This window comes from Kribbella sp. NPDC056951, from assembly GCF_042674205.1.
Taxonomy (GTDB): domain Bacteria; phylum Actinomycetota; class Actinomycetes; order Propionibacteriales; family Kribbellaceae; genus Kribbella; species Kribbella yunnanensis.
In genome coordinates this window covers 948,388-1,003,596 of the sequence record NZ_JBHUQZ010000003.1, presented here as the reverse complement: position 1 = coordinate 1,003,596, position 55,209 = coordinate 948,388, and the positions used below count along the sequence as shown (strand labels likewise).

Annotated in this window: 58 protein-coding genes (2 of these 58 cut by a window edge); 25 read left to right on the top strand and 33 right to left on the bottom strand. The window is 67.9% G+C overall.

Annotated features, from left to right (window positions below):
- Both htpX and ACFTSF_RS17870 read left to right on the top strand, forming a co-directional pair.
- A protein-coding gene (gene htpX / locus ACFTSF_RS17875) for a zinc metalloprotease HtpX (protein WP_344152003.1) crosses the window boundary here: on the top strand, window positions 1-831 show its 3' portion. It extends 69 nt beyond the left edge of the window; 831 of the gene's 900 nt are visible here — the last part of the coding sequence; its start codon lies beyond the left edge, outside the window; its stop codon occupies window positions 829-831.
- A gap of 4 nt (window positions 832-835) precedes the next feature.
- On the top strand, window positions 836-1,399 hold the full coding sequence (locus tag ACFTSF_RS17870) for a hypothetical protein (RefSeq protein WP_380154776.1): 564 nt from the start codon (window positions 836-838) through the stop codon (window positions 1,397-1,399).
- On the opposite strand, the gene ACFTSF_RS17865 is transcribed toward ACFTSF_RS17870, so the two are convergent.
- Window positions 1,378-2,496: a hypothetical protein gene (locus ACFTSF_RS17865; protein ID WP_380154775.1), complete on the bottom strand. Its 1,119-nt coding sequence runs from the start codon at window positions 2,494-2,496 to the stop codon at window positions 1,378-1,380. The two genes, ACFTSF_RS17870 and ACFTSF_RS17865, sit on opposite strands and share 22 nt — an antisense overlap.
- Window positions 2,497-2,659: 163 nt before the next feature.
- On the opposite strand from ACFTSF_RS17865, the gene ACFTSF_RS17860 reads away from it, so the two are divergent.
- Complete coding sequence (locus tag ACFTSF_RS17860) at window positions 2,660-3,805, top strand: P-loop NTPase (protein ID WP_344151994.1); 1,146 nt, start codon at window positions 2,660-2,662, stop codon at window positions 3,803-3,805.
- A gap of 7 nt (window positions 3,806-3,812) precedes the next feature.
- Window positions 3,813-4,430 carry a GNAT family N-acetyltransferase gene (locus ACFTSF_RS17855; RefSeq protein WP_380154838.1) on the top strand — a complete coding sequence of 206 codons (618 nt, stop codon included), beginning with the start codon at window positions 3,813-3,815 and terminating at the stop codon, window positions 4,428-4,430.
- Here the strand turns inward: ACFTSF_RS17855 and ACFTSF_RS17850 are convergent.
- Complete coding sequence (locus ACFTSF_RS17850; protein ID WP_380154774.1) at window positions 4,368-4,613, bottom strand: hypothetical protein; 246 nt, start codon at window positions 4,611-4,613, stop codon at window positions 4,368-4,370. The genes ACFTSF_RS17855 and ACFTSF_RS17850 overlap by 63 nt on opposite strands.
- Before the next feature lie 257 nt (window positions 4,614-4,870).
- On the opposite strand from ACFTSF_RS17850, the gene ACFTSF_RS17845 reads away from it, so the two are divergent.
- The gene (locus ACFTSF_RS17845) at window positions 4,871-5,881 is read left to right on the top strand and encodes a helix-turn-helix domain-containing protein (protein WP_380154773.1); all 1,011 of its coding nucleotides are present in this window, start codon (window positions 4,871-4,873) and stop codon (window positions 5,879-5,881) included.
- 27 nt (window positions 5,882-5,908) lie between these two features.
- Here the strand turns inward: ACFTSF_RS17845 and ACFTSF_RS17840 are convergent, their stop codons facing one another.
- The 6 genes from ACFTSF_RS17840 to ACFTSF_RS17815 form a co-directional block, all read right to left on the bottom strand.
- Window positions 5,909-6,250, bottom strand: coding sequence for a sec-independent translocase (locus ACFTSF_RS17840; RefSeq protein WP_344151985.1), 342 nt, complete (start codon window positions 6,248-6,250; stop codon window positions 5,909-5,911).
- Between the two features lie 48 nt (window positions 6,251-6,298).
- Window positions 6,299-7,753: a trypsin-like peptidase domain-containing protein gene (locus ACFTSF_RS17835; RefSeq protein WP_380154772.1), complete on the bottom strand. Its 1,455-nt coding sequence runs from the start codon at window positions 7,751-7,753 to the stop codon at window positions 6,299-6,301.
- Between the two features lie 77 nt (window positions 7,754-7,830).
- Entirely contained in the window at window positions 7,831-8,886 is a 1,056-nt protein-coding gene (locus ACFTSF_RS17830) for a sigma-E factor regulatory protein RseB domain-containing protein (RefSeq protein ID WP_380154771.1), read from the bottom strand.
- A gap of 4 nt (window positions 8,887-8,890) precedes the next feature.
- Window positions 8,891-9,508, bottom strand: coding sequence for an anti-sigma factor family protein (locus ACFTSF_RS17825; RefSeq protein ID WP_380154770.1), 618 nt, complete (start codon window positions 9,506-9,508; stop codon window positions 8,891-8,893).
- Entirely contained in the window at window positions 9,505-10,179 is a 675-nt protein-coding gene (gene sigE, locus ACFTSF_RS17820; protein ID WP_344151973.1) for an RNA polymerase sigma factor SigE, read from the bottom strand. Before sigE ends, ACFTSF_RS17825 begins: the two co-directional genes overlap by 4 nt.
- 168 nt (window positions 10,180-10,347) lie before the next feature.
- A complete protein-coding gene (locus tag ACFTSF_RS17815; protein ID WP_380154769.1) occupies window positions 10,348-10,896 on the bottom strand; it encodes a CGNR zinc finger domain-containing protein in 549 nt (182 codons plus the stop codon).
- A gap of 56 nt (window positions 10,897-10,952) precedes the next feature.
- Here ACFTSF_RS17815 and ACFTSF_RS17810 point away from each other — a divergent pair, with 56 nt between their 5' ends.
- From ACFTSF_RS17810 to ACFTSF_RS17795, 4 genes are all read left to right on the top strand, one after another.
- Window positions 10,953-12,146 carry an MFS transporter gene (locus tag ACFTSF_RS17810; RefSeq protein WP_380154768.1) on the top strand — a complete coding sequence of 398 codons (1,194 nt, stop codon included), beginning with the start codon at window positions 10,953-10,955 and terminating at the stop codon, window positions 12,144-12,146.
- A 10-nt stretch (window positions 12,147-12,156) separates the two neighbouring features.
- Window positions 12,157-13,173: a serine hydrolase domain-containing protein gene (locus ACFTSF_RS17805; RefSeq protein ID WP_380154767.1), complete on the top strand. Its 1,017-nt coding sequence runs from the start codon at window positions 12,157-12,159 to the stop codon at window positions 13,171-13,173.
- A gap of 66 nt (window positions 13,174-13,239) precedes the next feature.
- A complete protein-coding gene (locus tag ACFTSF_RS17800; protein ID WP_380154766.1) occupies window positions 13,240-13,761 on the top strand; it encodes a SigE family RNA polymerase sigma factor in 522 nt (173 codons plus the stop codon).
- Window position 13,762: 1 nt separating this feature from the next.
- Complete coding sequence (locus tag ACFTSF_RS17795) at window positions 13,763-14,569, top strand: hypothetical protein (protein WP_380154765.1); 807 nt, start codon at window positions 13,763-13,765, stop codon at window positions 14,567-14,569.
- Between the two features lie 42 nt (window positions 14,570-14,611).
- Here ACFTSF_RS17795 and ACFTSF_RS17790 read toward each other — a convergent pair whose 3' ends face one another.
- Both ACFTSF_RS17790 and ACFTSF_RS17785 read right to left on the bottom strand, forming a co-directional pair.
- Entirely contained in the window at window positions 14,612-15,481 is an 870-nt protein-coding gene (locus ACFTSF_RS17790; protein ID WP_344151955.1) for an alpha/beta hydrolase, read from the bottom strand.
- A gap of 138 nt (window positions 15,482-15,619) precedes the next feature.
- A complete protein-coding gene (locus tag ACFTSF_RS17785; RefSeq protein WP_380154764.1) occupies window positions 15,620-16,513 on the bottom strand; it encodes an SIS domain-containing protein in 894 nt (297 codons plus the stop codon).
- A gap of 101 nt (window positions 16,514-16,614) precedes the next feature.
- On the opposite strand from ACFTSF_RS17785, the gene ACFTSF_RS17780 reads away from it, so the two are divergent.
- Both ACFTSF_RS17780 and ACFTSF_RS17775 read left to right on the top strand, forming a co-directional pair.
- Window positions 16,615-17,397 carry a DeoR/GlpR family DNA-binding transcription regulator gene (locus tag ACFTSF_RS17780; RefSeq protein WP_132410249.1) on the top strand — a complete coding sequence of 261 codons (783 nt, stop codon included), beginning with the start codon at window positions 16,615-16,617 and terminating at the stop codon, window positions 17,395-17,397.
- 152 nt (window positions 17,398-17,549) lie between these two features.
- Entirely contained in the window at window positions 17,550-18,239 is a 690-nt protein-coding gene (locus tag ACFTSF_RS17775) for an O-methyltransferase (RefSeq protein ID WP_344151948.1), read from the top strand.
- 47 nt (window positions 18,240-18,286) lie between these two features.
- On the opposite strand, the gene ACFTSF_RS17770 is transcribed toward ACFTSF_RS17775, so the two are convergent.
- From ACFTSF_RS17770 to glgC, 9 genes are read right to left on the bottom strand one after another with little or no spacing between them, the layout of a single operon-like run.
- Window positions 18,287-18,520: a hypothetical protein gene (locus tag ACFTSF_RS17770; RefSeq protein WP_344151945.1), complete on the bottom strand. Its 234-nt coding sequence runs from the start codon at window positions 18,518-18,520 to the stop codon at window positions 18,287-18,289.
- Window positions 18,521-18,578: 58 nt separating this feature from the next.
- The gene (locus ACFTSF_RS17765; protein WP_380154763.1) at window positions 18,579-19,301 is read right to left on the bottom strand and encodes an alpha/beta hydrolase family protein; all 723 of its coding nucleotides are present in this window, start codon (window positions 19,299-19,301) and stop codon (window positions 18,579-18,581) included.
- Window positions 19,302-20,294, bottom strand: coding sequence for an amidohydrolase family protein (locus ACFTSF_RS17760; RefSeq protein ID WP_380154762.1), 993 nt, complete (start codon window positions 20,292-20,294; stop codon window positions 19,302-19,304). It abuts the gene before it with no gap.
- Window positions 20,295-20,813, bottom strand: a complete 519-nt coding sequence (locus tag ACFTSF_RS17755; protein ID WP_380154761.1) for a 3-hydroxyanthranilate 3,4-dioxygenase — start codon at window positions 20,811-20,813, stop codon at window positions 20,295-20,297. It abuts the gene before it with no gap.
- Between the two features lie 3 nt (window positions 20,814-20,816).
- Window positions 20,817-21,227: a RidA family protein gene (locus ACFTSF_RS17750; protein ID WP_380154760.1), complete on the bottom strand. Its 411-nt coding sequence runs from the start codon at window positions 21,225-21,227 to the stop codon at window positions 20,817-20,819.
- Complete coding sequence (locus tag ACFTSF_RS17745) at window positions 21,224-22,726, bottom strand: 2-hydroxymuconic semialdehyde dehydrogenase (RefSeq protein WP_380154759.1); 1,503 nt, start codon at window positions 22,724-22,726, stop codon at window positions 21,224-21,226. Before ACFTSF_RS17745 ends, ACFTSF_RS17750 begins: the two co-directional genes overlap by 4 nt.
- Complete coding sequence (locus ACFTSF_RS17740) at window positions 22,723-24,018, bottom strand: FAD-dependent oxidoreductase (RefSeq protein WP_380154758.1); 1,296 nt, start codon at window positions 24,016-24,018, stop codon at window positions 22,723-22,725. The genes ACFTSF_RS17745 and ACFTSF_RS17740 overlap by 4 nt, the downstream gene beginning before the upstream one ends.
- Window positions 24,015-25,247: a kynureninase gene (gene kynU, locus ACFTSF_RS17735; protein WP_380154757.1), complete on the bottom strand. Its 1,233-nt coding sequence runs from the start codon at window positions 25,245-25,247 to the stop codon at window positions 24,015-24,017. Before kynU ends, ACFTSF_RS17740 begins: the two co-directional genes overlap by 4 nt.
- Window positions 25,244-26,512, bottom strand: coding sequence for a glucose-1-phosphate adenylyltransferase (gene glgC / locus ACFTSF_RS17730; RefSeq protein ID WP_380154756.1), 1,269 nt, complete (start codon window positions 26,510-26,512; stop codon window positions 25,244-25,246). Before glgC ends, kynU begins: the two co-directional genes overlap by 4 nt.
- Window positions 26,513-26,648: 136 nt before the next feature.
- On the opposite strand from glgC, the gene ACFTSF_RS17725 reads away from it, so the two are divergent.
- From ACFTSF_RS17725 to ACFTSF_RS17715, 3 genes are all read left to right on the top strand, one after another.
- Window positions 26,649-27,200, top strand: a complete 552-nt coding sequence (locus ACFTSF_RS17725) for a GNAT family N-acetyltransferase (protein ID WP_380154755.1) — start codon at window positions 26,649-26,651, stop codon at window positions 27,198-27,200.
- A 19-nt stretch (window positions 27,201-27,219) separates the two neighbouring features.
- Window positions 27,220-28,377, top strand: coding sequence for a glycogen synthase (gene glgA, locus ACFTSF_RS17720; protein ID WP_380154754.1), 1,158 nt, complete (start codon window positions 27,220-27,222; stop codon window positions 28,375-28,377).
- Between the two features lie 69 nt (window positions 28,378-28,446).
- Window positions 28,447-29,688: a hypothetical protein gene (locus ACFTSF_RS17715; protein ID WP_380154753.1), complete on the top strand. Its 1,242-nt coding sequence runs from the start codon at window positions 28,447-28,449 to the stop codon at window positions 29,686-29,688.
- 119 nt (window positions 29,689-29,807) lie between these two features.
- On the opposite strand, the gene ACFTSF_RS17710 is transcribed toward ACFTSF_RS17715, so the two are convergent.
- The 3 genes from ACFTSF_RS17710 to ACFTSF_RS17700 form a co-directional block, all read right to left on the bottom strand.
- Window positions 29,808-30,761 carry a type IV toxin-antitoxin system AbiEi family antitoxin domain-containing protein gene (locus ACFTSF_RS17710; RefSeq protein WP_380154752.1) on the bottom strand — a complete coding sequence of 318 codons (954 nt, stop codon included), beginning with the start codon at window positions 30,759-30,761 and terminating at the stop codon, window positions 29,808-29,810.
- 183 nt (window positions 30,762-30,944) lie between these two features.
- Window positions 30,945-32,462, bottom strand: a complete 1,518-nt coding sequence (locus ACFTSF_RS17705) for a leucyl aminopeptidase family protein (RefSeq protein ID WP_380154751.1) — start codon at window positions 32,460-32,462, stop codon at window positions 30,945-30,947.
- A 131-nt stretch (window positions 32,463-32,593) separates the two neighbouring features.
- Window positions 32,594-32,761, bottom strand: a complete 168-nt coding sequence (locus ACFTSF_RS17700) for a DUF3117 domain-containing protein (protein WP_012923066.1) — start codon at window positions 32,759-32,761, stop codon at window positions 32,594-32,596.
- A gap of 164 nt (window positions 32,762-32,925) precedes the next feature.
- On the opposite strand from ACFTSF_RS17700, the gene ACFTSF_RS17695 reads away from it, so the two are divergent.
- Both ACFTSF_RS17695 and ACFTSF_RS17690 read left to right on the top strand, forming a co-directional pair.
- A complete protein-coding gene (locus ACFTSF_RS17695; protein ID WP_380154750.1) occupies window positions 32,926-33,744 on the top strand; it encodes a PaaX family transcriptional regulator C-terminal domain-containing protein in 819 nt (272 codons plus the stop codon).
- A 33-nt stretch (window positions 33,745-33,777) separates the two neighbouring features.
- Window positions 33,778-34,569, top strand: a complete 792-nt coding sequence (locus tag ACFTSF_RS17690; protein WP_380154749.1) for an enoyl-CoA hydratase/isomerase family protein — start codon at window positions 33,778-33,780, stop codon at window positions 34,567-34,569.
- Between the two features lie 213 nt (window positions 34,570-34,782).
- Here the strand turns inward: ACFTSF_RS17690 and ACFTSF_RS17685 are convergent, their stop codons facing one another.
- The 6 genes from ACFTSF_RS17685 to ACFTSF_RS17660 all read right to left on the bottom strand — a co-directional run bounded on the left by ACFTSF_RS17685 (window position 34,783) and on the right by ACFTSF_RS17660 (window position 40,528).
- Window positions 34,783-35,343 (bottom strand): DNA-3-methyladenine glycosylase I, encoded by a 561-nt coding sequence (locus tag ACFTSF_RS17685; protein ID WP_380154748.1) that lies wholly within the window; start codon window positions 35,341-35,343, stop codon window positions 34,783-34,785.
- Entirely contained in the window at window positions 35,340-35,792 is a 453-nt protein-coding gene (locus ACFTSF_RS17680; RefSeq protein WP_380154747.1) for an SRPBCC family protein, read from the bottom strand. Before ACFTSF_RS17680 ends, ACFTSF_RS17685 begins: the two co-directional genes overlap by 4 nt.
- The gene (locus ACFTSF_RS17675) at window positions 35,792-37,801 is read right to left on the bottom strand and encodes a DivIVA domain-containing protein (protein ID WP_380154837.1); all 2,010 of its coding nucleotides are present in this window, start codon (window positions 37,799-37,801) and stop codon (window positions 35,792-35,794) included. Before ACFTSF_RS17675 ends, ACFTSF_RS17680 begins: the two co-directional genes overlap by 1 nt.
- A 78-nt stretch (window positions 37,802-37,879) precedes the next feature.
- Window positions 37,880-38,752: a TIGR00730 family Rossman fold protein gene (locus tag ACFTSF_RS17670; protein WP_344151891.1), complete on the bottom strand. Its 873-nt coding sequence runs from the start codon at window positions 38,750-38,752 to the stop codon at window positions 37,880-37,882.
- A 38-nt stretch (window positions 38,753-38,790) separates the two neighbouring features.
- Entirely contained in the window at window positions 38,791-39,858 is a 1,068-nt protein-coding gene (gene dapE / locus ACFTSF_RS17665) for a succinyl-diaminopimelate desuccinylase (protein ID WP_344151888.1), read from the bottom strand.
- Window positions 39,859-39,862: 4 nt separating this feature from the next.
- Window positions 39,863-40,528: a VOC family protein gene (locus tag ACFTSF_RS17660; RefSeq protein ID WP_380154746.1), complete on the bottom strand. Its 666-nt coding sequence runs from the start codon at window positions 40,526-40,528 to the stop codon at window positions 39,863-39,865.
- Between the two features lie 61 nt (window positions 40,529-40,589).
- On the opposite strand from ACFTSF_RS17660, the gene ACFTSF_RS17655 reads away from it, so the two are divergent.
- Window positions 40,590-41,246 carry a maleylpyruvate isomerase family mycothiol-dependent enzyme gene (locus tag ACFTSF_RS17655; RefSeq protein WP_380154745.1) on the top strand — a complete coding sequence of 219 codons (657 nt, stop codon included), beginning with the start codon at window positions 40,590-40,592 and terminating at the stop codon, window positions 41,244-41,246.
- A gap of 39 nt (window positions 41,247-41,285) precedes the next feature.
- Window positions 41,286-42,914, top strand: a complete 1,629-nt coding sequence (locus ACFTSF_RS17650) for a DUF4091 domain-containing protein (RefSeq protein WP_380154744.1) — start codon at window positions 41,286-41,288, stop codon at window positions 42,912-42,914.
- Here ACFTSF_RS17650 and ACFTSF_RS17645 read toward each other — a convergent pair.
- The 3 genes from ACFTSF_RS17645 to ACFTSF_RS17635 all read right to left on the bottom strand — a co-directional run bounded on the left by ACFTSF_RS17645 (window position 42,907) and on the right by ACFTSF_RS17635 (window position 45,978).
- Entirely contained in the window at window positions 42,907-43,704 is a 798-nt protein-coding gene (locus ACFTSF_RS17645; RefSeq protein WP_344151876.1) for a carbohydrate ABC transporter permease, read from the bottom strand. The two genes, ACFTSF_RS17650 and ACFTSF_RS17645, sit on opposite strands and share 8 nt — an antisense overlap.
- Entirely contained in the window at window positions 43,694-44,581 is an 888-nt protein-coding gene (locus ACFTSF_RS17640; protein ID WP_380154743.1) for a carbohydrate ABC transporter permease, read from the bottom strand. The genes ACFTSF_RS17645 and ACFTSF_RS17640 overlap by 11 nt, the downstream gene beginning before the upstream one ends.
- A gap of 65 nt (window positions 44,582-44,646) precedes the next feature.
- The gene (locus ACFTSF_RS17635; protein ID WP_380154742.1) at window positions 44,647-45,978 is read right to left on the bottom strand and encodes an ABC transporter substrate-binding protein; all 1,332 of its coding nucleotides are present in this window, start codon (window positions 45,976-45,978) and stop codon (window positions 44,647-44,649) included.
- A 217-nt stretch (window positions 45,979-46,195) separates the two neighbouring features.
- Here ACFTSF_RS17635 and ACFTSF_RS17630 point away from each other — a divergent pair, with 217 nt between their 5' ends.
- From ACFTSF_RS17630 to ACFTSF_RS17615, 4 genes are all read left to right on the top strand, one after another.
- A complete protein-coding gene (locus tag ACFTSF_RS17630) occupies window positions 46,196-46,816 on the top strand; it encodes an SIS domain-containing protein (RefSeq protein ID WP_380154741.1) in 621 nt (206 codons plus the stop codon).
- On the top strand, window positions 46,813-47,739 hold the full coding sequence (locus ACFTSF_RS17625; RefSeq protein ID WP_344151864.1) for a ribokinase: 927 nt from the start codon (window positions 46,813-46,815) through the stop codon (window positions 47,737-47,739). Before ACFTSF_RS17630 ends, ACFTSF_RS17625 begins: the two co-directional genes overlap by 4 nt.
- 69 nt (window positions 47,740-47,808) lie before the next feature.
- Entirely contained in the window at window positions 47,809-48,804 is a 996-nt protein-coding gene (locus ACFTSF_RS17620) for a LacI family DNA-binding transcriptional regulator (RefSeq protein WP_380154740.1), read from the top strand.
- A gap of 89 nt (window positions 48,805-48,893) precedes the next feature.
- A complete protein-coding gene (locus ACFTSF_RS17615) occupies window positions 48,894-49,370 on the top strand; it encodes a helix-turn-helix domain-containing protein (protein WP_380154739.1) in 477 nt (158 codons plus the stop codon).
- A 405-nt stretch (window positions 49,371-49,775) separates the two neighbouring features.
- Here ACFTSF_RS17615 and map read toward each other — a convergent pair whose 3' ends face one another.
- Window positions 49,776-50,549 carry a type I methionyl aminopeptidase gene (map, locus tag ACFTSF_RS17610; protein WP_380154738.1) on the bottom strand — a complete coding sequence of 258 codons (774 nt, stop codon included), beginning with the start codon at window positions 50,547-50,549 and terminating at the stop codon, window positions 49,776-49,778.
- Window positions 50,550-50,601: 52 nt separating this feature from the next.
- Between map and ACFTSF_RS17605 the strand changes: the two genes are divergently transcribed.
- From ACFTSF_RS17605 to ACFTSF_RS17595, 3 genes are all read left to right on the top strand, one after another.
- Window positions 50,602-50,886 carry a helix-turn-helix transcriptional regulator gene (locus ACFTSF_RS17605; RefSeq protein WP_344151852.1) on the top strand — a complete coding sequence of 95 codons (285 nt, stop codon included), beginning with the start codon at window positions 50,602-50,604 and terminating at the stop codon, window positions 50,884-50,886.
- A 61-nt stretch (window positions 50,887-50,947) separates the two neighbouring features.
- Window positions 50,948-51,139 (top strand): hypothetical protein, encoded by a 192-nt coding sequence (locus ACFTSF_RS17600; RefSeq protein ID WP_380154737.1) that lies wholly within the window; start codon window positions 50,948-50,950, stop codon window positions 51,137-51,139.
- An 11-nt stretch (window positions 51,140-51,150) separates the two neighbouring features.
- Window positions 51,151-52,062, top strand: a complete 912-nt coding sequence (locus ACFTSF_RS17595) for a hypothetical protein (protein WP_380154736.1) — start codon at window positions 51,151-51,153, stop codon at window positions 52,060-52,062.
- Window positions 52,063-52,216: 154 nt separating this feature from the next.
- Here ACFTSF_RS17595 and ACFTSF_RS17590 read toward each other — a convergent pair whose 3' ends face one another.
- A protein-coding gene (locus ACFTSF_RS17590) for a GH92 family glycosyl hydrolase (protein WP_380154735.1) crosses the window boundary here: on the bottom strand, window positions 52,217-55,209 show its 3' portion. The gene runs 73 nt beyond the window's last position; 2,993 of the gene's 3,066 nt are visible here — the last part of the coding sequence; its start codon lies beyond the right edge, outside the window — the gene reads right to left on this strand; it ends in the stop codon at window positions 52,217-52,219.

Here is a 55,209-nt window from a genome sequence, read left to right as displayed (position 1 = left end):
CTGCTGTACGTCGGCTTCATCGCGGCCCTGATCGCGGTGACCGACAGCGCGGTGATCGCGATCGTGATCGCCGGTGGCGCGCTGTTCGTGCAGTACTTCTTCTCCGACAAGATCGCGCTCTACGCGATGGGCGGCAAGATCGTCACGCCGGAGGAGGCACCGCAACTGCACGGCGCGATCGACCGCCTGTGTGCGTTGGCGGACATGCCCAAGCCGCGGATCGCGATCGCCGATGTCGACCTGCCGAATGCGTTCGCCACCGGGCGGAATCCGAAGAACGCGGTGGTCTGCGTGACGACCGGGATCATGCGCCGGCTCGATGCCGATGAACTCGAGGGCGTGCTCTCGCACGAGCTGTCCCACGTCGCGCACCGCGATGTGGCGGTGATGACGGTCGCGTCGTTCCTCGGCGTACTGGCCGGCTTGATCACCCGCTTCGGGCTGTACAGCGGGCTCGGTGGGCGGCGTGACCAGAACACGGCCGTCATCGTGCTGACCATCGTCGCGATCTCGGCCGCGGTCTACGCGATCTCGTTCCTGCTGACCCGCGCACTCTCGCGGTACCGCGAACTGGCGGCAGATCGGGCGGGCGCCATACTGACCGGTCGTCCATCAGCCTTGGCTTCGGCGTTGACGAAGATCAGTGGGGACATCGCGCGAATACCGTCGCGCGACCTGCGCCAGGCCGAGGCGTTCAATGCGTTCTTCTTCGCTCCGGCCATCTCGGGCAAGGGCGTCTCGCTGTCGTCGCTCTTCTCGACCCACCCGCCGCTGGAGACACGCCTCGACAAGCTCGGTGCACTGTCTCGCGAGCTGGGCGAGCAGGCTTAGGTCTATGGGCTTTCTTGATATTTTGCTCGGCCGCAGCAAAGCGGTGCCGCCGAACCTCGACCAGCTGTTCTCGCTGCCGTCGGCGGCGATCACTCTGGAGACCGCCGGCGGGTATCACGCGACCGGTATCGGTTCGGTCTGCTTCAAGTCGGCCGAGGGCGGTGGGTTCACCGCGTTGCGTGCGGAGGTCGACAAGTTACTTGCCCTCGACAACGGTAAGTTCTCGTCCGTCACGGACTCCTACGGCTTCACCTGGTTGGTCCGCGAGACCACACCGGACAACCTCGATGGCCTCGTCACCGACCTGCACGGGGTGAACACGTCTCTCGTCGACGCAGGTTTCGGCCCCTCACTGCTGTGCACCCTGGTGAACTTCAGCAACGGGTCGAAGTCACTCGGGCTGGTCTACCTCTACAAGCGCGGCTCCTGGTATCCGTTCGTCCCGGTCGGCGCCGACCGCCGGGACAACGCATCCGAGCTGCAGATCAAGTCCCTGCTCGGGACCGATCTGCGGCTCGAATCCGACCTCGCGCGCTGGTTCCCCGTTTACGGCGCTCCCGGCCTCTGAATCGCTCGCGGCGCGGTTCCGACCGGGTCGCCGACCGCGCCACCGCCGAACTTCAGGGCGTACCAGTCGGCGTAGCTGTTGAGCTGGGTGAGTTGGCCGTCGTTGTTGAGGTCGACCTGGGCGGCGGTGTCGGTGGTGTCACCGTCGCAGTTCCAGTCGATCGGCTGACCGGCCGGTCCGCTGGTGGTCTGGGTACCGCTCGGGCACTCGTAGATCGTGCGCCACTCGTCAGCTGACGGTGTGCCGAGACCGCGCGGTTCGGACAGGCTGGTTTCGTTCAAGGGCGGCAGCGCCGACTCCTGGTAGCCGAAGTACGGGCTGCTTCCGTCGGCGCGCAGTACGCCGCGGTTGCTGAAGGCGTAGTTCATCACGCTCAGGTAGTTCGGCTTGAAGTTGATGGCGTCCGGGCCGCCGTGGTGCAACCCGAGCAGGTGACCGAACTCGTGGATGAAGACGCCGGTCCAGGTGTTCTCGGTCGGGTTCGTGCACACGGGACTCATCGCGACGATCGCCAGATCACCCGGCACTCCGAACGCGTAGCCGCCGCAGCCGTTGTTGTAGCGGTCCATGTAGAGGAAGTAGTGGAAGACCGCCGCCCGGGCCGCGGTCTGGTGAGTGGCCTTGGTTGCGAACACCTGCGACGTGTCGAGACTCGCGGCGTACGGCACCTCGTTCCCACCACCGAGGTTGTACTTCGTCCCGCCGGCCGGACCGAGGTCGACATGCAGCCGGATACCGGTGCTGCCGTTCGGGTTCGACACCGGCGCGTTGGCGTAGACCTCGACAGCCCGGTCGAACGCCTTGATCGGTCCGAGGAAGCCGGCCATGTGGTCGACCTCCACGAAGAGGTCCTTCTGGTCCGGGCTCGCGCCCATGGCCGGCAGGTCGACATCCACGATGCCGTCGCCATTGGCGTCGTACCCATTGCGTTCCCAGTCGTCCGGTAACGCGTCGCCGTCGACATCGGTCGCGTTGATCACGGTGGTTCGCGGTACGGCGGGTTGGGCCATCGCGGTGGTGGCGAGCCCGGCAACACCCGCGACGGCGAGGGCCGCGAGCAGGCTGAGGGTGGTTTGACGGGAGAGTCGGAGTCTCATGCGATCTCCTCGAGGACGGGCGGATCCTTGAGGCCTCACGGTAACTGGGTGCTGACAACGTTGCCAGCCCTTCTGTCAGAGCTGAACTAAGGGTCACCTTGCCGGACCTAGGTCACAGGGACCGTGGTCCGCGGGTTTCCGTCGAGCACGTAGCCTTGGGGGTATGGCTCCCACTGCTGATCAGGTGACCGAAGCTCTCGGTGGTGTGCTCGACCCGGAGATCAAGAAACCGATCACCGATCTCGGAATGGTCGAGTCCGTCGTCGTGCGCGAGGACGGCGTGGTCGCGGTCCGGATCCTGCTGACCGTCGCCGGCTGTCCGATGAAGGACACCCTGCGGCGCGACACGACGGCCGCGGTGAGCAAACTCGAGGGCGTCACCGGGGTCGAGATCGACCTCGGCGTGATGTCGGCCGAGCAGCGGAGCGCACTGCAGACGCAGCTGCGCGGCGGCGTGGCCGAGAAGGAGATCCCGTTCTCCCGGGCCGACTCGCTGACCAAGGTGTTCGCGATCGCCTCCGGCAAGGGCGGCGTCGGCAAGTCCTCGGTGACCGTGAACCTCGCCGTCGCGATGGCCCGCCAGGGCCTGTCGGTCGGCGTACTGGACGCGGACATCTACGGCCACTCGATCCCGGCGATGTTCGGTGTCGCCGACGAGCGGCCGACCGCGGTCGACGACATGATCATGCCGGTGCCCGCGCACGGCGTGAAGGTGATCTCGATCGGCATGCTGAAGCCGAAGCGCGACCAGGTGGTCGCCTGGCGCGGCCCGATCCTGGACCGCGCCCTCGTGCAGATGCTCGCCGACGTCTACTGGGGCGACCTCGACGTCCTGCTCCTCGACCTCCCGCCCGGCACCGGCGACATCGCGATCTCGGTCGGCCAGCGGCTGACCAGCGCCGAGGTCATTGTCGTGACCACCCCGCAGGAAGCCGCCGCCGAGGTGGCCGAGCGGGCCGGCACGATGGCGCAGATGGTCCACCAGCGCGTGGCCGGCGTCATCGAGAACATGTCCTTCCTCCCCTGCCCGCACTGCGGCCCCGAGCACCGCATCGAGATCTTCGGCACCGGCGGCGGCACCCGAGTCGCCGAAACCCTCTCAGCCCGCCTCGGCTACCCCATCCCGCTACTAGGCGAGATCCCGCTGGATGAGCGCCTCCGCAGCGGCGGCGACCTCGGCCAACCCCTCGCCATGGCCGACCCCGACACCCCCGCCGCCCAGGTCCTCAAGACCATCGCCGACAAACTCGGCGGCAAACCCCGAGGCCTCCTCGGCCGCCAGCTAGGCCTCAGCCCCGCCGGCCGCTGACGTCCTCCTGACCACCCCGCGGCTCCAACTGCGGCTCTGGCGCGAGGACGAAGTCGACCGCATCACCACCGCACGAACCAACCAGGCGACCGCCCACGTCCTACCCTTCATCCCGCAGCCCTTCGCGGCCGAAGACGCCCGCTTCTGGCTGCGTGACCTAGCCGACCAACGCACCGCCGGCACCCGCTACAACTGGTGCAACCTCACCCTCTTCCGGATCGAGAACGGCACTGCCGAGCTCGGCTACTGGCTCCACCCCGACGCACAGGGCCGCGGCATCATCGTCGAAGCACTCGAACGGGTAACCCGCTGGTTCTTCGACGAGTACGGCGGCCGGCAACTGCTGATCAAAACCGCGAGCACCAACCGCGCAGCCCGCCGTACCGCCGAGCGAGCCGGCTTCCGCCTGCTACGAACCGAACCGGGACAACTACAAACTGGCCACCGGCCCCGACACCCTCGTCATCTACGAGCGGTCATCATCCGCCGAAGAACAGGACGTATAGGCCGACAGGCCGTCGCCACCGCGGTCGGTCCAGGCCGGCCGAGTGGTTCCGTGGACCTATACGTCCTGTCCGTCGGAGGATCCGACCAGCGAGTTGGCCTCAGCCCTACCGTCCGCTGACACGCCGCATCGCGTGAGGTAGCGCGCGATCGCGGCCGTGTGATGACTGAACGGTTCATCGGGATTGTCCCAGGTGACGTAGATCCAGACCGGTCCAGAGCCGTCGACGGTGCCAGCGCCGTACTCGAAGTGCTTGACGCGATCGCCAGGCCGCAGCTGCCACCACGTCAGTTCGTCGATCATCGTTGCCCCGTAGGTGATTGCGCCGTTGTGGAACGGCCAGGGCGACAGGGCAGGAGAGAACCGCGCGCCGGCTACGCGCTCGAGCTCACCTGCCGCCCTGACCTCACCAGAACTCTGCTGCCAATGACCCTGCGGAACCACCGAGACAGTCAGTGACCATTCGCGACACTCCTCCCCGTGCCGCAGGGAGCTTTTCTGGCACCATGAGGAGGGTGACCACAGATCCACCGCCTCGGGGCGTTACGAGTGGAACGAGCTTGCGCCAAGAGCGGCGCCAGTGGGCTGCTGAGCTGCGAGGTCAGCACCGCACCTGGGTGGAGATCGCCTCGGCGTTCGCCGATCGGTACGCCGTAAACCTTCGAGTCGCTCTTCGGATGGCCCACGACTGGAGCCAGCGCGAGGCGGCGGAGCGGTGGAGCGAGCGCTGGCCTTCGGATCCGAAGACGTTCAAGAACTTCTCGTACTGGGAGCAGTGGCCGTCGTCCAGCGGCTATGCGCCGTCCCTCGACGTACTGGCTCGGTTGGCTGAGTTGTACGACTGCTCGATCGCCGATCTCGTCGCCGATTGTGCCGACTTCCGCGGAGCCGACGCGAACCATCGTGTCACGTCGCAACTGGTGAACCTGAAGGCAGGGCTCTCCGCGGCTGCCGACGAGGACGCCGTACGGCGTGCTGCGGACGAGGTGGAGAACACCAGCGCAGAGGTCCTGGGGCGCACCGTTGCGGCGTGGCTGAGCAAGGCGGACCCCAGACTTGGGCGCCGTCGGCTGCTCACCAAACTCTCCGCAGCGCTTGCGTTGGCCGCCGCCACCCCGGGGATCGCCGCGGCCGCCGAGGAGGAGTCGGCTCCCAGCCCGGCCGGCGAGCACGACCTGGGCGGCATCTGGCACTCGCGGTACTTCTATTACTCGACCGGCCGCGAGAGCCAACTCTCCTGCGAGCATTACGTGGTCCTTCGTCAGCAGGGCAATCGGCTCGTCGGCGAGAATGTGCCGGCCCGCAACGACTCGGTCCTGCGACTCGAGCTGACATTGCGAGGAACGGTCGCGACCGGCACCTGGTCAGAACGCACCACCGTTGACGGCTACTACCGCGGTCGCGAATATCACGGCGCCATTCAGCTGGTCGTTGACCCGATGGGTAAGGCCATGACCGGACGCTGGGTCGGCATCGACCGGAAGTTCAACGTCAACAGCGACGTCTGGGAACTCCAGTGGGTCGACGCGGCATCGTCAGCCGCGCAACGCGCCTACCGCCACCTCACCTAGGAGCCGTGTTCAAGGCCACAGCGATGCTCAGGTGGACTCGGGGTCGTAGGGGGGCTTGGCGCCGGCTGGGAGGCGTTGGGGGGCGTCGGCGAAGTCCGTGGAGACGGGCTTGTCGTCGTCGAAGTCGTCGCCGCCTTCGAGGAGGTGCTTGCGGACGAAGTTGCGCGGATTGAGGTCCTGCAGCTCGAGGTCGGCGAACTCCGGACCGAGCTCACTGCGCAGGTCGTTCTGCGCGTTGGAGACCATCCGGCGGACCTGGCGGAGCAGGTTGCCGGCGGTGCGCGCGAACTCCGGCAGCCGTTCCGGGCCGAAGACGAGTACGGCGACGATCGCGATCACGACCAGCTCGAGCGGCCCAATGCCGAACATGCGTTCACCTCACTTCTCGTTCCCCGGCACAGCGTACCTGAGCGTGTGTCAGCCGATCTGCTGGCCGAGCGTCACGGTCGCTTCGCGCGGCCGGCCACTGCGTTCGTAGACCAGGCGGACGCTCTCACCGGGCTGATGCGTGCGGATCGCCACGATCAAGGACTCGGCGGTGTCCACCAACTGCTGGTTAATTTCGGTGATCACATCGCCCACCCGCAGCCCGGCCCGGGCGGCCGGGGATCCGGCGGCGACCGAGCTGACTCGGGCACCACCCTCGAACTGCATGTCGATGGTCGCGCCGATCACCGGGTACGTCGCTTTGCCGTTCGCGATGAGCTGTTGCGCGGTACGGCGGGCCTGGTCGATCGGGATCGCGAACCCGAGCCCGATGTTGCCGGTCTGCCCCTCTTGCGCACCACGCACGGCGGCGATCGCCGAGTTCACGCCGATCACCCGAGCGTTCATGTCGACCAGCGGTCCGCCCGAGTTACCGGGGTTGATCGCCGCATCGGTCTGCAGTGCGTTGATGTACGACGCCTGGTCCGTGCTGTCGCCGGCCGTCACCGGACGGTTCTTCGCCGAGATGATGCCCGACGTAACGGTCCCGGCCAGCCCGAGCGGTGAGCCGATGGCGACTACGTCCTGCCCGACGATCGCGAGGTCCGACCGGCCGAACTGCACCGACGGCGCGTCCAGCCCGATCACCTGTACGACGGCCAGGTCGTACGCCGGTGAGCGGCCGACCAGGCGGGCGGTCTGGGACTTGCCCTTCTCGGTGATGATCTGGATCGAGCCGCCCTTGGCTGCGGACGCGACCACGTGGTTGTTGGTCAGTACGTGACCGGCGTTGTCGATGACGAATCCGGAACCGGTCGACTGCGAGTTGTCCGAACCCTCGACGCGGAGCTGGACCACGCTGGGCAGCAAACTGCCGGCCACCGCGGAGACCGAGCCGCTGCGGATCTTCGGGTCGGTGCCGGTCCCGACCGGGACCTCCGGCTGCTTGGTGATCGGACCGTTGCCGTCGCTCAGCGCGACCACAGTCACGGCGGCACCGCCACCAGCTAGCAGGCCGATGACGAGCGCAACGATCGCGGCGATCAGCATGACGCGGTTGTCGAGCTTCTTGGGCGGCTGCCCCGGTGTGTACGCGCGGGCCTGCTGCTGGTGCCAGTCCAGCGGCGGCGGAGGCACCGGGCCCTGGTAGCCGGGGCGCTCGGTCGGCCAGGCCTGGCCCGGGTAGACCGGGCGGAAGGTCGGCTCCTGCGCGCCGAAGCTGCGCTGCGTGACTGACCGCATCGGCTGCTGACCTGCGGCCGGCGGCTGCAGCGGAGGCTGCGGGAGCGCGGGTGACGGCGTACTGGCCGTTTGGCGGTAGGCCGAGTCACTGCGCGGGGACGTGAGCGGTGTGGTCCCGGTCCCGGGCGCAGGCGGCGTCAAGCCCGTCAGCGGGGCGCCACTGGGCGCAGCCGGGGTGCTCGGTTCGGCGTCGTTGGTGCTCACGTGATCGCCTCACTCGTGGTCGGGAACGTCGGCCGGAGCCACTCCCGAGCGTAGCCGGGAGAACCATCCGCATTCGATTATCCCAGCTTGGGGGAAAGCGCACCCATCGGCGTGAGCCACGTCGCGATTTTGGCCAGTCCGCTGCCGATCCGCTGCACCGCGCTCAGGTGCACCGGCAGCTCGTGCGGGAAGGCCTCGATCACCTTCCCGAGCGCGTCCGGCGGCACATCCCCGATCAGCGTGTAGACGATCCCGCCGGACGACCAGACGACGTACGACGGCATGCCGTAGCGGACGTAGACGCCGGGTGTCTGCGTCGGTGTGAAGCCGGCCACGGCCGCTGGGTCGAGGGCGCCGCGCTGCTCGAAGACCGAGACGTTGAACAGACCGTCGGAGTACGAGAACTGGAGCGAGCCGTTGGTGGTGTCCTGGTGGACGTCGTACAGCTTGAGGGCGGCTGGGAGCTCCGGTGTGCAGACCCAGCCCTCGGAACGCAGGCTGTCGACCTTGCCGAGCCCCAGCGGCTCCACACCGTTCGGAGTCATCGGCGGCAGGTGCCGGATGAACTGTGAGTCCTCGATCTCGAGCTCGGTGAACACGGTCGCCCGGACCATCGTCTTGCCGTCCACACCGAACAGTTGCCGCTGCAGCAGCAGCCCGGTCGCCTTGTCGATCCAGAACCGTGCAGCGAGGGTCTGGTCGTCGCGGAGCGCCTCGACCAGCACTGCCGTCCGCCCGATCAGGTCGGTGCAGCACTTGTAGACCAGCTTGTACGTCGCCTGCAGCAGCGAGAGCGGACCGCCGTCAATGGACGCCTCGGTGCTGGTCGCGCGCTGCACGAAGGCCTTGGCGCCCGGCGAGGACGGTGAGCCGATGACGCTGATTTCCGAGCCCTGGGACGCCGCGTGCACGACGTCGAGCATCGCCGAGCTCGCGCCCTGCGGTCCCCAGGCGGTGATGATCTGGGTGCCGTGGTACGAAACCCGGTTCGGCGCTGCCGCGGCGCGCTCGAGCCAGCTGACGGCCTGCGGCGAGTCCTCGCGGTCGAGTGCCGGAACCGCGGTGGCGGGCAAGGGCAGGCCGATACCGATCAGGGCGGTGCTGACCAGGACGGCGAGCCGGTTGAGGCTCACGGGATCAGCGTCCGGTCAGGGCCACCGGCTGCAGCGTCGAGCTGAACCCGACGTATCCGGACCCGTTGTACGAGTTGAGCACGGCCACCGGGTCCGCGAACGGCGTCCCGCCCGTGGTGCTGGCGTGATCGGACGAGAAGCTGGTCATCGGCGGCTGCAGCGACGGCGGCTGCTCCGACCGGGCCGGGTCCCCGACGACGAACGCCGTACCGAGTAGTGAGGCCACTGCAGCTGCGGAGCCGGCCGCGCCCAGCACGCCGGTACGGCGGCGGGAGCGGGTCGTGCGGGGTGTTCCCGTCCCCGGGCGGCTGGCGCCGGTGCGGGCCGCCGGGAAGGCGGAGCGCTGTGGGAAGAGCGACGGGACCGGTGTCAGGACCGGGCGGACCTCTTCACGCGGCTCGGTGGCGAATGAGGAGACACCCATCAGCCGCTGCATCAGGTCGGTGGACGGGTCCGGCGCCTCGAGGGCGGCCATCCGCGCCTTCAGCCGGCGCTGGGCGTCCACCTCGGCGCGGCAGGTGTCACAGCCGACCAGGTGACTCAGGACCTTGTCCCGCGAGTCATGGTCGAGTTGGCCGTCGACGACGGCACTGAGCTTGTCCATCGGGTGCTGAAGGGTCACCGGTACTCACCTCCGGAACTCTCACCGAGCAGTCCGTCCGTGGACGGACCACTGATCCGGGTCTGACCGGGCCGCGGGGCCCGGTGCTCCAGATGCTTGCGCAACATCGAGCGGCCGCGGTGGATCCGGCTGCGGACCGTCCCGAGCTTCACGTCCAGCACGTCGGCGATCTCGTCGTACGTCATGCCCTCGATGTCGCAGAGCACGACAGCAGCGCGGAAGTCCTCCGGCAAGGAGTCCAGGGCGCCCTGCACGTCGTGGTCGAACAGCTCCGAGTTGAGCTTGTCGGCCGGGCCGTCACCCTTGGCGGGCAGCCGGTCGTGCGCGTCCTCCGGCAGGCCGTCGAACCGGATCCGCTGCTTGCGGCGGGCACCGTCCAGGAACAGGTTGGTGGTGATCCGGTACAGCCAGCCCTCGAAGGTGCCGGGGGTGTACGACGACAGCGACCGGAAGACCCGGACGAAGACCTCCTGGGTGAGGTCCTCCGCGTCGTGCTTGTTCCCGGTCAGGCGGTAGGCCAGCCGGTAGACCCGGGCGGAGTGCGTGCGGACGATCTCGTCCCACGACGGCAGCGTCTCCGGCACCGGCTGACGCGTGGGCGCCACCGAGGTGTCGAGCGGCTTCACCGCAACGCCTCCCTGGGTCCTCTCGGCAATGAGCGTGAAGGCCATGGTGCCTCGGTCACCGTCCTCTGCGCACGTCGGGAACACCCGGGTTCGACCCTGAGATGCTGGTACGACGGCTCAACGCGGTGCCCTACCCGGAAAGTTCCCGGCCAGTGCCTTCACTCAACAAGACGCGCCAGGGACTGTTCTGGTTGAGTCTTGTCCACCCTGATCCTAGGCTGCGCCGCCGGACGCCCGCCGGGCGCGGTACGACGCGACCCGGGTCCGGCTCGAACAGGTCGGCGTACAGAACCGCCGTGGTCGCTTGGCTGCAGCGTTGACGAACACTCGCTCACAGTCACCGGCCGCACACACCGACAGCGCCCCGAAGCCGTGCCCGGCCGCGAAACCGGCCAGCGCCAGAGCCGCTCCGGCAGCCAGCCACTCCGCCCAGCGCGCGTCTGGTTGCGACACGTGCAGGTGCCACGGCGTCTCGCCATGCTCGGTCAGATAGGGCCGTACGGCGTACTCGCGCAGCAGGTCGTTCAGCAGCCGGGCGGCATCCGGCGCCGACGCCCCGAACACCGGGCGTAGCCGCTCACGCACCGCGCGGACCTCGGCCAGGTCGCGCTCGTCCACGTCGATCGGCGTCGGCTCGTCGTGCGCCACGAGGAAGGCGTGCAGCGCTGCCACCGAGGTCAGCCGCTCGGGCTCGGCCGTCCGCGTGTTGACCAGGTCGACGGCGATGCCGACCAGCCGATCAGGAGTGAGCAGGGTGTCCACAGGCCTCACTGTAACGCGATTGTTTGAGTAACGCGTATCAGGATACTTTGCGTTACATGCGCTCCTACTTCACCGCCGCCACGTTGGCTCGCCTCGGCGACGACATGGTGGCGTTCACCCTGGTGTTACTCGTGCTCGACCGCACCGGCAGCGCCGTACTGGCCGGGGCGACCGGGGCTGCGTATGCGTTGCCGGCGGTCGTGACCGGTCCACTGCTCGGCGCATGGCTCGATCGGACGCCCTACCGCCGTACGGCGCTTGCCACGAACCAGGGCGTGCTGGTCGTGGTGATGGTCGCGCTGCTCGCCGCAGTGGGCCACACGCCGGCTTGGGTGACACCTGCGCTGGCTGCGGTCGCCGGAGCGACGCTGCCGATGGTGTCCGGTGGCTTCACCAGCATGCTGCCGCGACTGGTACCTGCGGAGCAGTTGCCGCGGGCCAACTCCTTCGAGGCTGCCAGCTTCGGTACGGCGACGATCGCGGGACCTGCCCTAGCGGCGACCCTGGCGGCCACGCTGTCGGTCGAGGTCGCGGGAGTGGCCATTGCGGTCACGGCGATAGCGAGCATCGTTGCGATCACCCGCCTTCCGGCTCTGCCAGCAGGTGCCCAGGAGCCGTTGCTCAGCTCTGCGGTCGCGGGGTTGCGGCATCTGGTTCGCACACCGCGGCTGCGCGCTTCCACCATCACCACCACGGTGCTCGCGGGCGCAATGGGCATGTTGCTGATCGCATTACCGCTGCATGTGCCCACGCTGCACGCGCCACGGTCGGCGGCCGGCTACCTGTGGACCGCGCTTGAGGTGGGCAGCGTCTGTACGGCGTTGCTGTCGACTCGCCTCCAGACCCGCTGGCGGCCAGAGCACCTCGTGATGGCCGCGGCTGCCGCCTACGGTGTCGCGTTCGCGTTCTGGCCGCTGGCAGGCTCATTCGCCGTGTTGCTGGTGCTGGCGGTGCTGACGGGTGCGATCGAAGGACCGCTGCTGCCGGCCATGTTCGCGGCACGGCAGCAGTACAGCCCGGCCGATCTGCAGGGTCGCGTCGGGACCACTGCGGCCAGTCTGCGCGTCGGCACGTCTGCCCTCGGTCAGGCGGCCGCCGGGCTGCTGATTCCGGTGCTCGGAACTCGCGCGATGCTGCTCGTGATTGCGGGAACCTTGGTGTCAGCCGCCGCGCTCGGCGCGGCAGGTGGGGTTATCCCCCGGCGAGGTTCGGGGGTTAGCCGGATGTCGCCAAAGTCCTTATTTTCATAGCGTTCTGGCCATGAACCTCACCGCCTTCCTGGCCAGCGCCGTACTGGCCGTCTCCCCCGCTTTCCCTGCCCCTCAGCTGCAACAGATCGTCGATTCCGGCGGGGCTGCCACCGCCGTACTGCGCGTAGGTGCGCAATCCGGATCTGCCGGACCGGTTGCCCCTCAGGCGTATTTCCGGATCGGGAGCGTGACCAAGACCTTCGTGGCCACGGTGGTCCTGCAGTTGGTCGACGAGAAACGGGTGCGGCTCGACGATCCGATCGCGCGATACCTACCTGGCGTCGTACCGAACGGTGAGCGCATCACCGTGCGGCAGGTGCTCGACCACACCAGCGGGATCTACGACTACGCGCACGATCCGGGGTGGTCGACCAATCGCTGGCGGGGCGCTGATCGCTTCCGGCACTACGAACCTTCGGAGCTGCTGGAGGTCGCGTTCAGTCACCCGCCGTACTTCGAGCCCGGCGCCGGATGGCACTACTCGAATACCAACTACATCGTTGCCGGACTGCTGATCGAGCGGGTCACCGGTCGCTCGTACGGCGCGGAGATCAGCAAACGGATCCTGAGACCGCTGCGGTTGACGCAGACGAGCCTGCCCGGCGATCGGCCTGGTCTGCCGTCACCGCATGCACCCGGTTACGCCTCGGTCGACGGCAAACTGGTCGACGCGACGCTGATGAACCCGTCGCTGGACTGGGCGGCGGGCGAGATGATCTCCACGACGGCTGACGTTAACCGGTTCTTCGAGGCGCTCTTCGCAGCGAGGCTGACCAGCAAAGCCGCACTGGCCGAGATGCGGCGCTATGTCCCCGCAACCGACCTGTTCGAGTACGGGCTGGGTCTGCAGCGGTTCCGACTACCCTGCGGGACCTCCGTCGAGGGACACAGCGGGCAGATTCTGGGCTACACGACGTACTCGACTCACTCGGGTTCCACCCACGCCACGTTGTCGTACAACCCGCTGCCTGGCGGTGATCCGTCGAGCGCGGTGATCGGGCTTTTCACGGCCGTCCACTGCGACTGACCCGGATCGGTGTGACATTCAGGGGTGGCATCGCATCGAAAGGGGTGACGCCAACCGAGGAGAACGATGCCGAATCGCAGTGGGTCGACAACGGAGCAGGAGTTCGAGGAGTTCGCGCAAGCGCGGGCTGCTCAGCTCTACCGCTCGGCGTGGTTGCTGTGCGGTAGTCACCACCAGGCGGAGGACCTCGTCCAGGAGACGCTCGCCAAGCTCTACGCACGGTGGCGACGGCCGTTCGGCCGGATCGACAATCCAGCTGCCTATGCGCAGACCACGCTGACCCGGACGTTCCTCGGCGGGAGGCGGCTTCGGAGCAGCGGCGAGAAGCCGTACGCCGACGTACCGGAGCAGCTGGTCGACGATCCGGCGGCCAGGGCGGACGTCCGGCTGGCGCTCCGGGCGCTGCTGGCCGAGCTGCCACCTGCCGACCGCGTGGTGCTGGTGCTGCGCTATCTCGAGGACCTCAGTGTCGACGAGGTCGCCGACCGGATGGGCGCCTCACCGGGCGCGGTGCGCAACCGCAGTATGCGCGCACTCGAACGGATCCGCGGGCTGGCCGACGACTCACTGAGAATCGGGAAGGACTGACATGTACGACGACAAGACAGCCGCTGACGACCGCGTCACGACGCTGTTCCACGACACCACGGCAGACGTCGAGGTGGACGTCGCGGAACTGGTCCGCGGCGGCATCGCCCGCGGCCGCGCCAAACACCGCCTGCACACCATCGGTACGGCGTTCGCCGCAGCCGTCGGCGTGGCCGGCATCGTGGGCGTCGCACTGCCCCTCGCCACCAGCACCAGCGGCAACGGGATCGCACCAGCAGGCGCCCCGGCGCCTGCCGTCACCAGCACGAAGGCAACCGCGGTCCCACCCAAGGGCAAGCCAAGCGACAAACCCCTGCCCCGACCACCAGCGCAGGCCGATATCCCGGTCAAAGCCGCGAACCTGCCAGGCGCCTTCGCCCACATCTACCCCGGGAAGATCACCCAGGCCGAGAAGCGCACCGGCCGGATCATCGACGACGGTCGGCAGGCCCAGATCGCCCACTTCCTGTGGAAGGGCTACCTCGTCAGTGCCATGTTCACCGCCTACGACGGCACTCCGGCAGAGCGCTGCGACGAGATCCACCTGGATGCGGCGGGCGCCGGCCGCTCAGCGGTCACCTGCAACGAGCGCCCCGACGGGACGTTCCTGCTGTCTGCGCACGGCGACGAGCCTGCGGTGGACGGCGGCGGCCAGGCCAACTCGGCCACGCTGATCACCAAGGACCACTACGAGATCACTGTCATGGCCTACACCTACTCCACCAAGGGCGGCACCAACCTATCCACGCATCCGCCGTTGAGCGAGGCCCAGCTCAAGCACGCGGTCACCAGCCACGCCTGGTTCTAGCCGGCAAGGCCCGGCCGCCTCGTGCGGCCGGGCCGGGCCAGATCAGAACGGGCAGGTCGAGCGGTACTCCTCGACAGTTGTGCTCGCCCCAGGTCCGGGGCAGATGAACTGCTCGTAGCGGGTGTCGTCGTCGACGAAGCGCTTCAGCCAGGAAATGCTGTACTTCGCGACCGTCGTGTTCGGCGAGGTCGGAGCGGAGTGACTTGCGTTGTTCAGCTCCAGGTACGCCTTGTCGAGGGTGGCCGGCAGGCTGGTGTAGAACGGTTCGGAGTGGCTGCTGACCGGGGCGGTGGTGTCGCTCTCGGCCCCGACGACCAGGGTCGGCACGGCGACCTGTGACCAGTTCTTCGTGGTGTTCCAGCCGGCCAGCGGGACGATGGCCTGGAGTGCCGGCCGGTCCTTGGCAGCCTCCAGAGAGCCCCCGCCGCCCATCGAGTGCCCCATCGCGCCGAGGCGGCTCGCGTCGATCCGCGTCCGGACCGAGCTGCTGGTGGTCAGGTAGTCCAGCGCTGCCAGCAACTGGTCACCACGGCTGGCCGGTGAGTCGAAGCGGGACAGGGTGTCGATCGTGATGATCACGAAGCCCTGCGAGGCCAGCCGTGGTCCTAGCCAGGCAACGCTCGACTGAGTCGCCGTGAAACCGGGTGAGATGGCGACCGCACCAAAGGTGCCTTCGCTGGTGCTGGTCGGGTAGTAGATCGTGCCGCCGCCGAAACCGCGCGCCCCGGACGGCGGAACGGTCACTGTCGCGGTGGCGAACGGGCCTTGCGGTGCTTCGATACTGGCGTTGGTCGGGTCGGGACCGCGCTCGTACGGATTGGCGGCCGCATGCCCGGTGGTTGGGGTCAGTACGGCGGCGGCGAACAGCGTGGCGAGGAAGATCTGCAGCGGACGACGGCGGAATGCGCGCACGGCAACTCCTTCGGTGGAACGGGCGGCTGAACCGCCTGTCCACCACCGGCCTACTCGGTGGTAAGGCGGCCCACGGCGCCCAAGGTAATCACTCGACTACCCTGGGTCAACGGCGGGCCGCGAAGATCCGTGCACTGTTCAGGACAAGATCACCGAGCGGGTCAGACTGCGCGGCTGGTCCGGGTTCAGGCCGAGCGCGAGCGCCTTCGCAACCGCCACGCGCTGGGCGACGACCAGCGAGGCCAGCGGGTCCAGCTCGGCGTGGTGCACGATCGTGGCGCCAGTGGCGGCGACATCGTCGAGCAGGCCGACCGGCGCCTCACCGAAGATCCACACGCCACGGCCGGGCTGCGCGATCGCGATCGGGCCGTGCCGGTAGTCCATCGCCGGGTAGGCCTCGGTCCACGCGGAGGCCGCCTCGCGCTGCTTCAGGGCCGCTTCGTGGGCCAGGCCGACGGTCCACCGCGTGCCGACGTACGTGAGCTGCTCCAGCTTGGCCAGTTCGTCGACGTCGATGCTCAGAGCGGTCTCCGCATCCGCAGCGGCCTGCTCGAGATCCTGGCCGAGGGATGCGCGGAGGAGCGCCAACGTGGTGGTCGCGAACCGGGTTTGAACAACGGACTGCTCATCGGCGAAGTCCAGAATGATCACGTGATCGGCCAGCTCGACGATCGGCGAACCCGGGGTCGCGGTGATCGCCACCGTCGGCAGGTCGGTCGACCGGATCAGGTCGAGCACCTCGGTCGTCGTACCGGACCGGCTGATCACGACCACGACGTCGTACTGGCGGTCCTTGGGGAATTCCGAACCGGCGAACGCGTCCGTCTCGCCCTGACCGAGGTCCTCGCGCAGGGCGGCGTACGCCATCGCCATGAACCACGAGGTGCCACAACCGACCGCTGCGACACGCTGGCCGGCCTTCGGCAACGCGTCACCGTACTGCGCGAAACCGCTGCCGACCCGGCGCCAAAGCGCAGGCTGGGTGGCGATCTCAGCGGTCACGAAAGGGCTCTCATCGGGCGTCTGGGTCATGTCGTCTCCGCACTTCTGATGGTCGAAACTGCTCGAACGTGATCGAATGGTGCCAACCGGCCGCCATCCGGCTGACCGATTGTGTGAAGGAGGAGCCCAGGGTGAAGCGTTATGAACGCCTCAACACCTTGCTCGAGTCGCTCGCCGAGAAGGGCGCCATCGACGTCGACGAGCTCGCCGAGCAGTTGCACGTGTCCGCGGCGACGATTCGGCGCGACCTCGACCACCTGGGCAAGCAGCAGCTCCTCACCCGGACCCGGGGTGGCGCCGTCGCCAACGCGGTGTCGTACGACCTGCCGCTGCGCTACAAGACTGCGCGTTTCGCATCCGAGAAGCAGCGGATCGCGCAGGCCGCGGCCACGCTGGTCCGGCGCGGCATGGTGATCGGGATGAACGGCGGTACGACGATCTCCGAGGTGGCGCGCACGCTGGCCACCCGCCCGGAGCTGTCGGCCGAGCACGGCGAGCCCGCGTTCACTCTCGTCACCAACGCGCTGAACATCGCCAACGAGCTGATCGTCCGGCCGCACGTGAAGATGGTGCTCACCGGCGGCGTGGCCCGGCCGCAGTCCTACGAGATGATCGGGCCGCTGTCGCACCGGATCCTCGCCGACCTGTCGCTGGACATCGCCTTCATCGGTGTCGACGGCATCGACGAGACCGGCGCCACCGCCCACCACGAGGGCGAGGCGAACATCAACCAGCTGATCGTCAGCCGGGCCGCCAAGGTCGTCGTGGTCGCCGACTCCTCGAAACTCGGCCAGCGCGCCTTCGCCCGGATCTGCGAACTGAGCGAGATCGACACCCTGGTCACCGACGCCCAGGCCGACGAGAGCCAGCTGACCGTCTTCAAGGAAGCCGGCATCGACGTCATCCGCGCTTAGCGCCATCTCGCCGTACCTCCTTGTCCTAGGTGAGCTCTGCCTTGGTAGGACGATCATATCTGATTGCGCGCTTGTTGTAATGAGCAGTTCTGCGCAATCTCCGCGCGGGAGGCGGGGAAACCGGACCCGGTGCCGCTAGGCTTCTCGGCAGCATGAGCAGCGCAGCAGCGGATTACCCCGCAGACCCACGGGAGGGCATCATCGCCAGCGGCATCGACCCGAGCTCCTGGGCGTACGCCGAGGACTACATCGGAGACGACGAGGTCGTCACCGGTGCCCGGGCGAGCGCCGCGGACAGTGGCGTGGGCGCGATCGGCTCCGGTTCGGCGACCGCACTCAGCCTGCTGGCCGCCACCGTCGGCGCCAAAGCCGTGGTCGAGATCGGCACCGGCACCGGCGTCTCCGGCCTGGCCCTGCTCCGCGGCATGCGCACCGACGGCACCCTGACCACGGTCGACCTGGACGCCGAGAACCAGCGCCTGGCCCGCAAGACCTTCCTCGACGCCGGCATCACCTCGAACCGCTTCCGCCTGATCGCCGGCGCCGCCCTGGACGTGGTCACCCGCCTCACCGACGGCCACTACGACCTGGTCTTCTGCGACGCCGACCGCCGCGAGAACACCGCCTACCTGCACGAGGCTCTCCGCCTCCTGCGCCCCGGCGGCATCGTCGTGTTCGCCGGCATCCTCACCGGCGGCCGAGTCCCCGACCCGGCCCACCGAGACCCCGAGACCACCGCCCTGCGCGACCTCATCCGCGCAGTCCGGGAAGACGACGACCTGGTCTCCGCACTCCTCCCCACCTCCGAAGGCCTCCTCACCGCCACCAAGCGCCTGAACTGACAAACGCGCCGCACGGGAGACCCGGCGGCGCGTTCGAAGAGCTGACGTCAGCGGTAGGTCACGTACAGGTCGAACCCGCCCAGCGCGAACGGCCTGCACTCGTAGGTCTCGGCCCGCGGGCTGGTCTGCAGGATTCGGTTGCCCTCGCGGATGCACTCCGACTCAAGTACGAAGTGGCCCCGATGCTGCGGCGCTCCCTGCACCTGTGCGAGAGCCGGTGCGGCAGGGGCGACGGCTACGGCGGCAGCGCCAAGGCAGAGGGCAGCGATCAACTTGCGCATTCAGATTCTCCCGAGTTGTGGACTAGTCCTAAAACGAACCTATCCAGCAACCAGGTCACTACGTGGTGAGGCGTGCCAGTTCGGTGGTCAGGTCGTTGAAGGGGTCTGTTTCGGGGTCTATCAGCTCGTAGTGGCCGCAGTCTGGGACTCGGTTGAAGCGGGAGGTGGGGTGGGCGGTGAAGTAGGACTCCGCTACCTGCACGGGGACGACTGAGTCGTTGACGCCATGCAGGATGGACACCGAGGCGATGGGGGCGGGGAGGTGGACCGGGTCCAGGTCGTTGCGGACACCGCTGCCGATGAAGTCCTGTACGGCGCCGTTGTCGAGCATCAGCTGGTCAGCCAGGAGCAGGTCGGCGACTGGGGCTAGAGCGACCACACCGCGGAGGCGAACCGGGTTGAGCGTGGCGGCGGCCCAGAGCGCCAGTTGACCGCCTGCGGAGTGCCCGACCAGCACGTAGCCGGACTGTACGTCGACCAGGTCGGGGAGCCGGTCGAGCGCCGTACGGATGTCTGAAGTGGTGACGTCGGGTTCACCGGGCACGCGGCGATATTCGAGGGAGGCGACCGGCCAGCCGAGGTCGGCGAGGGCGGCGCCTAGTGACCGGGCGTGCATGCGGTCGTACTCCGGGCGCCAGAATCCACCGTGGATGTAGACGACCAGCGGGCGCGGGTTCTTCGCGTGCCAGTGGTCGATCACGTGGTCCGCGTCGTCGCCGTACCGGAGCTCTTCGTCAGGCTCACGGGCGGAGCGGGTCAGAACCGATCGGTCCTCGCTCATTCAACGCCTCCCGAGGTAGCGCGTCGCGTTCGTCGACAACAGCTTCTGCTGCTGCTCCACGGTCAGGAAGCCGGCTTTCCGCACCACCTCCCCGACCGGTCGCTCACCCAGTGGATAGGGATAGTCACTGCCGACCAGTACCCGGTCTTCTCCCAAGGTATCGACAAGTAGCCGCAAAGGCGCTGATTCGAACACCACTGTGTCGACGAAGAACCGATTCAGATAGTGCGAGGGTGGATGCTCTGAGCAACCACGCACGATGTCGCCACGCCGGTGCCAGGCGTTCTCCAAGCGCCCGAGCCAGAACGCGAAACTCCCGCCCCCGTGGGCGAAACAGATCCGCAACGACTCCGGCAGTACGTCGAACGCCCCGCCCAGGATCATCGCGATGATCGACAGATGCGTCTCGGCAGGCATCCCGGCCAGCCAGCGCGCCATCCAGCGGTCGAGTCTCGGCCCGCCCGGCATATCCCACGGGTGCACGAGAACCGGCGTACCGGTCTCGGCGCAGTGCTTGAGGAAGGCAACGATCCCGGCGTCGTCGAGATCCTTGTCCCCGACGTGGTTACCGATCTCGACCCCGACGTGCCCGGCGTCGAGACAACGGTCGAGCTCGGCGCAGGCCGCGTCCGGATCCTGCAGCGGCACCTGACAGAACGGGACGAACCGCTCATCACCGGCCAGCGTTTCCAGCGTGCGGTCGTTGAAAATCCTTGCCAGCTTGACCGCCTGGTCAGCCGGCCGGTCGTAGCCGAAGAAGACCGGGGTCGGCGACACCACCTGGAGATCGATGCCATCGGCATCCATATCGGCACGCCGTACGGCGGTGTCCCAGGCCTGCGGACCGACCGGGCGGAACTCGGTCTCGCCGACCATGATCATCGCGGCCCGCTCGGAGTCCACCCGCAGCCACGGCCACCCCTCGCCCCCACAGGCGGCCGCGAGATCGGGCCAGCCCTTGGGGACGAGGTGGGTGTGGACGTCTACAGCCACTTACGCCTTGCCAGGATGGACGGCACCACACGAAGGGCAGGTGCGGGCTTCTTCGCTTTCGTAGAAGGCGGCGAAGACCGGTGGCAGGTCGGCGACGATGTCGGTCACCTGGAGCTCGACCTCGTGCACGATCGCGCTGCACTCACCGCAGTACCAGCGGAACTTCTCCAGCGTGCCCTGCTCCCGGACTCGCTCGATCACCAGGCCGATCGAGTCCGGACCGCGCTGCGGCGAATGCGGCATGTTGCGCGGCAGCACCCACATCTCACCCGCGTTGACCTCGACGGTCGCCGGACCGTCCTCGGTCATCACGTTGACCCGCAGCTCACCCTTGATCTGGTAGAAGAACTCCTCGTACGGATCGACGTGGAAGTCGGTGCGCTGATTCGGCCCGCCGACCACCATCGTGATGAAGTCGTCCCCGGTCGGGAACATCTGCTTGTTGCCGACCGGCGGCTTCAGCAGATGCTTGTTCTCCTCGATCCACTCCGGAAAGCTCGTCGACTCCAAGTTGGCCATCATTCACTCCTTAGACGGGATCGCCGCTACGGCCTGAATCTCGATCAGCAGCTGGGGATGCGGCAGCTGATGGACAGCAACTGTCGTGCGTGAAGGCCCGGTCTCGTCGAAGTACTCACCGTAGACCTCGTTGTACCCACCGAAGTCGTTCATCGACACCAGGTACGTCGTCACACTCACCAGGTCGGTGAGGTCCGCGCCGACCGCCTTGAGGATGTCGCGGATGTTCTCCAGTACGGCGCGCGTCTGCTCGCGAATGTCGAGTGTCGTGGTGCCGAGCTCGTCGACCGACGCGCCCGCGATCGTGTTGTCCGGCCGCCGGCTCGACGTACCGGAGACGAACGCGAATCCGCCCGACACCTTCACGTGCGGGAACCGTCCGCGCGGTTTCGCCTTACCTGCAACAACTGTCATGACAGCTCCACGCAGACGTTGGTCGGTTCGGAGTAGAAGTCGAACGAATGCCGTCCGCCCTCGCGCCCGACCCCGGACAACTTCATCCCGCCGAACGGCGTCCGCAGATCGCGCACGAACCAAGTGTTGACCCAGACCAGACCAACCTCAAGCGCCGCACCGGCTCGATGCGCGCGCCCGACGTCCCGCGTCCAAACCGTTGCCGCGAGCCCGTAATCGCTGTTGTTGGCCAGCGCGAACGCCTCGTCCTCGGTGTCGAACGGCGCGATGTGGCAGATCGGCCCGAACACTTCCTCGCGGTTCGTCCGGGCATCCGCGGGCAGCCCGGTCACGACCGTCGGTTGCACATAGCAACCACCGTCGCGGGCATCACCGAACGACGGTACCCCGCCACCCGTGAGTACGTCGGCACCTTCGGCGCGTGCGAGGTCGTAGTACGAAAGGACCTTGTCGCGATGCTGTTTGGAGATCAGCGGCATGTTCACGGTGGCCTCGTCGGCGGGCCAGCCGTAGGTGAGTTCGCCGGCCCGGGACGCGAGTCTGGCGCAGAACTCGTCGTACACGGGGCGTTCGACGTACAGGCGTTCGGTGCAGAGGCAGACCTGGCCGCCGTTGGTGAAAGTCGAGCGGACCGAACCCTCGACAGCCGCATCCAGGTCGGCGTCGGCGAAGATCACGCCGGCGTTCTTGCCGCCCAGCTCGAACGAGACCGACTTGACCCGCTCCGCGGCCACCTTGGCGATCGCCGTACCGGTCGCGGACTCACCGGTGAAGGTGATCGCGTCGATCCCCGGGTGGCGGGTCAGGTACTCCCCCGCCGACGCCGGGCCGAGGCCGTGCACGAGGTTGAAAACCCCATCCGGTACGCCGGCCGCCGCCATCACCTCGGCGAGTACGGTGGCCGACGACGGCGTCTCCTCGGACGGCTTGACGATCACCGCGTTGCCGCAGGCAAGCGCCGGTGCGACCTTCCAGGTCAGCAGGAGGAGCGGGAGGTTCCACGGTACGACGATCGCCACGACACCGACCGGTTTGCGGACCGCGTAGTTGAGCGCCCGGCGACCGTCCGCCAGCGTGGTCGTGTAGGACTCGGTGGGCGTGGTGGTCGCGAAGTCCGCGAACGCGCGGAAGTTGGCCGCACCACGCGGGATGTCGAGCGTGCGCGCCTGGCTGATCGACTTCCCGGTGTCACCAACCTCAGCCGCGACCAGATCGTCGAACCGCCGCTCCAGCTCGTCCGCCACGCGCCGCAGCACGCTAGCCCGCTCCTGCTCCGACATCCGACCCCAAGGGCCCTTAAGAGCCGCACGAGCCGCCTCCACCGCCGCATCCACGGTGGACTCGTCCGCCTCGCACACCTCGAAGATCTGCTCCCCCGTCACCGGACTCACCTTGGCAAACCTGCGGGAGCTCTCCACGAAGGAACCACCCACGAAGTGCCGGAGGAGCCCCACCGAGGTGGGCTGGCCAGTGAGCAGCTCAGGCGTCCACAGCGTCACCTGCGCCTCCTCAACAACCTCAGTACGACCAGTACGAGACCTGCCGCCGCCAGACCGACGTACTGGTGTTGGCGGTGCACTCTTCGCTGCACCTCCGCGTACGGCGTGGTGCTGAAGGAGACGAGCTCGTAGCGGGAGACGTATCGGCCCGGCAGTAGGCGTTCCAGCGTGTGTTCCACCTGTTTGGTGAGGCGGAAGACCGGGGAGGCGACCTTGTCGCGCATCTCGATGAAGTTGTTCAGGGCCATGTCGGCGATGGCTTCGGTGTTCTCGCGCCGGCGTGCCTCGAAGAGCGGGAGTGCGCGGGCCCACGAACCGCCTGTGTCGTCCAGGCAGCGGTCCAGCTCGACGACGTCCTCGAACGCACAGTTCGCACCCTGGCCGTAGAACGGCACGATGGCGTGTGCTGCGTCGCCGATCAGACCGGTCCGCCCGTGCGCCTGCCAGGGCAGCGTGTGAACAGTGCCGAGCACACCGACCGGGTTGTGCAGGTAGTCGTCGACCAGATCCGGTGCCAGCGGCAGCACGTCGGGGTAGTGCTCACCGAAGTACCCGATGATCGCCTCTGCCGTGGTGAGCGCGTCGAACGAACCGGCCGGCCAGAACAGCGTGCACGTGAACGAGCGGTCCGGATTCGGCAGGGCGATCATCATCGACGTCCCACGCGGCCAGATGTGCAACGCACCTGGGTCCAGCGCGAACTCGCCGTCCACTGCCGGAATCGACAGCTCCTTGTAGCCGTAGTCCAGGAAGTCGACGTCCTCGGCAACAATGCCCTCGGTCAGCAGTTGCTCGCGCACTGCCGAGCCGGCGCCGTCTGCACCCAGCACCACGTCCGCCGCGACCGACACCTTCCCAGACGGCGTCTGGAACACCATCCGCCCAGCTGCCGAGTCCAGCTCACACAACCGGTGCTCGAACTCCACCGTCACGCCGCCGGCCGCCGTAGCTGCTGTCAGCAGCGCGTTGTTCAACGCGCCCCGGCTGATCGAGTTGATCGCTCGGTCGCCACTGGCCGAGTACTGCTGGAAGTCGAGCGCTCCGGCGACCGGATGGATCATCCGGCCCTTCATCGGCAGCGCATCGGCCATCACCGTGGTGTCCAGCCCGATCCGGCGCAGCGCATCCAGTCCGCGCTCGGAGATGGCCAGGTTGATCGACCGGCCGCGCTCGGCCGCAGCCACGCGCGGATCCGGACGACGCTCGTACAGGGTCACCGTCAGTCCACGCTTGGCCAGGTAGCAGGCCAGCAGACTGCCGGTCAGCCCGGCTCCGACGATCGCAACCTTCATCCCGGTATCACCTCGGCCAGCGCTGCCGCTGCGCGCCAGCAGTCGTGGTACGTCGAATACAGCGGCACCGGCGCCAGTCGCAGCACATCTGGTTCGCGTGCGTCCGCGATCACGCCGTACTCGAACCGTAGCCGCTTGGCCAGCCCACCGGCAGTCAGCGCACCGCCGATCCGCAGCGACAGCTGTGCGCCTCGGCGCGCCGGATCGGTCGGAGTGATGATCGGGACGTCGAGCAGCGTCTCCAAGTACGCGGTCAGCCGCAGACTGCGCTCACGCAGTGCAGTGATGCCCACCCGGTCGAAGATCTCCAGGGAGGTGCGTACCGGACTCATCGAGAAGATCGGCGGGTTCGACACCTGCCACGCGTCCGCCGACTGCGGCGGTCGAGAGTACGGCGTCATCTCGAACCGCGTAGCGGCCTCCGTGCTCCACCAGCCCTCGAACCGCGGCAGGTCGCCACCCAGATGCCGCTCGTGCACGAATACTCCGGCCAGCGAGCCAGGGCCCGAGTTGAGGTACTTGTACGAGCACCAGGCCGCGAAATCGACGCCCCACTCGTGCAGCTCCAGCGGTACGTTGCCGACCGCGTGAGCCAGGTCCCAGCCGACCACTGCACCGGCCGACTGGCCGGCCGCGGTGATGGCGGGGATGTCCATCAGCTCACCGGTCAGGTAGTTCACACCGCCGAGCAGCACCACTGCCACGTCATCGCCGAGCTGTTCGATCACATCCGCCGTACGGAGGCAGTCCTCGCCCGGTCTGGGCTTCAGACGGACGACAGCGTCGTCGTACCCGTGGAAGCGTGCTTGGGACTGTACGGCGTAGCTGTCCGAGGGGAAGGCCGAGTCCTCGATGAGGATCCGGTACCGCGACGCTGTCGGGCGGTAGAACGACACCATCAGCAGGTGCAGGTTGACCGTCAGCGAGTTCATCACCACGGTCTCGCTCGGCAACGCACCGACGAGTCGCGCCGCCGGTCCGGTCAGGAGCTCGTGGTAGGGCAGCCAGGGCCGCTCACCCTCCAGGTGGCCCTCGACGCCGAGAGCAGCCCACGAGTCCAGGTCCGCGAGCAGCTCGGTGCGGGTCGCCTTCGGCCGCAGCCCGAGCGAGTTCCCCGCGAAGTACGCGACCTCGGGGTAGGGGCCCTCGTGCACCGGTGGGATGTCGAAGAGCTCCCGGTGTCCCGGGTCGGCGGCGTCCAGTGCGTGTGCCTCCGCCTCCCGGCTCATGCCTCGGCGACCTCCGGCTCCTCAACAGCCCGTACGGCGGGTGGGTCGACCACCTGGCCCTTGCCGAGCACCGTGACGCCGCCCTTGGAGACGGTGAAGCCACGCTGCCGGTCGTAGTCCTGGTCGATGCCGATCTCGACACCCGGCGGGATCACCACGTTCTTGTCCAGAATGACGTTCTTCAGCACCGCACCGGCGCCGATCGTGCAGTTGTCCATGATCACCGCGCGCTCCACCTTCGCACCGGCCCCGACCTTCACGTTGGAGCCCAGCACGGAGTGGTCGACGGTCGCACCGGACACGATCGAGCCCTGGCAGATGATCGACTCGCTGACGGTCGCGTTGTCGGTGAACTTCGCACCGGGCAGCTGCGGGTGCGAGGTGAAGATCGGCCAGTCGGAGTTGTACAGGTTGAACACCGGCTGGATCGACACCAGATCCATGTGCGCCTCGTGGTACGAGTCCAGCGAACCGACGTCCCGCCAGTAGGAGCGGTCCCGGTCGAGCGCACCGGGCACGTCGTTGTCCTTGAAGTCGTAGACCCCGGCCTTGCCCTCGGCAACGAGCATCGGGACGATGTCGCCGCCCATGTCGTGCCGGGACGCCGGATTGGCCGCGTCCTTGCGCAGGGCCTCCACCAGCACGTCGGCGCTGAACACGTAGTTGCCCATCGACGCGAACGTCTCGTCCGGCGAGTCCGGCAGCCCAGGCGGGTCAGCGGGCTTCTCCAGGAACTCCGCGATCGTGTGGCCGTCGTCGGCGGTCTTGATGACACCAAACTCCGACGCCTCGGCCCGCGGCACCCGGATACCCGCGACGGTGACGCCGTTACCCCGGGCGATGTGGTCGGCCACCATCTGGGAGGCGTCCATCCGGTACACGTGGTCCGCGCCGAACACCACGATGATGTCAGGCTTGGCGTCGTTGATCAGGTTCATCGACTGGTAGATCGCATCCGCGCTGCCCTGGTACCACTGCGGGCCCAGACGCTGCTGAGCCGGCACACAGGTGACGTAGTTGCCCAGGAACGTCGACATCCGCCAGGTGATCGTCACGTGCCGGTCCAGCGAGTGCGACTTGTACTGCGTCAGTACGCACAGACTTCGGATCCCTGCGTTCACCAGGTTGGACAGCACGAAGTCGATCAACCGATAACTGCCGCCGAAGGGCACAGCCGGTTTGGCCCGGTCCGCCGTCAGCGGCATCAGCCGCTTCCCCTCACCACCGGCCAGTACGATTCCGAGAACTCTGGGCGCCTTTGCCATGTGCGCACCTTAGCCCCGGCAGCCCCGACACATAAGCGGGTGCGAGTGTCGCGAGACTGAAGCATGCCGAAGCTCACCACCCCGACCGCCACCGTTCACCACTCGTTCCTCACCGGGTGTGAGTGACACTGGACGGATGCCAACGCTCGTCGAACCCACAGTCACCGTCCACAGGTCGTTCCTGGAGGCGTGGGACGAGCTGGAGCCTGAGCTGCAGGGCCGGTGGATGGGTGGGCGGACGTACATCGGCGGCGAGGAGGAGACCTGGTCCCGCGAGGACCTGGTGGATCCGGCCGAGTTCGAGCGGTTCGTCGCCGAGGCCCGGGCCGGTGCGGATTCGGACGCCGTACTGGCACCTGACATCGTTCCGCACTCGATTCTGTGGTTCGTCGACGGCGACGAGTGGCTGGGCCGGATGTCCATCCGGCACGAGCTGACTCCGCCGCTGCTGGAGCTCGGCGGCCACATCGGGTACTGCGTCCGCCCGTCTGCCCGGCGCCGCGGTTACGCGACCGAGATGCTGGTCCAGTCGCTGCCCTTCGTCGCCGGGCTCGGCATCGACCCGGCGCTGGTCACCTGCGACGCGGGCAACCTGGCGTCGCGGAAGGTCATCCAGGCGGCCGGTGGGGAGCTGGAGGACGAGCGACACGGGAAGCTGCGGTTCTGGGTCGCTACACACACGTCCTGATGACTTATCGTCGGACTTTATGAAGGTCGCCATTCTGACGCGTGAGTTTCCTCCGGACGTGTACGGCGGGGCGGGGGTGCATGTCGACTTCCTGGTGCGCGAGTTGCGCCGGTTGCTCGATGTCGACGTGCACTGCATGGGTGAGCCACGTCTGGGCGCGACTGCGCACTCCGAGGACGACCCACGGATCCCCCACGCCAATGCGGCGCTGCGGATCCTCTCCACCGACCTGACCATGACTGCGGCGGTCGGCGCGGCACAGCTCGTGCACTCGCACACCTGGTACGCGAACATGGCCGGTCACTGGGCCAAGCTCCTGTACGGCGTCCCGCACGTGGTGACCGCTCACTCGCTGGAACCGCGCCGGCCGTGGAAGGCCGAGCAGCTCGGCGGTGGCTACCGACTGTCGAGCTGGGCCGAGCAAACGGCGTACGAGGCTGCTGATGCGGTGGTGGCGGTCAGCCGCGGGATGCGGGACGACGTACTGGCCTGCTACCCGTCGATCGACCCGGCCAAGGTGCATGTCATCTCGAACGGGATCGACGCCGACTTCTACCACCCGGACCCGTCGACGCACGTGCTGGAGCGGCTCGGGGTCGACCTGAGCCGGCCGTACGTGACGTTCGTCGGCCGGATCACCCGGCAGAAGGGTGTGCCGCATCTGCTCCGTGCAGGGCTGCGGCTGGACCCGTCGGTGCAGCTCGTGCTGCTGGCCGGTGCGGCCGACACGGTCGAGCTGAAGGCGGAGACGGACGCGCTGATCGATGACCTGAAGGCTGCACGTGACGGCGTCTTCGTGGTGTCCGAGATGCTGCCGCGCGAAGACGTCCGCCAGGTGCTCACGCACGCGCTCGCCTTCTGCTGCCCGTCGATCTACGAGCCGCTCGGCATCGTCAACCTCGAGGCGATGGCCTGCGAGACAGCCGTCGTCGCCAGCGCGGTCGGCGGTATCCCGGAGGTCGTCGACGACGGCGTCACCGGGACGCTCGTCCGGTACGACGAGAACGACATCGACACCTTCGAGCGCGAACTCGCCGACGGCATCAACGAGCTGGTCGCCAACCCGTCCAAGGCCGCGGCGATGGGCAAGGCAGGTCGCGAACGCGCCGTTTCGCAGTTCGGCTGGGACGCGGTCGCCGAACGGACGGTCGAGCTGTACAGCTCCTTGGCAGGGTAGGGATATCCCTACCCTGATTCGGGGGTTGGCCTGATGGTGGCGAGCGACCGCTGACGGTTGGCTGGATGCATGACATCCCGTGCGATCCGCATCATCCCCGCCACGCTCGCCATCGGCGCGCTGCTCGCGGCGCCACTCACCGCGTTCGCCGTCACCCAGCCGTCCCTGGCCCAGGCCGCCGTCGCCCAGGCCGCCCTTGCCGAGCGGACGGCGGTGCGCGGTTCGCTCGTCTCCGCAGTCGAGGTCGCCAAGCTCAAAGCCGCCGACCTCGACGCAGCCGCCACCGACGCCGGTTTCGTCGGCACGCCGAAATCCCGGTACGACGTCACCGCCTACCGGCTCATCTACCGCACCATCGACCCCAACGGCCGACCGACGACCGCCAGCGGCATCGTCGTACTGCCGGACGGCCGCCACGGCGCCCTGACCGTCGCGGAGTACCTGCACGGCACCACCGCCACCAAGGCGTACGCCGCCTCCGTGGACCCCGAGTCCACCGACCGCCTGATCACCGCCCTCTTCGCCGGCACCGGCCTGGCAGCCATCGCCCCCGACTACCTCGGCCTCGGACTCGGCCCGGGCAAACACCCCTACATCGACACGAACACCGAGACCAGCGCCTCGATCGATCTGTTGCTCGCGGCCCGCACGTTCACCACCCGACACGGCGTCGCCCTCAAGCGCGATGTACTGGTCACCGGCTTCTCTCAGGGCGGCCGCGCCACCCTGGGCGTCGGCCGAGCCCTCACCCGCGGCGAAGCAGGCTCCTTCCGCCTAGGCGAAATCCGCGGCGTAGCCGGCCCCTACGACCTCCTCGACGTCGAGCTCCCCGCAGTCTTCACCGGCGAGGTCGAGCCCCACGTCGCCACCATGTACCTCGCCTACTTCACCACCGCCTGGGATCGCACCGTCGGCCTCTACAACAACCCGCGCGAAGCCTTCCGCCCGCCGTACGCCGACACCGTCGAAGGCCTACTCGACGGCACCCACACCGAGGAAGAGATCGTCGCAGGCCTCCCCGACACTCCGGCGAAGCTCTTCACCAACCAGTTCCTGGCCAAGCTCAAACACCCCACCGCCCACTTCCGCCAAGCCCTCCAGGACGCCGACCAGATCTGCCACAACTGGACCACCCGCGCCCCCATCCACTTCTACACCGGCACCAAAGACACCGACGTAGTCCCCACCAACGCCCCCGCCTGCGCCACCACCCTCCGCGCCACCGTCACCACCCACTCCATGGGCCCCGTAAACCACTTCGGCACCGCCCACACCGCCTACCCCCAAATCCTCCGCACCTGGACCCCGTAGCCCTAACTTCCGTCACCGCCATTTGGTGGGTGCACCCATCTCGTAGGAGGTTCCCCGCCGAGATTCCGGGGTGGGAACCTCCCAACTGGTGGTTGCACCCACGAAGACAGGCGCGGCCGTCAGCCAGCGAGGCGGGTACGACGGGCGCGGGCGAATGCCTGGCGGATGAGCAGCGCCGTACGCGCAGGATGCTCGAGGTCCGCCCACGTGATGCGGACAATCTCCAGCCCCAGCGCTCGCAGACGATCCTCACGAAGCTTTTCGCGGATCAGCGTCGTGGCCGATCCGTCGGTGTACTTCACCATCCCGTCGAACTCGACGATCGTGTTCTCGTCGGGAAAGTAGAAGTCGACGCGTCCGATGAACCCGACGTCGTCCGAGAAGGTTGCCTGCAGGACGGGACGAGGCAAGCCTTCGTTGCGCATCACCACCCGCAGCCGCGACTCTCCCACCGATTCGGACAGCGGGTCGGCGAAGGCGATAGCTGACCTGATCGTCGGGCTACCTGGCCAGCACTCGGTCGTCTCGAGATGCCGTCGAAGAACCTCGGCGCTCACCTGGGGCCGCCGCAAGGCTGCATCGGCACTGACCACGGCAGCCTCGAACGAGGCTCTGCTGGCGTTCTCCACCAAAGCCCGTTCGACCGAGGTCACCACCAGGGCATCGACTTCCGTCAGCTCCGCAGGTGTCAGCTGCCCTTCGTGATGCCTCGTGCCTGCCTTCAGCCTGCTTCGCCCGGTCAGGCGGGTCAGCTGCACTTCTTCCAGATCAGCACCCCAGACCGGTATGCCGTGCAGCAGAAGCGCCGAGTAGTGACTGACCACCACCGACCCAGGACGCATCGCGTTCACCGCGGCATGAACAAGTCGTCGATGGCGAAACACGTGCCGGTCCCACGCTTCCGAATTGCGCAGGTCGACGGCTTCGGCGTACTGCCCGTGCCGAAGTCGCTCCCACCGGCCGTCCTTCAGACGATCCCGAATCTGATCCGGCGCATATCCGGCGATCATCGCCTGCAGGCGGCTGAACACACCGCCCTGTCGCGCCGCAACGCGCGTCAACTCTGGGTTCATTCCCCAAGCATCGGCCTTCCCGCCCCACCCCCGCTCGCCCTCGCCTCTGACCTGTGGACAACTTTGGTGGGTGCACCCACCAGCCTGGAGGTTCCCCGCCGAAATTCCGGGGTGGGAACCTCCCATTTGGTGGGTGCACCCACCAAACGAGGCGGGGGCGGGGGCGGGGCGGCGGGGTGGGGGTTAGGCGATGCCGGCGGTGGGGGAGTTGGTGGTTAGCCAGGTGGTTAGGAGGCGGGCGCCGGCGCCGGTGGCGCCGGCGGAGTATTCGTGGCGGTCGGCGGGGGATTCGGCGATGGAGGAGAGGTCGAGGTGGGCCCAGGGGGTGGTGCCGGTGAAGGCTTTGAGGAAGAGGGCGGCGGTGATGGAGCCGGGGCCCTTGGAGGAGTTGACGGCGTCGGCGATGGGGGTGGCGATGAGGTCCTGGTACTGGTCGGCCAGGGGCATTCGCCAGAGCTCTTCGCCGGAGACGCGGCCGGCTTCGGTGAGGTTGTCGGCGAGGGCGTCGTCGGTGGCGAACAGGCCGCCGTACAGCATGGCGCCGAGGGAGACCTTGATCGCGCCGGTGAGGGTGGAGATGTCGACGACGACGTCGGGCTTCAGCTCCTGTACGGCGTACGCGAGGCCGTCGGCCATCACCAGGCGGCCTTCGGCGTCGGTGTTCTTGACCTCGGTGGTGCGGCCGCCGTAGTGGCGGATCACGTCGTCGGGGCGGTACGCCGAACCGGACGGCATGTTCTCGGCCGAGCAGATCAGGCCGGTGACCCGGACCTTCGCGCCTAGCTCGCGCAGGGCGGACAGGGTTGCGATCACCGAGCCGCCGCCGGTCATGTCGCGCTTCATCGACACCATGCCTTCGCGCGGCTTCAATGACAGGCCGCCGGTGTCGTAGGTGATGCCCTTACCGACCAGGACGACGTACGGCGTCTTGTCGGTGGCGCCGTCGGGGACGTAGTCCATCCGGATGAATCGGGGCGGGCGGGTCGAGCCCTGGCCGACCGCGAGGATGCCGCCGAACCCGTCGGCGGCGAGCTTCTTCTCGTCCCAGACCGTCACCTCAAGGCCGGTGGTGTTGGCCAACTCGGTGGCGCGGGCGGCGAGCCAGGCCGGGTCCTTCTCGTTCGACGGGGTGATCGCGAACTGCCGGGCGAGCCAGCCGGTCCGGCCGATCACGATGCCGCGGTCGAGGACGGCCTGTCGCTCGGCCGTGGAGCCGTCGGTCAGGGTGACCCGGCCTGCTACCGGCTTGCCCTTGTCGACCGTCTTCAGGGTGTAGCTGAACGAGCCGAGTACGACGCCCTCGGCGAAGGCCTGCAGCGCCTGGTCGTCGATGCCCTCGGCAACGACCGTGGTGAGCTCGTCCTTGCCGCGGCCGAACCGGGCGATCGCCGCGCCGGCGTGCCGCAGCTCCTTCGCGGTCCCGTCACCGGCGCCGACCAGCAGCACCTCGCTGACCTCGCCGGCCAGCAGCGGGTAGGCCACCGTCGAACCGGCCGACGCGCTGAAGCCGGCCTCCTGCTGCACCTCGAGCAGCCGGGTCAGATCGACGCCGAGCCGCTCGCTCGCCTCCTTCGCCGCCGCCGGCAACCCACTCGACCCGACGACGACCACCCACGTCGGTGCGCCGTGCACCGGCAGGCCCGGCTGCCAATCCACGGCCGGAATCGTCGGGTACACGAAGGTGCTGGTGCGGCGAGCCACTGGAGGGTCCTCACTGGTCAAGTGTCAAAGAAACTGCTGGCCAACCGTAACGACCCCGGCCGGTACCAGAAAAGGCACCCACCGGGGTCGTAGGAAATGACAGAGGTGCGGAAGGCACCCCGGAGAGTCGGTCAGCCGACGACGGCCTTCAGTGCGTTACCGAGCTCGGTCGCCTCGTCGGCGTTCAGCTCGACCACGAGCCGGCCGCCGCCTTCGAGCGGAACCCGCATCACGATCCCGCGGCCCTCCTTGGTGACCTCGAGCGGACCATCGCCCGTCCGCGGCTTCATCGCCGCCATGCGCGCACCCCTTCCCAGTTCGGTGTTGAGCGACGACACCGCGCGGACAACCGTCGCCGGCGCCGTGCGGTGATGCGCCGTCGGCGCGTATCGCAGTGTGTATCCCGACCCATTATCCCCGATCACAGGCCGAAGGCGCGCACCATACGGCAGACTCGGGTTTTGTGCACGCCCGTTCAGCCCTCTTCGACCTGTACGGCGACCACCTGCGCGCGCGTGGAGCGCGGGCACCGGTGGCCGCGCTCGTGCGCCTGCTCGCACCGCTGGGCGTTCATCCGCCGGCTGTCCGGACCGCCGTGTCGCGGATGGTCCGGCAGGCCTGGCTGGAGCCGGTCCGGATCGACGGTCAACCCGGATATGCGTTGTCGGCCCGGGCGCGCCGCCGCCTCGACGACGCGGCCGCGCGGATCTACCGAACCGGGGCCGACGGCACCCATCCGGACGGCGTACCGGGCGGGGTCGAGGTGTGGGACCGGCACTGGCATCTGGGCATCCTGCACGAGGTCCCGAACGCCCGCCGCCGCGATCAGCTGGCGAGCCAACTCGCCTTCCTGGGTTGGGCTCCGCTGTCGGACGGCGCCTGGGTCGGGTTGCGCAACGACAGCGAGGTCGACCAAATCCTGGAGGTCGAAGGGATCACCGCCGACCGGTTCCGGGCGCCGGTCGACTCGTCAGCGATCGAGTTCGCCCGGCGGGTCTGGAAACTCGACGAGCTCGGCGCGTCGTACGACGCCTGGCTGATCGAAGCCAAGGCCCTGGTCGACGCGGCCGGGGACGGCACCACCGACGAGCAGGCGTTCGCCGTCCGCTCCGAACTCGTGCACGAGTGGCGCAAGTTCCTGTTCCTCGATCCGGGGTTGCCGGACGAGTTGTTGCCGGCCGGCTGGGCCGGGACGCGGGCCGCCGCATACTTCGATTTCCACGCGGAACGACTGGGCCCCGCGGCCGGGCGTTTCGTCGACGACTGCCTGACAACGCACTGAATTTCCTCACCCACCGTCAAGGAGCTGACCACGATGAGTGACTCTGTCACGTACGGCGTGTCCGAAGGTGTCGCCACCATCACCCTGAACCGGCCGGACGCGATGAACGCGCTCGACACCCCGACCAAGGTGCTGCTGCGCGACACGATCCAGGCTGCGGCCGCGGACGACGCCGTACGGGTCGTGGTGCTGACGGGGACCGGGCGGGCGTTTTGCGTCGGGCAAGACCTCAAGGAGCACATCGGGCTGCTGCAGGCGAACGACACGGACGCCCTCTGGAGCACGGTGCCGGACCACTTCGCGCCGATCGCGCTGGCGCTGGCCGAGATGCCGAAGCCGGTGATCGCTGCGATCAACGGGGTGGCGGCCGGGGCGGGCGCGTCGATCGCGTTCGCGTGCGACTTCCGGATCGTGGCCGACACGGCCGGGTTCAACCTCGCGTTCACCGGGATCGCGCTGTCGTGCGACACCGGGATCTCGTGGACGCTGCCGAGACTGATCGGTCAGGCGAAGGCTCTGGAGCTGCTGTACTTCCCGCGGACCGTGCCGGCGGCGGAGTCGCTCGAGCTCGGCCTGGCGACGTCGGTGGTGCCGGCTGACGGCTTGGAGGCGGCCGCTGCTGAGCTGGCCGCGAAGCTCGCTGCCGGGCCGACGGTTGCCTACGCATCGGTGCGGCAGTCGCTCGCCTACTCGGCCACACACACGCTGGCCGAGGCGCTCGTCTTCGAAGCCGAGAAGATGCAACTGACCGGCGACACCGAGGATCACAAGAACGCGGTCGCGTCGTTCGTGGCCAAGGAAAAGCCGACCTTCACCGGGCGGTGAAGGTCGGCCTCCTCACGTTGGTGGACTCCCCGGCCGCTTTCCGGTCGGGCGAGTCACGACCGGACAACCACCTGACAGACGGGGAGTCCGCTGAACACCACATCACGTTCCGTGCCCGGAACACAACTCGTTCAGCCGTTTGTCTTTCAGTCAACGCGAATTGCACGATTTCGTGCGTTATGCACGTGCATTTGGGGTATGCAAACGCCCTGGTCAGCGGGCGATACAGGTGGCCAGATGGTCGTTCACAATGCCTGTCGCCTGCATCAATGCGTACGCCGTTGTAGGCCCGACGAAGACAAATCCGTTCTTCTTCAGGGCCTTCGACATCGCGACCGATTCCGGTGTTGTCGCGGGCACGTCGCCGAGCTTCTGCGGCACCTTCTGGGTGGCCGGCTGGAAGCTCCACAGCAGCTCGGTGAACGCGCCCTCGTCGAGCTCGAGCAGGGCGCGGGCGTTCGAGATCGTCGCGTTGATCTTGAGCCGGTTGCGCACGATGCCCTGATCGGCCATCAGCCGATCGAAGTCGTCGCTGCCGAACTTCGCGATCACCTCGGGATCGAAGTGCGCGAACGCCGTCCGGAAGTTCTCCCGCTTCCGCAGGATCGTGATCCACGACAGCCCCGACTGGAACCCCTCGAGGGTCATCCGCTCGAAGAGCCCGCGGTCGTCGCGGATCTCCTTACCCCACTCGGTGTCGTGGTACTCGACGTACTCCGGTGCCGAAGTCGCCCAGCCGCATCGCGGTTGCCCGTCGTCGCCGATGACCGTCATGCCGCGACCTCCTTGACCAACCGCTTCAACGAGATCCGCATCATCACCTCGAACGCGGGGCGCACGATCGGCCAGGCCAGGCGGCCGAGTTTGCCGAAGGGTGGGATCACGTCCTCGGACCAGGTGAAGACGCTGGATCCTTTTGACGTCTGTTCGACGGCGAAGGTGCCGGTGCCGCGGACGATCTTGCCGAGGTGTTTGACCGTGCACTCGTTCGGCGGATCCCAGTGTGTGATGACCATGTCGTCAGTGAACCCGATGCCACCGACAGAAGTGCGCGCCGCGACTCCGCCGCCGATCCCTCTGCCGTCCTGGTCTGTTGCCCAGACCCGTGTGAACAACATCCAGCGCGACTGTCGCGGCCAGTCCGCGACGACATCCCAGGCGTCCTGCAGGTCCAGCTCGAGTTCGATACTCGCCTCGGCGTGACAGCTGCCGTCGGGTGTCATCAGCTAGGACGCTGGTACGCCGACTGCTCCGGAGGCGCGCTGTGCCGCCCCTGAGCCCCCGGATCGCCCGCAGGTGGTTCCCACCTCTGCCACCCCTCCTGCTCGTCTCCCGGCCCCTCCTGCTGCCCGTTGCCACCCGGCTGCACCCAATGAGGCATCGGCGGTCCCTGCGGAGGTGCCGCAGGCTGTTGGCCGGACTGCTCGTACGGCGAGGTCTGACCCTGCGGCTGCTGGCCGGAAGCCGCCTGCTCCTGGTACGCCGAGGGCTGCCACTCCTGTCGCTGATACGGCGACTGCTGCTCAACACCCTGGTACGGCGACGACTGGCCCTGCTGTCGAGGAACGGGCTGCCCCTGCGGCGCTTGGTACGGCGAGGGCTGTCCCTGCGACTGCTGATAGCCCGCCGCCTGTCCCTGGCTCTGGTGGTCAGCAGCCTGCTCGGGCGCAGGAGCCTGGTGCGGCGCCTGAGGTGCCTGCTGGGGCACGGTGGGCTGCTGCGGTGCCTGGAGGGCTTGCTGGGGCGCGGCGGCCTGGTGCGGTGGCTGGGCCGGCTGCTGGTACGGCGTCGGCGCGGACGACCCCGGGCTCGGGAACTGCTGCCCCGGAGCCAACGCCCCCGGCTCCGGCTGCTCGTACGGCGCGGACTGCTCGTGCTGCGTCGACTCAGCCGACCGCTCGTACGGCGCAGGCTGAACCGGCTGCACGTACGGCGCAGGCTGAGTCGGCTGCTCGTACGGCGTGGACTGGGCCGGCTGCTGATACGCCGACTCGGTCCGGCCGGGCTGGAACTGTTCCGGAGCGGGCGCACCTTGTGCGGGCGCGGTGGGTTCCGGGAACTGATGGGGAGCGGGCGCACCCTGTGCGGGCTGCTGGGAAGCGGGGGCACCTTGTGCAGGAGATGTCGGCTGGTCGGGCTGCTGATAGGCCGCCAGTTCGGTATCGCCAGGCATCTGGAACCGCAGCGGAGCCGAAGCACCTTGCGCGGCCGGATCCTGGAACTGCTGAGTCGCGGGCGCGCCTTGTGTGGGTGCCGTGGGCTGCTGCGCCGGTTGGGCGGGCTGCTGGAACCAGGAGTCTTCGGCTGCTGGGGCCGGGGCGCCGAGGGCGTCGGGTGCCTGCGGGGCCGACCGCTCGGTTCCCGAGGCGGACTGATCAGTCGCCGGAGAGGCGGGCGGTTCCGTCGCCGGCGCGGCCTGCTCGTCCGCCGGAGCGGGCTGCTCGGTCGCCGACCAGGCCGGTCGCTCAGTCGCGGGCTGGTCGGTTGGGGTGGGGCGCTCTGTGGCTGGGCGGATGGCGGGGAGGCTGCCGGTGGTGGCTTCCAGGAGGGCGCGGGCCTCGGCTTGGAGGCGCTCGTACTCGTTGGCCGCTTCGGAGGCGGCTGTGGAGGGCGCGGACTCCGAAGCTGTCGGCTCGGTGGCAGGCGGGGGCGCGGCTTCGGCGGTCGGCTGCGGTGCCGGGATTCCGACTACTGGCAGCGTGACGCCGGGGGCGGCCGCGACTGGTGCAGGTGCCGGTACGGCGGACTCGGCCGGACCAGGCGCCGGCACGGCGGGCTCGGCCGGGGCGGGCGTCTCCGGCTCGGCTGGTACGGCGGGTTGTTCGGCGGTGTCGCGTACCGACGGGAAGTCGCCGCCGACCATGATGGGCGGCGTTGAGCCGGTGTCGTCGAAGTCGGCGGGGGTGTAGCGGGTGCGGGAGGCGAAGCCGTCGCCGTCGGGGGAATCGAGGATGGGGGCGACCGCTCGCTCCAGGTCGGCGATCCGGCGGTCGCGTTCGGCGACTTCGCGGGCTACTCGTTCGAGGAGGGTGTCGACCTCGTCCATCCGGTAGCCGCGCAGGCCGACGGCGAACCGGACCGACTCGATCTCGGTCGAGGTCAGCGCCTGCCGCGCGGGCACAGTCATGTCGGGGCGGTCGTCGTACGCCGGGCTCATGGCACCCCAACGTCCCGAGGCCACGACGGCGACAGCCCCGATCAACAACACCACGATCAACCCGAAGAACCACATCACGGGTCCGATCGTGCCATGCCGATCCAGTCACCCGCACAATCGGCGGGTCCCCGAGTCTCGATCCGCGGACCCCGGCTAGCTCCCGTCCGACCCGAGACGGCGCTCCTCGCGACGTTCGCGAGCGGCCGGGTTCTCCGCTTCGGCGACCTGCTGAGCAGCGGCCGACGCCGCCTCTTCAGCAGCGGCATCGGCGAGCTCGGCGGCCTTGATGATGTAGCTCACCGCCTCGTCAACGGAGTCGGTGATCGTGAACATGTCGAGGTCGGCAGCCGAGATCTTGCCGTCCGCGAGCATCGTCTCGCGCAGCCAATCGGCCAGCCCGCCCCAGTACGACGACCCGAACAGCACGACCGGGAACGACGTCACCTTGCGGGTCTGCGCCAGCGTGAGCGCCTCGAACAGCTCGTCCAGCGTGCCGAAACCACCGGGCATCACCACGAACCCCTGCGCGTACTTCACGAACATCGTCTTGCGCGTGAAGAAGTACCGGAAGTTCATCCCGATGTCGACCCACTCGTTCAGGCCGTTCTCGAAGGGCAGCTCGATGCCGAGCCCGACCGAGACCCCGCCGGCTTCGGAGGCGCCCTTGTTCGCCGCCTCCATCACGCCCGGCCCGCCACCGGTGATCACCGCATACCCCGACGCGACCAGCTTCCGCGCCAGCTCCTCGGCGGCCAGGTACATCGGGTCGTCCGGCTTCGTCCGCGCCGACCCGAACACGCTGATCGCCGCACCGAGCTCGGCGAGCATGCCGAAGCCCTCGATGAACTCCGACTGGATCCGCAGCACCCGCCACGGATCGGTGTGCACCCAGTCGGACGGCCCGCGGCTGTCCAGCAGCCGCTGCTCGGACGTGGAGTGCTGCACCTGGTTGCGTCGCATCACGACCGGCCCGCGCTGCTGGTGGCCGACCGGACGGTCGGGGTGGATCGAAGGTTCATCTGCCATGCCCCCAGGTTAGGACCTAGTGGCACGCACAGGCCGGTTCACGCCGGGTCGGTCAACCAACTCCTCAGCCGTTGTTCACACAACGAGATCTCCGCCTCCGGCACGAATTCATCCTGCTTGTGCGCGTACAGCGGGTCGCCGGGCCCGTAGTTCACCGCCGGTACGCCGAGCAGCGTGAACCGCGCGACGTCGGTCCACCCGAACTTCGGCTTCGGCTCACCCCCGACCACCTGCAGGAACGCGGCAGCGGCCGGCCGCTCCAGCCCGGGCAGTCCCCCGGGTGCCGAGTCCGTCACCACCACGTCGTACCCGGAGAAGACTTCACGCAGATGCGCCTCGGCCTCCGCCTCGGACCGGCTCGGCGCGAACCGGTAGTTGATCTCCACCGTGCACAGGTCCGGTACGACGTTCCCCGCGACCCCACCGGTGATTCCGACCGCGTTCAGCCCCTCGCGGTACTCCAGACCGTCGATCGGCACCCGCCGTGGCTCGTACGCCGCCAGTCGCGCCAGGATCTCCCCCGCCGCGTGGATCGCGTTGCGGCCCATCCACGACCGCGCCGAGTGCGCACGCTCGCCACGGGTGGTGACCTCGATCCGCATCGTCCCCTGGCAGCCCGCCTCGACCACTGCGTTCGACGGCTCCATCACGACCGCGAACACGCCTTCCAGCAGCTCAGGGTTCGACTGGGTCAGCTTGAACAGCCCGTTCCGCTCTGACTCGACCTCTTCGCAGTCGTAGAAGACGTACGTCACGTCCCGGTTCGGCTCGGCCAGCGTGGCCGCGAGCCGCAGCCCAACGGCGACTCCGCCCTTCATGTCGCACGCACCGAGCCCGTGGATCAGCCCGTCCGCGCGCCGCGCCGGCAGGTTGTCGTTCAGCGGGACGGTGTCCAGATGCCCGGCGATCACGATCCGCTCGGCCCGCCCGAGGTCAGTCCGCGCCACCACCGTGTTCCCGTGCCGGAACACCTTCAGATGCGAGTACGCCGACAACGCCGCCTCGACCTGGTCAGCCAGCGGCTCCTCGGTCCCACTCACCGAGGACACGTTCACCAGCGCCTCGGTCAGATCAGGTCCGGACAGGGTCAAGTCGAGCTGAGTCATGGGGCTAATGGTCCAAGAAGACGCAGAACTCGTTGCCTTCGGGGTCTGCGCAGATGTGCCAGCCGATCTCGTTGTCCCTGGGGCGCAGTAGCGTCGCACCGGCGTCCAGCACCGGCTGCAGCGCTGGTGCGCTGACATCCCAGTGCACGCGGTTCTTCGCGGTCTTCGGCTCGGGCACCGGCACGAACACCCAGTAGGTGAAGGGCAGACCGGGCACGTTCTCCAGCCAGTACCACGGGTTGTCCGGTGAGCTCCCGAGGTCACCGCCGACCACTCCGGCCCACCACTCGGCCTGTGCCTTCGCATCGACCGAGTCGACCACCAGCTCCATCAGCCGGTACGCCGGAACGCGCTCCCGCACGAATCCGCAGAACTCGCCGCCCTCCGGATCCGTCAGCACGGTCCAGTGCGGATGCTCCCCCTGGACAGTCGCCCCGGCCGCGACCAGGTCGTCGATCGACGAGGTGTGCACGTCGAGGTGGACCCGGTTCTTGGTCGTCCGTGGGTCGGGGACGACGTTCATCCAGATCGTTTTCTCGGGCGTGTCGCCGAGCAGCACGGTCGGATTGTCGGCCGGCACGGTCAGCCCGAGCACGTCCGCCCAGAACGCCACCATGGGACTCGACGCGTTCGTGTCGATACACAAATCCTTGAACCGGGCCACCGTCATGCGATCAGGCTAGCCAAACTGACTTAGGGTCGTGGGCGACAACCTGGACGAAGGAGCGCTTGTGGCCCTGATCGACGTGAAGACCGCCGCGGCTCGGCTGAGCGCGCTGGTGGACGGCCTGGACGAGACCACCGCCCGGGGCGACTCCGTACTGCCCGGCTGGTCGCGCGGGCACGTGATCACCCACATAGCCAACTTCTCGCGAGCCATGACCCGCCAGGTCGAGTACGCCCTGCGCGGTGAGCTCGTCGAGGTGTACGACGGCGGCCGGCCCGCCCGTGACGCGGATATCGAAGCCGGGGCGCACCGCACGGCCGCAGAGCTCACCGCAGACCTCAACCAAGCACTCACCGACCTCCTGGCCGCCTGGGACCGCGTCGGGCCCGAGGACTGGTCCCGGCCGATCCTGCACCGCAACAGCACCCTGGCCCACGGCATCGACGCCACGTGGCGCGAGCTGCTCATCCACACCAGCGACCTGGGCCTCGCCGCCACCCCCGACGAGTGGCCTGCACCCTTCTGCGCCCACCTGCTCGACTTCCTGCGCCCCCGCACCCCCGACGGCATCCACCTGATCCTGCAGCCCTCAGACGGCCCGCTCTGGGAGAACGGCACCGGCGAGGACCACCTCCTCACCGGAACCCTCACCGCCCTCACCGCCTGGTACGCCGGCCGCGCCGAGATCGAAGGCGCACCAGAACTACTCCCCTGGCCGTAAACTGTTGTGCATTCCTGCGCACATCTGAATGATGTAGGCATGACTGCGCAGTGGACGTTCGTGCTCTGCGATGCCCTGGCGAAGGTGCATCCCACTCGGGACCCGCGTCCCGTGGCCGCCGCGACCCGATTCCAGGCGTTCCTCGGAGAGCCGGCGTCGTTCCAGCTCGCCTACCGCCCACCGCTCGACGATCCAGGCGCGCTGCGGGTGCGCGTCGAGGGCTCGGCGGCTGACCTGGTCAGGGTGTCGAGCGTGGACCTCGTGCACTGCGACCTGCTGGCGTTCCCCGAGCACGACGACGGCTACGAATTCGACGAGCCCGGGCTGTACCCGGACGTGCTGCGGCCAATCCCCAGCGGCGAGGCTTCGGTGCGCCCCGGCGAGTGGGCGGCGCTCTGGTTCGACGTGAGCACCACCGACGCCGCACGGGCCGGTCGCCACGAGCTGACCGTCGTACTGAGTGCACCCGACGGGACTGAGTTGCACCGGCAGCAGGTCACCGTCGAGCTCACCGGAATCGAGCTACCGGCACTCGACATCGTGTCGAGTCACTGGATGCACGTCGACTCGCTGGCTGACCACTATGGCGTCGAGGTGTTCAGCGAAGAACACTGGGCGCTGCTCGACCGCTTCATGGCGTCAGCGGCCGAGATGGGCGCGACCTCACTGCTCACGCCGGTCTGGACACCACCTCTCGACACAGCGGTCGATTCGTACCGCACCGTCGTACAGCTCATCGACATCACCACCACGGACGACGGATACCGCTTCGGCTTCGACAAGCTGCGCCGCTGGCTCGAGCTATGCCGACGGAACGGGATCACGGGTGTCGAGGTCGCACACCTGTTCACGCAGTGGGGCGCGAAGGCCACGCCCGGCATCGTGGTGGACGGCGACCGCGCCTTCGGCTGGGACGTCGATGCGACAGATCCGCAGTACCGGCAGCTGATGGAGGCACTGTTGCCGGCACTCCAGGCAGTGCTCGACGAGGAGTGGGACCGCGACCACGTGGTCTTCCACATCTCCGATGAGCCCTCAGGAGAAGAAGGTCTCGCCAGCTACCTCGCAGCAAAGGCTGTCGTCGCCGATCTGCTGAAAGGCTGGACACTCGTCGACGCTCTGAGCGAGCACTCGTTCTGGACGTCAGGAGCCGTCCCGCTGCCCGTCGTCGCCACCGATCACGTCGAGCCGTTCCTCAAAGAGCGCCCGGAGCGCCTCTGGGTTTACTACTGCGTCAGCCAGAACCGCGACGTCGCGAACCGCTTCATTGGCATGCCCTCCGCACGCAACCGCGCCATCGGCCACCAGCTCTTCGCATCAGGCGTAGACGGCTTCCTGCACTGGGGTTTCAACTTCTGGTACACCCAGTACTCCGTCCGGCAGGTGGATCCGTTCACCGAGACCTCAGCCGGTGGCGCGTTCCCGTCCGGGGACCCGTTCATCGTCTACCCCGGCACCGACGGTACGCCGTGGCCGTCGCTCCGCCACCGCGTCTTCGCCCAAGCGATCTGGGACCACCGCGCGCTCCAAGCCGTCCGCGCCCGGCACGGCCTCGACGCGGCACTCGACCTGATCGACCCGGACCGAACACTGCGCTTCAACCGGCCAGTGCTCGACCCGGATCACTACTACCAAGCCCGTCAACGCATGGTGGCCGCACTCACTTAAGACCGGTCGTCTTCATCGCATCGACCAGTCGCTTCTGACCGGCGACGAACACCACGACAGTCGGTACGGCGGCGATCACGGCCGCCGCGAGGATGAGGTTCCAGGCGGAGGCGTACTGCCCCTGCATGCCGGAGACGCCGAGCTGGATGACGCGGAGGTCCGGATTGCGAGTGATGGTCAGCGGCCAGAGGAACGCGTTCCAGTTGGCCAGGAAGAACAGCACCGACAGTGAGGCGAGTACCGGACGACTCAGCGGCAGGATGACACTCCAGTACCGTCGCCAGTAGCCGCAGCCGTCGAGGTCGGCTGCTTCCTCCAGCTCACGAGGGATGTTCAGGTAGTACTGGCGGAGCAGGAAGATGCCGAAGGCATGGAAGATGCTCGGCACGATCAGACCGGCATAGCTGTCCAGTAGGCCGAGCTGCTTCGCGACCAGGAACAGCGGTACCAGGATCACCGGCAGCGAGACGAGCAGCGTCGACATGATGCCGGAGAAGATGATCCCGCGGCCCGGGAACCGCAGCCGGGCCAGTGCGTACGCCGCCATCGAGTGGAAGAACAGTGCGATCACGGTCACCGCGACCGAGACGATCGCCGAGTTCAACATGAACCGCGGCATCGGGATCTTCAGCAGCACGTACTGCAGATTGTCCAGCGTCCAGGTCGACGGCCAGCCGAAGTTGAAGACGTCTTCGGCTGGTTTGAGAGCACTGATCACAATCCAGAGCAGTGGTAACACCGCGATGATCGCGAGCACATGGGCGACGATCGGCAGGACCCTAATCCTCATCGAATCGGCCTCCTCGGGTGACACCGAACATCAAGCCGGTACAGAGCACGAGGATCGCGACGACCACGGTGGTCAGCGCGGCGGCGTACCCCATGTTGTTGAAGGTGAACGCCTGCTCGTAGATGTAGAGGACGACCGTGCTGGTCGCGCGCGCCGGACCGCCCTTGGTGAGCACGAAGACCAGGTCGAAGGCCTGCAGACCGGTGACCGCGCCGATCGTCGAGTTCACCACCACGAAGAAGCTGGTCGGGCGGAGCAGCGGCCAGATCACGAACCGGAACCGTTGCCAAGGGCCCGCACCGTCGATCGAAGCTGCGTCCTCGAGCTCGCGAGGCACGTCCTTCAGCCCGGCCAGGAAGACGAGCATCTGATAGCCCATCAGGAACCAGACGCTGATCACCACATAGGTGCCGAGGGCAAGGGACGGCGTACCGAGGAAGGACACGTCGCCGAGACCGAGTGGTGCGAGCAGCTTGGACAACGCGCCGCGCTTGTCAACCAGCAGGAACTGCCAGATCAGACCGACCACGACCAGGCTGACCACGTTCGGCAGGAAGAACGCCGAGCGCACCCAGCCGATCCCTTTGAAATGGTTGCGCACCAGCATGGCCAACGCGAAGCTGACCACGAACGCGATCGGGACGAAGGTGACCACGTAGATCGCGGTCACCTTCAACGAGGCGAGCAGCTGGTCGTCGCCGGCCATCAGCTTGTAGTTCGCCAGACCGACGTACTGATAGTTGCCGAAGCCATCGACCTTGAAGAACGCGACGCCGAACGCGAGCACCATCGGCAGCGCGACGAAGATCAGCAGACCGAGCGTGTCCGGCGCCAGGAACGCGTACGCCGCCAGCGCCTCCCGCCGCTTCCGTGTCATCCCCCGCTTCTGCGCCGGCAACGCCCGCGCAACCGGCTTGGACGGTGGAGCTGTTGTGGTCACCATCAGCTGATCGGCGCGCCCTGGTAGGTCTTCAGGAAGGTGTCGATCCGGGCCGCCGCGTCAGCCGCCGCCTTGGCCGGGTCGGCGGCGTTCAACTGGCAGGCCTGGATGGCATCCGCGATCGGCTGATAGACCTCCGGTGGGAACCGCGGTTCCGGCTTTCCGGTCGGCGCGATCTCGCTGACGAACTTCTTCAGCGCACCATCCGCGAAAGCCCCCTTCGCGTCAGCCGCCGCCTGGACCGACTTCCGCGGCGGCACATTGGTCTTGACCACCGTGTTCCATTGCCGCTGCCGCTCAACCCCGGCTGCGTCCGTCGAACCAAGCGCCCACGCGATGAACTTGGCCGCCGCCTCCGGGTTCTTCCCCTTCGAGTTGGCCACGAACGCCCAGCCGCCGAGGTCGGTGGCCGCCTTGCCACCACTCGGAGTCGGATGCGGAATGATGCCGTACTTGAAGTTCTTCGCCTTGGCGCGCATATCCGCGACCGCCCAGATGCCGCTCTGCTGCATCGCGGCCGCACCGGAGCCGAGGTTCGAGACCACGTCACCACCGCCGTCGCCAAGCGCCTTGCGCGGGGCAACCTTGTTCTGAATGGTGTCCTGCCAGAACTTCAACGCCTGTACCGCGGCCGGCGAATCGAACGCGACCTTTCCGTCCTTGATCGGCGTACCGTCCCCCTGCCAAAGGAACGGGTACCAGGTGAAGTTCTGGTAGTACCCCGGCAGCGTTTCGAACATCACGCCGTACCGGTCCTTGCCGGTGAGCTTCTCGGCGACCGCGAGCGTTTCGTCCCACGTCTTGGGCAGGTCGGCCTCGGACAGACCGGCCTTCTCGAAGGCGGTTTCGCTGTAGTACATGGCCAATGGCTCGATCTCCATCGGCAGTCCGTAGACCTTGCCGTCCACACTTCGCGCCTCGAGCAGTCCCGGGAGGTAGTCGGCCTTGGATTCGGGCGACAGCGCCGAGCCGAGGTCCTGCAGGACGTTGCCGTTGTAGTAGCGCAGGAAGTCGCCCGGGCTGATCAGGAAGATGTCGGGGCCCTGTCCGGACTGGAACGCGGTCTGCAGCGTGGTCCCGTTCAGGTAGTCCTTGCCGGGGATGTAGCGCAGCTTGACCTTGACGTCGTTGTTCTTGTTCCACTCGTCGACGACCGAGACGAACCACTTGCTCTGCGGTCCTTGGTCGTCGGACGGGCCGTAGAAGTTCCAGAACGACATCTCCTTGCCGTCACCGCCGGACGAACCTCCGCAGGCCGACAACAGCGGTATGGCGGCGAAAGCGCCGAGCAGCGTACGGCGGCTCAGGCGGGCAGGGGGAAGTGTGGCGACCATCAGCTGCTCCAGGGGTGGGCAATCGATTTCTCGCAATCTACGATCGGGAGCTGAGCCGGTCAAGACCAGAGCCGCTGTCGATCCGCCCGAATCCGGAGTGATTGGTCTATCCGCAAGGGTTTCAGCCAGGAATCAGCCGTTGACACTCCGCAGGCGCACTCCCTACTCTGCGTCTACTCGATGGAAATCGATTTCTCACTATCGGAGGGTTTCGGGGATGCCAGTTGTGCCGGACCGGGTCGCCCGCGGTCTCCAGGCAGCACGGACAGCGATCGAGACCGAGGCCGCGGCCGTGTCGGCACTGGCCGACCGCCTCGACGGCGTCTTCCTCGACGTACTGATCGCTGTTGCCGCTTGCGAAGGGCATCTGGTGGTGACCGGGCTCGGGAAGTCCGGGCTGGTCGGGCGGAAGATTGCGGCCACGCTGGCAAGCACCGGTACGCCGGCCACTTTCATCCACTCCGGTGATGCGCTGCACGGCGATTCCGGCGCGGTCACTTCGCGGGATCTCGTCCTCGCGTTGTCCGCATCCGGCGAGACGGCCGAGGTCTGTGCGTTCGCCCGGATGCTGCGCGAGCGCGGGATCTCGGTGATCGCGATGACCGGTGCCGAGAAATCGACGCTGGCCCGATTGTCGACGTACACGCTGGACACGATGGTGCTGCGCGAGGCCGATCCGCTGAACCTGGCGCCGACCGCGTCGACCACGGCCTCGCTGGCGATGGGCGATGCGCTGGCGTGTGCGCTCGTCGTACTGCGGGAGTTCGATCATCACGACTTCGCGCGGTTCCATCCGTCCGGTGCCCTGGGCAAGCGTCTGCTCGGGGAGGACGCATGAGGTACGACGTGTGCGTGCTCGGGTCGTTCATGAAGGACCTCGTCGCGTCGGCGGATCGGCGGCCGCTGCCCGGCGAGACGTTGCACGGGACCGGGTTCGCCGAACACCTCGGCGGCAAGGGCGTGAACCAGGCGATCGCCGCGGCCCGGATGGGCGCCCGGACGGCGATCGTCGGGACGATCGGCAGTGACCGGTACGGCGAGGAGTTCGTCGAACTGCTCGAGTCGGACGGGGTCGACACATCGTGGGTCGTCCGGCATCCGTCGCTGGGGACCGGGGTTGGGTTGCCACTCGTGCTGCCGGACGGCGGGAACTCGATCATCATCGTGTCGCGGGCCAATGCGGCGATCACGCCGACAGACGTTGAGGCGTTCGCCGACGTGATCACCGGCAGCCGGGTGCTCAGCGTTCAGCTGGAGCTGCCGATTGCGGCCAGCGCGGTCGCGTTGCGGCTGGCCGCGGCCGCTGGGGTCACGACGATCCTGACCCCGGCACCGGTCGGTCCGATCGATCCGCTCGTCGCGGCGGACGTCGACATCCTGGTCCCGAACGAGGTCGAGGCCGCGGCACTGACCGGACTGGACTGCGATGACGAGACCCAGGTGCCGGTGATCGCCCGGAAACTCGCGGACGAGTGGGATCTGCGGGGCTGCGTGGTGACACTCGGAGCACGCGGCGCGTTCGTCGTGGACCGATCGTCCGGCGCGGAGGTGTGGGTCGAACCGCACCGCGTGGCGACCGTCGACACAGTCGGTGCCGGCGACGCCTTCTGCGGCTCACTGGCCGCATCCCTTGCCTCCGGCGCCGACCTGATCGCCGCCGTACGCCTGGCCAACGCCGCAGGCGCCCTCTCCACCACCGTCAACGGCGCCGCCGCGTCCGCCCCCGCCCGCGCAGCCGCACTCGCCCTGCTGAACCAATGAGATCCTTGGCACTGGATCGGGGTTAGAGTGCGATCCAGACGGTTAATCGATCTCCAGCAGGGGGCGGGTATGACGACGATCTACGACGTCGCGCGTAGATCCGGTGTGTCCCCGGCGACGGTCTCCCGGGTACTCAGCGGCCGGCGCAACGTCGACCCGGAGCTGTCCGAGAAGGTCCGGGCTGCCGTGGCCGAGCTCGGCTACCGCCCGAACGGCGTCGCCCGGAATCTGCGCAAGTCCCGGACGAACCTGTGGGCCGTGGTCATCTCCGACATCGAGAACCCGTTCTTCACCTCGCTGGTGCGTGGGTTGGAGGACGTGGCGCAGACCGAGGGGTACCACGTCGTCCTCTGCAATTCCGACGAGGATCCGGCGAAGGAAGCGGCGTACGCGTCGGCTGTCCTGACCGAACAGATGGCCGGGGTCGTGATCTCGCCGACCTCGACCGCCGAAGGCGTCCAGCAACTCGCCGAGGCCAAGACCCCGATGGTCCTGATCGACCGCCGCGTCGACGGCGTCGAGGCCGACACCGTCCTGGTCGACAACGAACACGGCGCCCACGAAGGCGTCAAACACCTCATCGACGGCGGCTACCGCCGGATCGCCTGCATCACCGGCCCCCGCAAGGTCAGCACCGCCATGGACCGCCTGGCCGGCTACCGCTCCGCCCTCAAAGCCGCCGGCATCCGCTACGACAAGGACCTGGTCCGCCACGCCGACTTCCGCGAAGCCGGCGGCTTCGCCGCCATGGAATCCCTCCTGGCCCTCCCCGAACCCCCCGAAGCCCTCTTCGCCACCAACAACCTGATGACCGTCGGCGCCCTCGAATACCTGGCCCAAAAAGGCCTCCGCGCCCCCCAAGACATCGCCATCGTCGGCTTCGACGACATCCCCTGGGCCGACCTCGTAGTCCCCAGCCTCACCACCGTCGCCCAACCCACCTACGAACTAGGCCGAACCGCCGGCACTCTGTTGAAAGACCGCATCGCCTCCCCCGGCCGCCCACCCTCCACCGTCACCCTCCGCACCGAACTACACATCCGAGCCACCTCAGCCCCGAAATAAACGACACCGCTCCGCGGCGGGCTGGGTCGACTCTGGATCTTCGTTGCGTTTACTGCGTTTATTGCGGATACTTCGGATAGACGCCGGCGATGACAGGAGGAGACACCGTGGGGTCGGCCAAGATTGCTCAAGTGCTTCCGGACCCGTCCGAGGCCGCTACCGCAGACCTTGCTCTGCGCCGCATCACGCGTTATCTCTCCATGCATGCCGATGAACGCGAGCTTCGCGTCGTCGTCGATGGCGACCCTGACGAATCCCTTTCGCTCCCTCGCAGTGCGGTCGAGTTACTCGCTCGCGTGCTTGCGCATATGGCGGCGGGTCAGGGAGTCTCCGTCGTACCTGCGCATGCCGAGCTGACAACCCAGCAGGCAGCAGACCTACTGAACGTCTCCAGGCCATACCTCATCGGCCTCCTCGACACCGGTGACATCGAGTACCGCAAGGTCGGCAAGCACCGCCGGGTCCGCGCGGACTCACTGATGAACTACAAACGCAAGGACGACCAGGAACGTCGCGCCGCCGTCGACGAGCTGGCCGAGCTCGATCAGGACATGGACCTGTACTGACGTGCCGTTCATCGCCGTCTACGACGCCAACGTTCTCTACCCAAGCAGCCTTCGCGACCTTCTCATTCGCGTCGCACAGGCCGGGCTGGTGCAAGCCAAGTGGACCGACGCCATCCTGGACGAGACGTTTCGCAATCTGAAGAGCAATCGGCCCGACCTCGACTCAGCGCGGCTTGACCGCACTCGCCAACTCATGAACAAGGCAGTCCGCGACCCAGTGGTCACCGGCTTCGAGCCACTGATCGACGTGATCAGTCTTCCGGACGCCGATGACCGCCACGTCCTGGGTTCTGCGGACCTGTGCCACTCACCAAGTGCCGTCGTGGGCGGTTGTCGGTCGGTGGTTGAGCGTGCGGGAGACCGCCTCGTGGAGGTTGGTGAGTGGGGGCGGTCCGGGTGGGACGGTCAGGCGTGCGGGAGGGTGAGGATTTGGGGGCCTTCGGGGGTGATGGCGATGGTGTGTTCGGTGTGGGCTGTGCGGGCGCCGGTGGCGCTGCGGAGGGTCCAGCCGTCGGGGTCGGTGACGAGGTCGGCGGTGTCTTGCATGACCCAGGGTTCCAGGGCGAGGAGGAGGCCGGGGCGGAGTTTGTAGCCTCGGCCGGGGCGGCCGGTGTTGGCTACGTGGGGGTCCTGGTGCATGGTCGAGCCGATGCCGTGGCCCCCGAAGTCGGTGTTGATGGGGTAGCCGGCGGCGGTGAGGACGGTGCCGATGGCGTGTGAGATGTCGCCGATGTGGGCGCCGGGCTGGGCGGCGGCGATGCCGGCGGTGAGGGCGCGTTCGGTGGCGGCGATCAGGGCGAGGCTCTCGGCGGGCTGGGTGTCGCCGACGATGAAGCTGATGGCGGCGTCGGCGGCCACGCCGCCTTGGAGTACGGCGAGGTCGAGGGTCAGCAGGTCGCCGTCGGCGAGGGTGTGGTTCGAGGGCTTGCCGTGCAGTACGGCGTCATTCACGGCCGTGCAGATGTAGTGGCCGAAGGGGCCGCGGCCGAACGAGGCCTCGTAGTCGACGTAGCAGGACTGGGCGCCGGCGTCGGCGATCATCGCCTTGGTCCACTGGTCGATGTCGAGCAGGTTGGTACCGACCGTGGTCCGGCTCTTCAAGGTCTGCAGGATGGTGCCGACCAGGGCGCCGGTCTTCGTCGCCTGGGTGAGCTCGGTGGAGCTCAGGATCTCGATCATGCGGGCGTCCCTCTCACGCAACCAATAACTATACCGGTACTATAATCCCACCATGGTCAGGTTGCCCCTCACCCCCACCGAGATCGAGCGCGGACAGCGCCTCGGCGCCCTGCTGCGCCGCGCCCGAGGTGATCGTTCCATCCTCGACACCGCCCTCGACGCCGGCGTCTCCCCCGAGACCCTCCGCAAAATCGAGTCCGGCCGCGTCGCCACCCCGGCCTTCCCCACCATCGCCGCCATCGCCGACGTCCTCGACCTCTCCCTCGACGACGTCTGGACCGAGATCAACCCGCCCGAGCCCACCCCCCGCCGTACCCGCGAACGCCTCGCCTCGTAGCCCGGTGCCGAAACGAGCTGGGACGCGGTTGGCTCCACGGGACACCGAATGGGCGGTCTGTGTGCGTCTCGACGATGGCGGGATCCTCTTCTGGTGCGGCGAAGGCGCCACGAGGCGGAACTCCGGTTGGGGCCGGGAGTCGCAGGCGTATCGCTTTGCCGACCGCGGTAGCGCGGAGCAGTATGCGGCCGGCTGCCAGATCAACTCGCGCGCGAAGGAGTACCTCGTCGTGCGACTACCCCAACGCCGTTAGGCGGCGGCACTGTGGAGATCGAGCCATGGGTCGAGGAGTGGTGTGGGCGGGAGCTGGGGGCTCGGCCGGTTGAGGTGTTGTTGGCTGCTTCGGTGATGAGTGAGGTGTGGGGACTGCGGCTGGATGATGGTCGCAAGGTTGTGGTGAAGGCGCGGCCGCGTGGTGAGCGGGTGGCGACGTGTTTGGCGGTGCAGCGAGCGGCGGTTGAGGCTGGGTTGCCTTGTGCTCGCCCGTTGACCGGGGTGAGCGTGGTGGGCGACCGGGCGGTACATGCGGAGGAGTGGCGGTCTGGGGGTGAGGTTGCCCGGGGCAACGATGCCGGTACGGCGAAGCGGTCGGCCCGACTGTATTCCGCGGTGATGGAGGTGACGCGGCGACTGCAGTTGCCGCCGCCACTGCCTAATCCGGAGTGGGTCCGGTGGGATCACGACGGACCGGGCGAATGGCCGCCGAACGCGGTTCACGACACGAGGCCGGGTGCGGATTCGGTGCGGGCGGATCTGGTGGCGATCGCACGTCGGGCGCGACGGCGGTTGCTCAGAGCGGGCTCGATGCGACATGTACTCGGTCACGCGGACTGGGAAGCCCAGAACCTGCGCTGGCACGGGCACACGCCGTACGTCGTCCATGATTGGGACAGCGTCGCGTGGTTGCCGGAGCCCGCGTTGGTCGGTGCCGCCCCGGGCGCGTTCGCCAGTACCGAGATTCCCACGCTCGCCCCGCTGGTGAGTTCAGAGGCGTTTCTCGTTGCCTACCAGGAGGAACGGGAGTTCACCGCCGACGAACTAGAGGTCGCCTGGGCGGCGAGTCTCTGGCCGGCCCTCCACAACGCCCGCGCCGAAATCCTCTGGAACCACCCCCCAGTCGCCCTCACCGCCGTACTCGACCAAGCCGAACCCCGCCTCCAACACGCCGCCGCGTAGCCTCAACCTGCCGACGGACAGGACGTATACGCCGCCGGCGCACCCCAGCCGCCGGCGGTGAGCGGGGCGGGGCCGCCTACTGGGGTTGTACGTCCTGTCGATCGGAGGATCGCGCGGTTGGTGCTGGACACCTGGCCGGGATGGGTGGAGGCGGCTAGTGGAGGAGTTCTACCTGGGCCAAAGAGGCAGGGGTTGGGAAGGTTAGGCGGTAGTGCTGGTGGGGAGTTGGGGTGGGGATTTGGAAGGGGCGGAGTTGGTGGGGCCAGGGGAAGGTTTCGTTGGTGCGTTCGTCGAGGGTGGACCAGGTGGTGCCGTCGGGGGAGGCTTCCAGGCGCCAGGAGGTTGGGGCGTCGGCAGTGGCTGAGGTGAGGGTGTAGAAGGCTGCGGTTGCCGGGGCTGGGAGGGACCACTCGACAACTGAGACTGCGGCCGATGTGGCGGCGGTGTTGTCGAAGAGTGGGTTCGACGGATCCAAGGGGATCAGGTCGACCAGTGGTGCTGGGACCTCGGAGGAGAGGGACGGCGGGGATTGCAGGGTGCCCCAGTCGGAGGGTTCGGGGCCTAGGACGAACTCGACGAGCGAGGCCGATTGCAGGGCCGCGTCGGTGATTGATGCCACGGACAACGGTTTGCCGTCGACGCGGAGTTCTTGGACGTACGGGTGGTCCACGTCCGAGGCCGTGATGACCAGTGGGGTTCCGCCGATGGGTGCGACGGTGACGCGCGGGAAGAGGGGCGAACCGATGGTGTACTCGGGAGCACCGACGCGCAGGGGATAGAGACCGAGGGCGGCGAAGAGGTACCAGGCCGACATCTCGCCGTTGTCCTCGTCGCCGGGATAGCCCTGGCCGATCTGTTCGCCGACGTACAGGCGGTCGAGGACCTCGCGGGCGATGGCCTGGGTCTTGTGCGGGGCGCCGGCGTAGTTGTACATCCAGGCGATGTGGTGGGCCGGCTGGTTGCTGAAGCCGAACTGGCCCATCCGGACGGCCTGGGCCTCGAGCATCTCGTGGATGACGATGTCGTAGGAGCCCTTCTTCGTGGCCAGTTCCGGCGTCGCGAAGAACTCGTCGAGCTTGGCCTCGAGGCCGCTCGGACCGCCGTACAGGCCGGCCAGGCCGCGGGGGTCGTGGGCGACGTGGAAGGCGAAGTTCCAGCCGTCGGTCTCGGTGAAGTCGCCGCCCCACTCGCAGGGGTCGAACTCATCCGGCGTCTGCGCGAAGGACCCGTCCGGCCGCCGGCCCTGGAAGAATTTGATCGCCGGGTCGAAGAGCAGCACGTAGTTCTGCGAACGCCGGTACAGGTACGCCGCTTCCTCCCGCAACCGCTCGCGGCGAAGCTCGCCAACGCTGGGGTCGTCCGCCAGCCGCGAAGCCATCGCCGCGAGACCGAAGTCGTTGAGGTACGCCTCCAGCGACCAGGACACGCTCTCCTCGGTGTCCGTGCTGACGTACCCGTTGAAGAATCCAGTCGTCGCGCCCTTCCGCCCGACCTCGGTCTCCGACGGTACGACGGTCGCGTTCCGCAGCCCGGCGTCGTACGTCGTCAACGGATCCGGCAAGGCGACCCCGCGCAGATAAGCATCGGCAAACGAGACATCCGACGAGGTCCCGGTCATACAGTCCGCGTACCCCGGCGAGGACCACCGCGCGATCCACCCACCATCGCGGTACTGCTGCACGAACCCGTCGACCAACTCCGCAGCCAGCGTCGGATAGAGGAACGCGTACGCCGGCCACGCGGTCCGATACGTGTCCCAGAACCCGCTGTTCACATACATCTTCCCGGGCTTCACGACCGCCTGCCCGTCCACGGTCGGGATGACCGGACTGGCATACGCGTACGACGGCGCCTCCGCCGTACCGGTGTTCTCGAACTGTGAGTTCGGGTAGAGGTTGAGTCGATAGAGGTTGCCGTAGACCGTGCGCAACTGCGGTTCGGTCGCGCCGTCGGGGCGGATCACCGCCAGCCGCTCGTTCCAGATCGCGTTGGCCGCCTGCTGAATCTCCTCGAAGGATCGACCCTCGAGCTCCAGCGACAGGTTGCGCCGGGCCTGGTCGACACTGATGAACGACGTCGCGATCCGCAGCGTCACCTCATCCTCGGAGAAGGTCGCCGCCCGCGCATTCGCCCGCCCGCCATCCGCAGGACCGAACGAAGGAAGCTCTGAAAAGACGCCGTAGCAGAACATCCGAGTCCGCCCGGTCTCCGCGCCGCTCTCGACCCAGCCGGTCAGCGCACCGTCGTCGTACGCGAACGCACCGTTCTCGTCGATCGTGTCGAAGACCAGATGCCGCCCGGCGGCGTCCGAAGGGAACGTGAACCGGAAGATCGCCCCATGATCGGTCGGCGCCAGCGCGGCCAGCAGACCGTTGGTGAAACGCACGGAGTAGAGATCCGGCCGAGCAACCTCGTCATCGTGACTGAACGCCGCCGCACGCGCCACCGGATCACCCAACGGCGTCGCAGCAGAAACCGGCATGATCGTCAGCTGGTCGCGGTCGCCCATCCACGGGCTCGGCTGATGCGAGAACGTCAGCCCCTGCAGCTCGGTCAGGTTGTCGGCGTTGTTCAGCCGGTGGTACTCGTACGCCCACCGGTACGTCGACGCGTCCGTCACCGGCGTGATGAAGTTGAACCCGTTCGGCCACGCGGTGATCGGCAGCGTGTTCCCGCGGGAGAAGGCGAAACTCGCGTTGGTTCCGCGCCGGGTGTCGACGTACTCGGCCAGGTCCGACCCATCGAGCCGCGGTGGCGCCGGCCCGATCTTCACGTCATCGATCCAGCCCATGAACGTCGTACCGGAGGCCGGTGCGTCAACGGTCAGTACGACGTCCGTGACCGTCTTCCCGGCCGCGACCGCGAGGTCCACCTGGACGTCGTTCCACTGGTTGGCGTACAGGATCTTCGCGGCGCCTTGCCCGAAGGCGTGGAACGCGGTCCCGTACTGATCCTCGGCCCCGAGCTCCGACAGCCGCGTCCCGTCGGTGAAAACCAGGTCCACCGCCACGTACGTCGCGTCGTACTCGAGCCGCTCGTCCAGCTCCGGATACACCTTGTAGCGCAGGCGTTCCCCACGCTGGATCACCCCAGCGGTCACGCTCAGCGACGCCTCCTGGCGCCCACCGGTAGTCCCGGCGTAACGCA

Bases quoted from the DNA above. Each gene is read 5' to 3' on its own strand.
- ACFTSF_RS17625 (WP_344151864.1), top strand. From the start codon at position 46,813: ATGAGGTACGACGTGTGCGTGCTCGGGTCGTTCATGAAGGACCTCGTC.
- ACFTSF_RS17850 (WP_380154774.1), bottom strand. From the start codon at position 4,613: ATGATCGACGAACTGACGTGGTGGCAGCTGCGGCCTGGCGATCGCGTC.
- ACFTSF_RS17840 (WP_344151985.1), bottom strand. From the start codon at position 6,250: ATGTTCGGCATTGGGCCGCTCGAGCTGGTCGTGATCGCGATCGTCGCC.
- ACFTSF_RS17715 (WP_380154753.1), top strand. From the start codon at position 28,447: ATGACATCCCGTGCGATCCGCATCATCCCCGCCACGCTCGCCATCGGC.
- ACFTSF_RS17810 (WP_380154768.1), top strand. From the start codon at position 10,953: ATGCGCTCCTACTTCACCGCCGCCACGTTGGCTCGCCTCGGCGACGAC.
- ACFTSF_RS17675 (WP_380154837.1), bottom strand. From the start codon at position 37,801: ATGTGGTTCTTCGGGTTGATCGTGGTGTTGTTGATCGGGGCTGTCGCC.
- ACFTSF_RS17800 (WP_380154766.1), top strand. From the start codon at position 13,240: ATGCCGAATCGCAGTGGGTCGACAACGGAGCAGGAGTTCGAGGAGTTC.
- ACFTSF_RS17870 (WP_380154776.1), top strand. From the start codon at position 836: ATGGGCTTTCTTGATATTTTGCTCGGCCGCAGCAAAGCGGTGCCGCCG.
- ACFTSF_RS17700 (WP_012923066.1), bottom strand. From the start codon at position 32,761: ATGGCGGCGATGAAGCCGCGGACGGGCGATGGTCCGCTCGAGGTCACC.
- ACFTSF_RS17660 (WP_380154746.1), bottom strand. From the start codon at position 40,528: ATGACGGTGGCCCGGTTCAAGGATTTGTGTATCGACACGAACGCGTCG.
- ACFTSF_RS17685 (WP_380154748.1), bottom strand. From the start codon at position 35,343: ATGACGGTCATCGGCGACGACGGGCAACCGCGATGCGGCTGGGCGACT.
- ACFTSF_RS17640 (WP_380154743.1), bottom strand. From the start codon at position 44,581: ATGACACGGAAGCGGCGGGAGGCGCTGGCGGCGTACGCGTTCCTGGCG.
- glgC (WP_380154756.1), bottom strand. From the start codon at position 26,512: ATGGCAAAGGCGCCCAGAGTTCTCGGAATCGTACTGGCCGGTGGTGAG.
- ACFTSF_RS17755 (WP_380154761.1), bottom strand. From the start codon at position 20,813: ATGGCCAACTTGGAGTCGACGAGCTTTCCGGAGTGGATCGAGGAGAAC.
- ACFTSF_RS17795 (WP_380154765.1), top strand. From the start codon at position 13,763: ATGTACGACGACAAGACAGCCGCTGACGACCGCGTCACGACGCTGTTC.
- ACFTSF_RS17775 (WP_344151948.1), top strand. From the start codon at position 17,550: ATGAGCAGCGCAGCAGCGGATTACCCCGCAGACCCACGGGAGGGCATC.
- ACFTSF_RS17770 (WP_344151945.1), bottom strand. From the start codon at position 18,520: ATGCGCAAGTTGATCGCTGCCCTCTGCCTTGGCGCTGCCGCCGTAGCC.
- sigE (WP_344151973.1), bottom strand. From the start codon at position 10,179: ATGGCCTTCACGCTCATTGCCGAGAGGACCCAGGGAGGCGTTGCGGTG.
- kynU (WP_380154757.1), bottom strand. From the start codon at position 25,247: ATGAGCCGGGAGGCGGAGGCACACGCACTGGACGCCGCCGACCCGGGA.
- ACFTSF_RS17620 (WP_380154740.1), top strand. From the start codon at position 47,809: ATGACGACGATCTACGACGTCGCGCGTAGATCCGGTGTGTCCCCGGCG.
- ACFTSF_RS17645 (WP_344151876.1), bottom strand. From the start codon at position 43,704: ATGAGGATTAGGGTCCTGCCGATCGTCGCCCATGTGCTCGCGATCATC.
- glgA (WP_380154754.1), top strand. From the start codon at position 27,220: ATGAAGGTCGCCATTCTGACGCGTGAGTTTCCTCCGGACGTGTACGGC.
- ACFTSF_RS17605 (WP_344151852.1), top strand. From the start codon at position 50,602: ATGGTCAGGTTGCCCCTCACCCCCACCGAGATCGAGCGCGGACAGCGC.
- ACFTSF_RS17690 (WP_380154749.1), top strand. From the start codon at position 33,778: ATGAGTGACTCTGTCACGTACGGCGTGTCCGAAGGTGTCGCCACCATC.
- ACFTSF_RS17805 (WP_380154767.1), top strand. From the start codon at position 12,157: ATGAACCTCACCGCCTTCCTGGCCAGCGCCGTACTGGCCGTCTCCCCC.
- ACFTSF_RS17765 (WP_380154763.1), bottom strand. From the start codon at position 19,301: ATGAGCGAGGACCGATCGGTTCTGACCCGCTCCGCCCGTGAGCCTGAC.
- dapE (WP_344151888.1), bottom strand. From the start codon at position 39,858: ATGACTCAGCTCGACTTGACCCTGTCCGGACCTGATCTGACCGAGGCG.
- ACFTSF_RS17615 (WP_380154739.1), top strand. From the start codon at position 48,894: ATGACAGGAGGAGACACCGTGGGGTCGGCCAAGATTGCTCAAGTGCTT.
- ACFTSF_RS17725 (WP_380154755.1), top strand. From the start codon at position 26,649: ATGCCAACGCTCGTCGAACCCACAGTCACCGTCCACAGGTCGTTCCTG.
- map (WP_380154738.1), bottom strand. From the start codon at position 50,549: ATGATCGAGATCCTGAGCTCCACCGAGCTCACCCAGGCGACGAAGACC.
- ACFTSF_RS17650 (WP_380154744.1), top strand. From the start codon at position 41,286: ATGACTGCGCAGTGGACGTTCGTGCTCTGCGATGCCCTGGCGAAGGTG.
- ACFTSF_RS17710 (WP_380154752.1), bottom strand. From the start codon at position 30,761: ATGAACCCAGAGTTGACGCGCGTTGCGGCGCGACAGGGCGGTGTGTTC.
- ACFTSF_RS17670 (WP_344151891.1), bottom strand. From the start codon at position 38,752: ATGGCAGATGAACCTTCGATCCACCCCGACCGTCCGGTCGGCCACCAG.
- ACFTSF_RS17860 (WP_344151994.1), top strand. From the start codon at position 2,660: ATGGCTCCCACTGCTGATCAGGTGACCGAAGCTCTCGGTGGTGTGCTC.
- ACFTSF_RS17785 (WP_380154764.1), bottom strand. From the start codon at position 16,513: ATGACCCAGACGCCCGATGAGAGCCCTTTCGTGACCGCTGAGATCGCC.
- ACFTSF_RS17680 (WP_380154747.1), bottom strand. From the start codon at position 35,792: ATGACACCCGACGGCAGCTGTCACGCCGAGGCGAGTATCGAACTCGAG.
- ACFTSF_RS17635 (WP_380154742.1), bottom strand. From the start codon at position 45,978: ATGGTCGCCACACTTCCCCCTGCCCGCCTGAGCCGCCGTACGCTGCTC.
- ACFTSF_RS17740 (WP_380154758.1), bottom strand. From the start codon at position 24,018: ATGAAGGTTGCGATCGTCGGAGCCGGGCTGACCGGCAGTCTGCTGGCC.
- ACFTSF_RS17750 (WP_380154760.1), bottom strand. From the start codon at position 21,227: ATGACAGTTGTTGCAGGTAAGGCGAAACCGCGCGGACGGTTCCCGCAC.
- ACFTSF_RS17865 (WP_380154775.1), bottom strand. From the start codon at position 2,496: ATGAGACTCCGACTCTCCCGTCAAACCACCCTCAGCCTGCTCGCGGCC.
- ACFTSF_RS17630 (WP_380154741.1), top strand. From the start codon at position 46,196: ATGCCAGTTGTGCCGGACCGGGTCGCCCGCGGTCTCCAGGCAGCACGG.